Origin of the sequence: Segatella copri, from assembly GCF_009494835.1 — a bacterium.
Taxonomy (GTDB): Bacteria; Bacteroidota; Bacteroidia; order Bacteroidales; family Bacteroidaceae; genus Prevotella; species Prevotella copri_F.
Genome location: NZ_VZBE01000087.1, coordinates 230,687 through 273,571, shown reverse-complemented (window position 1 = coordinate 273,571; position 42,885 = coordinate 230,687). Strand labels below are relative to the sequence as shown.

Below are 42,885 nucleotides of genomic sequence, written 5' to 3'. Positions count from 1 at the left end.
GTCGGCATGGTTACCGTTCCGCTCTCACTGATAGTTATAACTCCTCTGTTCATTTTCCCATAGTTTTTTCGTTCGACAATCTGTTCCTTTCTCGCTTGGCAATAAGCTTATCCATGTCATTTGAAATCTTCTGCTCCGTCACCTGCGCATAGACCTGTGTGCTTGTAATGTCTGCGTGTCCCATCATCTTGGCTATGCTGCCGATGGGAATGTCCTCGTTGAGCATCAAGACTCCGAATGTATGGCGGCTGGCGTGGAATCCCAACTTATTGCTTATGCCAAGCACCATTCCAAGGGTATGCACATCAAGATAGATGTCTTTCTTCTCACCCAGTGGAAAAACAGGCTTGCTGTCGTCCGTGGTATTGTAGAGCGAAAGAATCTTCTCGGCTATCGGATGGAGTGGCACGAAGAACTCCACGCCTGTCTTCTCTCTTTCCTTGCGGATGAACTTTCTACCATCGGAGTTGTCACTGATATGGTGAGGGTACAGTTTCTTTACATCTATATAGGGTAAGGAGGTGAGCGAGGCAAAAATGAAACATCTGCGTGCAAGCTCCGTTCGCTCGTCAGCCATCGGGGTAGAGAGCATCTTGATGAAGTCTGCCTTGCTGATATGGGTCATCTTCGGGGCTGCCTTCTTCTCATACCCTATCTTGGCTATGGGATTGAAGCGGATAATGCTCCTGTCCACTGCCTTGTACATCAACATGTTCAGCCAGAGAAGGCAATGGTTCACGTAGCTGTCGATGCGTCCCTGGTCTCGTTTCAGGAATAGCTTGTATTCCTCCCCGAAATTCTCGCCTATGTCCTCAAAGGCGATGTCGTCCTTATCCAACGAATGGACAAAGGCTCTCAGGTTCTTCTGCCATGTTCGCTTGTGCAGAAAGGTTTGTCTGGCTTTTGAGGTTCGATACCATTCCACGATGGTATCACCAAAGTTCAGCAAGAACCTTCCTGTCGTGTCCTTGTCCTTCAACACTGCCTTCAGCATATCCACGGTGATGATGCCGTTGGTGGAAAGAAGTGAGTTGTATTTATCCTTGACCTCAGCAAGGAAACTTGCCAATCGTCCGTTGTCCCTTGCGTTCCGTACCTCTCCCTTCTTGGCGTTCCACTCCTGTGGGGTACAGGATATGCCTGTGGAAATGGCTGCACTTTTGCCGTCAACGGTGATGCGGCAAAGTATGTTGACTGTTCCGTCTGCCTTCACCTTCTGTCTGTTGATGTAAGGCAAAATTGAAAATGTACTTCTGCTCATAGTTGTTGTCCTTATAATATAATAATGTAGTTGAAACTGTAAAAAGAAAAGTTGAAAGCCTTGTTCATAATGCGAGAATAAAGTCCTTCTCGGTTGCAGCGATGAACTTGTCCATGTCCTCAAACAGCTTCTTTTGGGTCACTCTCGCATACCGCTGCGTCATCTTCACATCCTTGTGACCGAGCATCTTGCAGATGGTCTCCATCGGCACACCAGCCTCCAGCGTAATGAGGCTGGCGAACGAGTGTCGTCCCGAATGGTAGGAATAGGTCTTGCTCGTTTCCGCCAACTTGCAGATGGTGATGAGGTCGATACGAACACGATTCGTGCTCAGCAATGGGAAAAGGGTATCTCTTGCCCCGTCCTCGTATTTCGCCATCAGCTCCAACGCCTCGGGCAGGAGTTTCACCCTGGCAAGTGTTCCGGTCTTCTTGCGGTTATAGACGAGCCATTTGTCACCATCCTCCAACACCCTGACATTGGCTTTCGTGATGGAAACGGTGTCTATGAAGGCTGTTCCTGCATAGCAGGCGAAAAGAAACAGGTCACGGCTAACGGATAGTCTCGGCTTGTCTTCGGGCAGTTCCACATCACGGATTTTTATGAAATCAGACATGCTGAGAGCCTTGGGGGTCGTAACCTTTGGAGTGCCAACCCGATAATGGGCGAACAGCAGGTTCTTGCACAAGCCTCGCTCAAAGGCGATGCGGCACATCTTCTTGAAGAGCGACACATAGATGGTGATGGTTCCTGATGAAAAGCCTTTCTCGTCAAGCAAGTAATGGTGAAAGTCACTGATGAAAGGCTCGGTCAGCTGTCCGAAAGCCAAATCAGTCAACCTATACTTCTCCCCGATGAACTCAGCGAGATTCTTGCGAATCTTTCTGTAAGTACAGACACTGCTCTTCGACATATCGATGCCCTCATGGGTGCTGAGTTCACTGATATGCTCGTCCACGAAGGAGAGAAGGGTGGTCTGTGTCTTGACGCTGCCCTGCAAAGCCTCCTTGACATCCTTAGCCTCGAAGTCCGTTCTCTTTTCCACAAGCACATCGAAAGCCTTTTGGATGGAAAGCAACAACTGCTCGATGTCCTTGTTGGTCTCCACGGCTTCCTTGCTCTTGCCCTCCAATCGGCTGGCACGGGGATTCCAAAGCGATGGAGTGCAAGACAACTTGCAGGAGAACTGCGCCATAGTCCTGTTCACTGTGATGCGTCCCATGATGGGAGCTTTTCCATTCTTGTCCATTCCGCTCTTTTTTAGGTAGAGCAACACCTTGAATTTTTCGATTTTCATAACGCTTACATTTTGAGTGTGCAAATATAATCATTTTGTAAGCGTTCCTTGATACGCAAAACATTGAGAATCAGCGCAATAAAATCCGTTGATGCACAAAGTTGCCTTTCCGCATTGTTACCTGCTTTGCATAGGTAACTGTGGCTCACGATTTAGTAACTGAACTACTTCAATATTCCTCACTCGCTTGCTTTATGCCGATTTGGCAACTTTGTGCAAATCTGCTCATTCCCAACTGTTTACGTTCCAACCTCTCTTATTCTCCTTTGGCTGCTTTAGAGCTTTATGTTAAAAATACTAACTCATAGTTTTATGGCTCCAAAGTCTATAAGTTACGAGGTGGAAAACATAGAGATAAAAAGAAAAAAATAACACGGACAAATTGAATTTGTCCGGACAAATTGTCCGGTAGCTTATAAGTTACTAATATTTAACCCTTTACAAGCGACCGGACAAAAGAGCCGGACAAATTCAATTTGTCCGTGTTTCTATTTTAACTTAATTACTTTAACTTTTCTTCGTTCATACACTACGCTGATGCAACTTAGTACCGTTACCAGGCAAGAAGTAAAATGAACCTTATTTTAATCTTTCAAGCACCCGATAGGAACAACATAAACACCATCTTTTCTTCGATAAGCGAAATCGCCTGTTCCCGTAAGTACCATCATGAAAGATGGATCATTCATTTTTTCTGTATTTATTTTACCTGCAAGAGTTAGCAGGTTTTCTGCACCCTCGTTAATGAGCTTGTCGCCACCTAACTTTACTTCAACAAGTCCATATTTACCATTACGCAGATGCACAACAGCATCACATTCCAATCCATTTTTATCGCGATAATGATACACCTCTCCATCTAATGCATCTGCAAAGACTCGCAAATCACGAATACAAAGGGTTTCAAAAAAGAGCCCCATCGTATTGAGGTCGTTGATAAGATCTTTAGGCCCCAGTCCCAATACTGCCGTTCCGATAGACGGGTCTATAAAGTAACGGGTATTTGCAGTACGGATAGCCGTCTTGGAGCGTAGGTTAGGATTCCAGGCTTCGGAATCCTCTATGACAAAAATCTTGCGCAAGGCTTCCAGATAGCTACCTGCTGTCTTCACGCTAATTTCATTTTCATCATTTGTCATCATATCAGCCACTATCGTTCCGATGGTTGCTTGCGAACCTTGATTCCGGGCGTATGAACGCAATAGCAATCTTGTAGTCGTTGCGTTGCGATTTACTCCATCCACCCGCGAAACATCTTTCTTAATAACAGCATCCACATAGTCGAATGCTTGTTCCAAAGCTGCTTCGCCTTGTAATCCACAAGCAAAAGGCCAACCACCACGGCAAATCAGATATGCCAGGTCATCTATCTTCAGTTTGTTAATGGCAACTATCTTTTCTGGTGTTTCAAATAAATGTGCCAAACTCACCTTTCCGTTTGATTCGCCTGATTCATAGAGACTCATTGGTCTCATCGTTAGCCAACTGAACCGTCCCGTTCCAGAATGGTGCATATCTTTTTCATCTGCAGGAACAGCAGAGCCTGTCAAGACAAACTGTCCCACATCATGCCGATGGTCAACCTCAAATCTGATGGCATCCCAAAGTTTGGGTGCCAACTGCCATTCATCAATAAGTCTTGGCGTATCACCCTCCAGCAAGACAAAAGCATCAATCTCTGCCATCTGTAGATTTGTTTCCAATGAGGCAGGATTATCCATATACAGGATACTATTAGCCTGCTGTTCGGCGGTGGTAGTTTTCCCACACCATTTTGGACCTTCTATCAAGATAGCCCCCTTGCTTGCCAGTTTCTTTGCCAGCATTTGGTCTGCGATTCTATATTTGTATTCCATATTTTCAAATATTTGATTACGTGTGCAAAGATACTATTTTTTTTTGATATTTCCTCAGTTGGCTGGATTTTATTTCCTCAGTTGGCCGTATTTCATTTCCTCAGTTGGCCGTATTTTATTGCCTTAATTGGCTGGACTCATTTTAATCAACAGGTTTTGGTTGCCTGAAAGCAGAAGGCGTTACCCCTCTCATCTTCTTGAAGAATTTGGTGAGATGAGCCTGCGAGGAAAAACCGAAGGTATTGGCTATCTCCTGAACCGTATGCGTGGTGGTAGAAAGTTCGCGCTCTATCTCCTTCTCATCTGCATCAATCACGGCTATGTCGACAATCTCCAGTCCATACTTGGCAGATTTGGCACAGCCAGACCAGAAGTATCCTACTCCTGGTGTGTGCTCGCCTTTCTATCTATAGCGTGAACTTATATCCTGCCGTGATATATATGGCATGGTTGCGTGCCGTTGGTGAGTTGTTAAAGCCCCAGCCACCGGGGTTGTCTGTCTTCAGACTGATAGCCTGTCGCAGTTCGAAACAATAGGAGGCGTCGAGGGTGATATGTCGCCATTCGTAGCTCACTCCAAGGGGAATGCCAATAACAACATTGCGGAATTTGCTGCTTACATCCTCCGATTTCTTCTCTTTGTACGATTCCCATAGGTACATTGATGATACATCGTTGCCGAGGTTCATCGTGCGTATGCTGTGTATAGTCATCTTATCCTTTGCCGAGAGGAGTATGCCAGCCTGCACACCAATATGTGCAGCCAATCCTTTCACACCAGAGAAGTATGTCTTGATTTGCAGAGGCACGGAGAGATACGTCACGTCAAGTTTTTCATCGGCAGACGCATATTTCTCTTTCTGTTTCTCAAATCCAGTACCTATCAGGCTGAAGTCTGCTCCCGTAAGCAGAGAAAAATTCTGCGACAAAGGAAACTCAACGCTTGCTCCAACAGTATATCCGGCTTTCCATTTCTCTGCTACCGTTAGTGCAGCGCCATTCATCTTGGCTATTGTTACGCCTGCATGTGGAATGACAGACACGTGGCGACTTTCGTTTTGAGCTGTTGTCCACATAGGCAACAACATCATGATAACGACTGTTATGATATGTTTCATTGAAATTATTTTCGTTTATAGGTATAACATTCTGTTGTATTATCTTGCTCGCGCGTAAGCTTCATACTGTTTTCAGTCTTGTCGCTTATGGTCCATGTTTCTGTATAACTGTATTTTGGGAAAAGGAGATTGGTCAAGTCTTCTGCAATAGTGATGTCGTCACCCTTCAACATGAAGCATTGGTCGTAGAGCTGACTTCCAAACCTATCCCATTTGCATATTTTGTGATTTTCTGAAAAAGCTAATGTGTGGTAAAACTGCTTGTTCCAATCATCACCATTGAGAATGTCAATATCGGTAACATTCTCACCATTGATCATGTGCGTATAGTGGATGGTTTCCCACTTGCCAAGCAGTCCTGCAGGCACAGGGGTCTTCATGATCTCGTCGGCTCGCATCATCTCATCAGGAACATCTTTCTTCACGAAGTGTTCCACTTGCAGACTGTTGTTATTGCGGTCAATGGCAAGCAATGAGTTGCTGCCAACGGCATACACCATCCATTGTGAACCCAAAGAAGAGATGACACAGCTATTTCCATTAAGTATCACCTCTGCAGAATGATATTTCACGGAATAATATTTTTCCACACCATACAAACATGTCAAATCAGAGATGTTTCCTTCATTATCGATATAGAAGCCTGTGCCGTTCTCGTTATCCTGTTCCCAATAACCCGTGATATCAGCCATCGTGTAACCCGACATTTTCATGCCCTCAAGTTCGCTGATCATCTCGTTTCCATTTCCAGGGAGGGATGTCAGCTTATAGAAAGGCACTACGGATGTTTTTCCTTTATACGCAAGATACATTGTTCTGTCATTGTTTCCCGCCACTGTCACATTATAATAGGCGCCATTGCTGATAGGAAGTTGCATCTCGTAGTGGTTGCCGTTAACGCTCCATTTACCTGTTTTAAAACCCAGGTGATAAGGATTAGCGGTTTCACCGGTATATAACCATTCGCTGACAGTCTCGTCACTGTGTACCACGATGCCCTGAATGGCACCATCGCCATTGATGTCACCATCGGCTATTTGCCAATAACCGGTAATCGGGGTATTAATATCAGGGGAGAGATCGGTTTGGTCGTCACTGCATGATGTCAGTATAATGATGACAAGCAGGCATTGGGAAAGAAATGCGAAAAAAGTACGTTTCATGTTTTGTTATTATTTTACATTAATTCCGCAACACTATTATAAATTAAACTTTTTAAGTGTCTGAGCAACAAAAAGTTGCCCAGGATTTTGTCATATCGAAGAATTCACTTATCTTAGTGTTGCAAAACAAACAAGAGAATTCAACGATAGCCATGGCAAAGATGGCTAAACATGGACTCATTTTAATCAACAGGCTTTGGTTGCCTGAAAGCAGAAGGCGTAACCCCTCTCATCTTCTTGAAGAACTTGGTGAGATGAGCCTGCGAGGAGAAACCGAAGGTATTGGCTATCTCCTGAACCGTATGCGTGGTGGTAGAAAGCTCGCGCTCTATCTCCTTCACGATGTATTCATCGATGATTGCCTTCGGCGTCTTGCCGGAGATGCGGCGGGTAACCTGAGCCAGATAACGGCCACTCACATTCAACTGGTCGGCATAGAAATGAACATCGCTGTAAGTGCGGCAGAAGTTATTGACCTGCGAGATAAACTGGTTGTAGAGCTCGGAACTCCTGCCTTGCAGATTGCTCTGGCGCACGAGTTCTACATTGATGAAATCCTGCGCCATCGCCAACGCCTCCTCCATCTTCTTGCCCTGATTCAGATAGACGGCAAGAGCTGAAGAGAAACGGTTGATGAGACCATGCGAATTGGCATTGTCGAGGCGATAGATCCGGAGTCCCTGCTTCTCGGCAAGGCTCAGCAGTTTGGAATTTTGAAGAATGATGTCGCTCTCCTTCTTGCGTGACACGACGACAGAACAGAGCGGCAACAGACGGTATTTGATCTGGCTCACCACATCTTCCGTCATCAGCGCATCGCCCTGGCTCGACCAGATGGCAGGGGCATAGATGATATGGGCAGGACGGTACTTGGTCAACGCATCGATGACCACATTCAGCGTCTCCACCCTGCGTATCATACCAATCTTCACTATATCAGGCTGCATATCGTTCATGATAGCCTCTATCTGCCCAGAAACAATCTCAGCAGGAATATCGAAGAACTCCTGAATACCGAGCGTATTCTGCACAGTGATGCTGGTTATTGCCGAAACAGCATAACCGCCCAACTCGGAAATCGTTCTGATGTCCGCCTGTACACCAGAGCCTCCGGTGCTGTCTGAACCTGTAATCGTTAATATCATATTCTTAAACTTTGAACCCGATGATAAGTTTGAGGGCAAAGATACAAAAAAAGAGCGAATAATCCGCAGAATTTGCAGATAATTCGCTCTTTTTTTTATTCTTCTGTAAGATCTTTACAATCCTTGAGTATCTCGGCAGGTACCTCATCGCAACGCTTGTAGCGGCTGATGTCGGTAGCATCGTCCTTGACGGTCCATATCATCGAACCTGATGCCAGGAGACGGGTTACGAGATAACTCTGGTTCCAGTCGCCCTTACCGTTATCATAGCTTCCGCTGATGATGTAGCCCTGGTATGGATCGTTCTTGATAGCGAACGAACCGGTGATATGGCGACCATACATACTGTCTAAATTCTGATACATCTCGAAAGTCTGGTCCTTGCGGTTGAAAACGATGTAGCAGTATGTGCCCTCAGCAAGAGGTTTACCGTTCCACTCAGCCAACTCCCATGTGCCATGAAGATTGGCAGGTGTAACTTCCAGAGAAGGCTCCTCCGGTTCTTCATCATCGCTGCTGCAGGCAGCAAAGCCGCAGGCAAACAAAGCAATCACCAGGAGGGTGAAGAGTTTTTTCAAATATTTCATTGTCTTGGTATTTTTTTCTTTTTTACTTTTTTACCCTTTTACCTTTCTAACTTTACAACGACCTGTATCGTTCTGTCAGACGGACGGGCATCCAAGCCCTCCAGAATAACAGGGAAGGTGAAGGATTCGGGCATCGTAGCCGGAATCTTATCGGCTATGATGGTGATGACGAGGTCAGCCTCATCACCCGGTTCTATCACCTCAGGCTCTGTCGTAAGACGGGCATAAGGAGGAAGAAGGAGGCTGGATATACGGAGCGGCTTGTCGCCGCTGTTTCCGCAGAGGATACGTGCCTCAGGCTCTGTGCCCGGCTTTACCTCTGTGATACTTGCCTTCGCCTGTTTCAGTCTGAGTACGCCCATCTTGTGCGGATAGCGCGCCCACTGGTCAGCACCCGGCAGCACCTTGCCCGTTAAGGCAAGCTTAACGGCAGGCTGTCCCTCTACCTCTTTCAGATAGAGATAAGCACCCGTATTGATGGTGCCCGGATAGCGGTTAGGCGTGAAGGTGAGCTGCACCTGACAAGTATCGCCAGGCTTCATCACATCGCCCTTGACATAAGAACTGGTACATCCACAGGTGGTTCTCACCTGTGTGATGTGCAGTATCTTCTTGCTCACATTCTTACCTACGAAGGTGAAGGTGCGAGGCGCATCGTCCTCGGTCATCGTACCTGCATCGATAAGCGGATGCTCAAACTTCAGCAGTTCCTCCTGCGCATTCACCGTAACAGGCAAAGCCAGGAAGAAAAGCGATAGGAAAGCAAATATCTTCATATTACATCCAACCATTGTTACCGGCACTCTTTCTAACGGTCACAACTACGGTCTGGCTGGTACCATCGGCAGCTGTTACGGTGAGCGATGTACTTCCGGCAGCGAGTCCCTTCACGATGAGCGTCTTGCCATCTACCGAAGCAGAAGCTACGCCGTTCTTCGCTACAGAGCAAGAAAATCCCCCTGTCTGACCTGCGAAATATGCAGCGAGGTTGAGAGAAACTGTCTTCTCGATGCCTACATAGACGTTAGGCAACTTCATATCAGAACTGAATTCCTTGTTCTTGATGTTATTCAAGAGCTGAGCTGCATCAATCAGACCAGCACCCATCTTGCCGATGTACTTAGAGAGCTGTACAATCTCTGGCGAAGCACCTACGGTAGTATGGTTCATATAGTAGGTCTTAGTTGCACCATTCTGATAATGACTATCCAAATCCTTCACTGATTTCTTCATCAGGGCTACGAAGTCGGCAGCACGATAATGACGGTTCGTCTTGGCAGCATAAGCGAGACCCAAGGCAGCCACACCCGAAACATGAGGACAAGCCATAGAGGTTCCCTCCATGTAGCCGTAAGCAGGCTGACCGTTCTTGATCATCGTAGAGAGCACAGCACCTTTCTGCTCGGTGGTCTCTGCCCAGTATTCATCTTCCTGCTCGCCAATCTTGCTGTAATATTCCAAGTCGCCACCAGGAGCGCTCAGGGTTACGAGCGAACCGAAATCGGTGTAGCAGGCTGGAGTAAAGTCGGCAGCTAATGAAGATACGCAGACGCACTTAGAGTAAGCACCTGGGAAAGCAGGATTGCCAGCATACTCGTTACCGGCTGCGAAGACTGGAATACCACCGTCGATGACACCATTAGGCGAACCGGCATTGTTGATGAAGTAATCCAGAGCTTCCTTCTCCAGCGGATAGGTCTCAGCCCATTCCTTCTCGGTAGCAGGGCCCGGAGTATAACCGTTGATGATACTAGACTCTGAAGAGTTGTAACCCCAACTGCACTGCAGGATGACTGCACCATTATCGGCAGCATACTTGATGGCTCTCGCCTCGCCTGCCAAGGTTACACTGTTCTGACCGGAGAATACCTGACAAGACATAATCTTGACACCAGAGTTAGGAGTTCCGTCACCACCGGCAACACCAGATACACCAATACCATTATTATTTACGGCTGCAATGGTACCAGCTACGTGAGTACCATGACCGGTGTCATTGGCATCAGTCCAGGTAATATCGCCGCTCTCAGTAACGAAGTTGTAGCCATGAAGGTCGCCCTCATAACCGTTTCCGTCGCCGTCAGTCTGGGCACCCTGAACACTTTCGCCCGGGTTGCACCACATGTTGGCTGCCAGATCAGGGTGCGTATACATCACGCCCTCATCAAGAATAGCCACGATGATAGAAGGATCGCCTTTACAGGTCTTCCATGCCTCAAGTGCATTCACATCACATCCTGCCTTAGCGCCTACCTTGTTGTTGTTGAGGTTCTCAAAATCATAGTTGCCCTCGCCCAGGTTACGGTAATGCCACTGGCTGGTAAAGCCCGGATCGTTTGGCTCGCCATTGGCTGCTGAGCGGGTAGACTTCTGCTGAAGTGCCTTATCGCTGAGATAGATGCGCTTGCTGTCGGTATTGTAAGCACGCTTGATGCGGCCGTTGGTCTGAACCTTTGAGATTTCGCCCAACTGCTTCAGGCGCTCGGCAGCCGTCTTCAGGTCGGTTCCCTTATTAAACTTCACCGTATACCAGAGGTGGAGTCCCGCCTCGCGGGTTCTTGCCTCAGTATTTGCATCTACCGGGAACACACGCTCGAAGCTGTAGCTTCCCAGGATGTCGAGCACCTCATCGGTAGAAGGAATACCCGAACGGGTAGCCTTTCCGGCGCGGGTCTTGCTCAGTTGTGCCTGGTCGAGGATATCGCTCATCTCCGGACTGAACTTAATCAGCAGCTCACCCGCCTCAGCATCTGCAGGAATGGTGATTTCTGAATTGCCGTCAGAAGAGCCGATGGTTGACAGGCTGTCAGAACAGCCCGTCAATGCCAATGCGACCACTGCTATATAGAAAAACTTTTTCTTCATTGTTTGCTTCTATATTGTTTTTATGTTTATCTTACTTTTTCTTAGTTCTCCTGTACTTAGCCATCAGCGCAGCTTCATTAATATCGCCTGCTGCCACGTATTTGCGGTAGTAGAGCGGATAAGCTACACCCGAAACCTTCCAGTTGCTACCTGGGTCGCTGGTTCCGTAATAGTAGTCGTAGCTGTAGCTGTCTTCTGTCATATTAGAGAAACCAACGGGAGCGCCATCACTATTCTTACCCTTAGGCTGCTGGTTGAAGATCATCGTAGGTGCATTCCATTCTACCAGGTGTGGATGGAAAAGAATCCAGTTTGGCACCTTTCCTGTAAAGAAGTTCAGGTTGAGTGACAACTGACGGCAGTTTGGCAATACACGTGGCACCTGGTAAGGATAAACCTTCTCACTAACTACAGAACCGTCCTTGTGTTTGCAGGTTACAGGATTACTCCTGTCTGAGAGCAACCACTTGCAGGTATCGCCTACCAGCTTGTCGAGATAATCTTTCTTGTTGGTAGAGAAGTCAGACTCGCTGTATCGGGTAGCCTTGTCGGCAGCCTCCAGTGCCTCAGTCATCTCTTCATCGGTAGGAAGTTCACCCTCCAGGAAGCAGTAAGACAACTCCAGTGTATTCAACTTATCCCATGTCAGGAGTTTGAGAAGCGCCTGGCGGTCTGCGGATTCGGCATTTACCTTACCATACAGTCCGATAGGATAGTTATTATAAACATAGACGCCTGATGCGTTCTTTTCGCCCAGCGAAGCGATGTTGGTGACAACATCCGTACGGCGCTGTGCGTAAAGAATGAGGTTACGCAACTTAGGGAAGTTCTTCTCGTTGACGATATTGGTGATATCCGACAACTTGTTGAAGTTGTTACTTACCAGATTGAGCGTTTCAAGACTCTTGCCCAGATTAACAAAGCTAGCAGGCAGATGAGTCAGACCATAAGCCTGAACGGTAAGATTCTTCAGATACTTCAGCGAGCAGATTTCTTCACCGAGCTTCACCTCACGAATCTGGTTGTTCTCGTTGGCAGCAACAGAGAAAGACTCCAGATACTTGAGATTGCCCACTTCCTTAGGAAGAGTTTCACCACTCTTGAGGTTGAACATGCTGAACTTGACAGAACGTACACGTCCTAAAGCCTCAGGATGCTCCTTCACAAAAGCATCAGTAGCTTCCCAGAGCGTTACGCCGCTCCAGTTGCGCATGTTATCGCTGGAATCGAAGGTAGCAATGCTACCCAGTTTCTGGTTGATCATGATGACAGAGAGAGAGTCACCGGCACGGTTGTCCTCAATCTTTGGTGCTGCCTTCTGACGAACGGTCAGAATGACATCATCTGTAGGTTTGCCATCTGCATCTACCAGCTGGTCTTCAGCCTTGACTGGCACGAGATGAACCTTAGCCACACGAACGGCAGGAACCACGTTCATCGCCCAGTGGAACTTGAACTTCACGCTGCGAGGACGCGCCTTTCTATCAAGTACGATTCCGAGATTGGTACCTGTCAGTTTATCCTCATCCTTGCTATTCAGAAGCCAACCTTCACGCTCTTTCTCATTCTCTACCTTCTCGGCATCAGTCATATCACCCTCGAAAGAATACTCTATCTTACCGATTTTGCATTCTACATTGGCAGAAATCAAACTCTCGAAAGCACGCTTATCGTATGATTCTGAATTTTCGATTTCTACAGTTGGTTCCTTGATGTCAATCTGCTTACCATAACCAAACTGTAACACGGAAACGGTGCGGCGCTGACCGTTATCGCCGATAAAGGCGATATCGGTAGTACGGCGTCCGTTCATCAGAGTAGAGTCAACTACCACAGTTGCAGTAGTAGAACCCACGCCATTGGCAGGAGTGAGCATCAGCCAAGGCTCATCCACGTTAGCCACCCAATTCTGTGAGGCAGCAATGGCAAGCTGTTCGCTACCGCCCTCAGCTGCTATTTCAATCTGCTCCTTGTCGATGGCGAGTCCTCCAGGGATATCTACATCATCGCTATCGCTGCAGGATGCGGTCATCAGACCTGCACCCAGAACGAGGAGCCATGTAAGTTTATTAATATATTTCATATTATCTTACTTTCTATTCGTTTAATTTTCGAGATCCAAAGCATCGCAACCGCGGATGTCCTGATTCTTGTCGTAGAACAGCTTATACATACCTGCCTTGATGTATGGGCAGACGCTGGTTACATCGATAGAGATGTTAGGGTTGTCTGCGATATTCAGGATATAAAGGTGAGAGGTCAGTGTCTCTTCTACCTTACGGATATCGTTGGAACCAATCTGGAACTGGATCAGGCTCGGACAGGTTGTGATTCCTGTAGGCCATGTACGCAGGCAACGCTGGTCCTTCCCATCACGCTGGTGGTTGATGGCAAAGGCACGGAGCACGGCACTGTTCAATGGCTGGGTTGGTACCTCGGTGAAGCAGTTGTAGCTCAAGTCCATATTGGTAATGTATGGCAATGTGGTTGAGCGGAAGTCATCAGAGAGGGATGTCAACTTGTTGAATCGGAGGTCGATAACCTGCAGCAGATAAGCCTTCTTGCCCTTGATGGAACCCTTAGGGATGGTACGCATCCGGTTGCCGCTCAAATCGATGGTTGTGATTGGCGAACCGGCTGTAAACAACTCAGAAGGGAACTTCTCTATCTTATTGTTTGACAGACTGACTGAAGCTGCATTGATACCCTTGTAGGTACCATGACTAGTATCTACACCTGTAATCTCGTTGTAAGAGAAGTCTACAGAACCCATCTCGCGAACCGAACTTGCATCGAAGATATTCGGAATCTTCTTCAGTTTGTTGTGAGCGAAGGTCAGACTCTCTACATCATCTGTAAAGGCACAGAGATTAGCAGGAATCTCTTCAATCTGGTTGTTGTTCAGATAGAGAGAAGAGAGAGCTACCTCAGAACCGAACGGATTTACCTTCTTGATATTATTGTAAGCCAGGTCGAGCAGACCGAGATTTACCATCTTTCTCAAGGCAGATGACTCAGGGAACTCCTCCAGGTTGTTGTAACTCATATAGAGAATCTGGAGTGTCTTACCGGTCTTCTCCTCAGCTAAGCGAGTCCAATCTTTTCTCAACTGGTTGGCTGAGATGCCCTTGCATCGTGCCAGGTTCATCGCCTGCAATTTAGGGAGTTTATAGTAGAAGTCTGGAATGCGACTGATCTTCGGACAGTTGTAAAGCTCGATATCGGTCAGGTTTTCCATCTTGTCCCAATCCTCTTCCTTAAACTCCTGTGCAAACTTACCATAAACAGGATCGTCAGCATTGTAGAAGTTCGCACAAACCTTATCGGATGTGATAGAAGAGTTACCGATGTAGAACTGCTGCAATTTGGTCAGACGGTAGATGGCCTTTGAAATACCGGTAATGTCGTTGGTCAATGTACCGATCTGTGCATCCTTCAGGTTGATGCGGCTGTCCTTCTTGATTCTGTTCTTCGGTGCCACCTTAGGATCAGAGTTGTAGCTTTTTACAATCATCTCCGACATGTTAGCACGTGGGTCATACTTCAGGAACTTATTCTCATAGTCGTGACGCATGCTGTTCTTCTTTGCTGCAGTCAGACTGTTTGCATCATAATCATTGAAGATGTTGGCACCAATCTTCTCATCGTGAGAACCGAGGTTGAGCACCTGGAGTTCTGTCAGCTGTCCGATGGCATCAGGTACGATTCCCTTTGCACCGAAACCGGCGATGATAAGACCGATGACACGGCCGTTGCTGTTGAGCGTTACGCCCGGCTGTTCGCCCCACATATCGAGTTCCTTGTTGAAGTTCCAGTTAGCTCCCTTGAAGGTAGCATCGCCATAGAAGCTCCACTCCTTACCATGGAGAGATTCCCAGATAGCCTTCAAAGCCTCATAGTCCTTGATATACTCCTTTGTCTTGGAAAGCAGGATAGGCACCTGAGCTTTATCATTGAGCTGATTGTCCTCTATAATGAAAGCCTCACCCTTTACAGGCTGGGTCTCATACTTGGTCTTCACCGCACCTGTTTTGCCGTAGGTGGTATATGAGGTAACCTGATAAGTACCGGCAGGCAACCATACGGTAGAATCGCAGTAAGCTGTACCTGTGTCCATATACTTATCGTTCTCATTGTCAGGATTCTGATTCTCCTTGCTTCCCTCCTTATATTTCACCTTCAGTTCAGGGAAGGTATAGGTCTCACGGGTAAAGAGGTTGGTTACGCTGACATCAACGAGACGGATGTTAGAGAAGAGATACTCAGTACCACCGGCACGGGTCTTCTCCCACTCCTTCACGAGATTGAACTTCACCTTACCACGCTCCACAGTCTCCACCATGAGGTTCTGTACTTCCAGACCGCCACCTACTACAGTGAATGTTTCGCCGGCAGAAGAAGCCAGCAACTCCTCGTCTACAGCATCATAGAGATAGAAACCGATGACGGTGTAAGTACCCGAAGCGAGTTGCAGTTTTTCACTTCTCAGACCATACTCTGCATTCTCTGAATTATAAGAATTGAGCACCAGTGTCTGAGAGACAGTTGTACCGTTGTGCTCCATGACCACCTTGATTTTCTTGGCATCATCCAGTTTCTCAAGTTTGTCAAGGGCAGTAGCACGGGTAGCTCTAGAAGAAACCTTCTTGCTGAGCTTGAACTGCACATATCCGTATGTGCCGTCCCAGCCTCCGGTCTCCTCATCCGAGCAACTTGTTGCTGCAAAGGTCAGGAGAGAGACCAAGAGCAACAAGAGTGCCTTTGAAAATATTTTCATTCTGTTCATTACTTTCTAATTTTTCTGATAGAAGTATGTTTCTTACTTTGATTATAGGTAGGCTCAATTACGAGCACCTTCACCACCTTGCCATGATCCTGGAAAGCCATGAACACCGGAGCTGTCTCTGGGAGTCGGAAAGAGAATACCCAGTTTTCATTCTCATCCATGCCTGGCTCTGGAACGATTTCCTTACCATCGCTACCTATCATATAGAGATAACCCGTCTCCATCATGGTAGTAGGATCCCAATCCTTGATGTTAGGGTTTACAGTAAGCGAAGAACCTACTCCTGCCGAAGCAACATAGATTTCATCACCATTATAATTGAGGAAACTTGATGCTACTTCTTTATACATACCGTTTACATCCTTTGTACACGCTACATCCTGGTAGTTCATAATCTTGATGGTAGGTGCAGCCGACTCATCGCCTGCCTCTGACTTGTTATCCTTCTGCTCAAGCTCAAGGAGGAAGTAGCGGTCGTAGTCGGTCTTCACTTCTTTGAAGTTGTTTTCCAACATTCCGTCAAGACCATTCTCCAGGCTCTCGTATTTAGCCTTAGGCAAAGCATAAACAACAAACTTGCGGCTACCACTTGTCAATGGAGCAACAGTAAGCTTCATGTTGCCCTTCTCGCCCTTAAGCTGAACAGCACCTGTCTGATCTTCCTTCAAGACCTCATTATCTTTCTCGCCAGCTTTCTCGAACACCACAAGCTGGATGTCGTCGTTAAGCACCTTGATTGGGAAAGGAAGATAGTTGTGATAGGTAAAGTCGTTTGACGACTCGCCTGTAAGATTTGAGCTGTTCTGTGTGAACAACTTGCCGTCCAACGACACGGTCCATACAGCCCATGGCGTTTTTGTAGGATGTTTGATATTGATATCATCAGAAGCCATACCATTATAATATACAGGGATTGTAACCTCTGCCTTGCCATCCTGCGAAGCAAATGTGATAGACTCGCCCTCGCTCTTGTCAATGGCATACTTGGCGTTCTTTACACCTTCCTTGAACATTACGCCACCAGCAACCTCCTTGTTAGGAACACCTACCATGAAGCCGCCCTCAAGCTCTACCCACTCTGGGGTGTTGGTTACGGCGAAACGAAAGTTTGACTCAACATAGAACTTGCTGTACTTGTTGTAGCCTGCCTCAATACCAGTCTCGGTAATGTTGATAGGATCGGCATCAGGGCTTGTGCGCACAAACACCTTCAGTTTATAGCCGTCAGCAGAACGATGAATCTCTGCGATGGTCACTTCCTGACCACCCATCTTCAAGTTCAACTGAGCAACACTCAAATTCTTGCTGGCATCATCATCTGTAAGAGTAACCTTAACTGTCTGCTTACCTGCAGTACCATTGATTACAAAACCATTCTCTGCATCATTCTGGGCAATCTTACACCAGATTTTGTTAGAAGAGAGACTCCAGCTCTCATTCGCATCAAATGTAAATTCTTTCACATCACCGGCAGCTCCAGCAATGGTCTGCACCTGTGGAAACACAGGAGTAACGGCATCGTCGTCGCTCGAACAAGCCGAGAACATGCACACAGACACGAGTGCCACAAGTGCGAGCCAATATTTTGAAATTAACTTATTCATATTGTTCTTTTGTTATTTTTAATTGAATATATCTGCATTTGAAAACCGAAGGCTTAATATCCTTGTTCTTTCAATTTCTCTGCTTCTGCATCGCTGATCCATTCATACATGGTGATAAAGGTTCCTACGTTGCCGTAGGTTGAACCATCCTTGTTGTCAACACTCATGTTGACATACTGCAATACATAGTTCTGGCAGGTGTTATAATAAGAGGTATAGAGAGAAGGCTGGCTGATGCGCAACTTGCCGTCTCCATAGATGGTACCGAACGCCTCGCCGGTTTCACCAGCTATCTGGTCGTCCATCTCAACCTTTGGCTCAAGCATGTTCTTGGTATTGAACTTCAACTTCAGGTTGTAGCCCTTATAGTAAACATCCTTCAGCAGAACGGTATTCTCCTCGCCTTCCACTACCTCAGTCTTGATCAGACGGTTGTTTACGTTGTTCAGATACTTGCTGTAGAAGGTAGATGTTACCATGCACCAGCCAGAGAAGTTGTGGATATCGAAAGGACAAGACTTCTGCATTACCACGTGGGCATAGTCCTTATAGAGATCTGTCCAGTTATACTTCTCCGGAATCACCAGTTTCAGGGTGAAGCCGAGAGAGTCGGTCTTGCCGATGTTATCATAGATACCCTGAACCTTCACATTTCCTACCATCTCGCCCGCCTTGATTGTAACGGTGTTGTTGAGGATGCGGTAATGCTTACCCTCGATGGCATTGCTCTGCTTGTCTACTACCTCCACGCCGAAGGTGCGGTCGTAGTCAGCTTTTTCGGTTGCAGACACAGGCACATTGAAAACCTCATTGCTTTCCTGTACAGCATACTGATAGAGCGTATCAGAGAACATGATATGACTTGGACCAGCATAAGTGGTATAATCCTGTGAACAACTCACAAGAGCGATGAGTGCAGCTACGGCTGCCAAACATCCCATCATTATTTTCTTCATGATCGTCTCCTTATTTTATTTGTTACTTTCATTAGGCTGAATCTCAGAACCTGGTGCCTCAAGCTCATGCTGAGGAATTGGCCAGACAAAGAGAGGGTCATCCTTTTCAACCTTCAGACTGCTCTGCACGAAGTTGGCAGCAGGCTGGTCGGCAGCCTTACGCTCAAATCCCTTGTGCCAGCGCTTGAGGTCGTTCAGACGGAAGCCTTCCATATAGAGTTCCTTCACGCGCTCTGCCTCGATTATCTTCATGGCGTTGCTCTCGCTCATCGAGGTGTTACCACCATAAGATGAGTAGCGGGCTGTACGCAAGGTAGAGATGTCCTTACCTGCCTTACTATAGTCCCCCTTCATGGCGTAAGCCTCTGCACGAATCAGATACTGCTCTGAGAGACGGAACACCATTGGCTGGTGAACATGCAGGATATTGTTGTTCAGGAATTCTGCATCGCCGAAATACTTGCTCAGCAAAGGCCACTGCAAACCGTGCTCATAACCTGTTACACGGGTTGTGAAGATGGCTGCAGCACGGAGGTCATTGGCGTCGAATGAGTTGATAACCCATGTCTCAGGCACATAGTCCGGACGATAAGTTACATAGTTGTAGTTATCGAAGATGGTACCCAGTGCACCGCCATAGCTGTTCACGGTAAAACCTACCTTCCAGATAGCCTCACGCGAATCACCATAGGTCCAGATATACTTGTAATCGTTCACCTTGTTTAAATAGGTGTTGGAAGAAGCCTTCTCCAATGTATAATACTTACTGCCGATTACCTTAGATGCATACTTGATGGCATCATCATACTTGTGCATATATAAGGATACGCGCGCACGCAAGGCATGACAGGTATACTCATTGAAGAAAATCTCGTTGTAGAGACTTCCAGTGAAGTCTTCATCTACCTTCAGATATTCGGCAGCCTTGTCAAGGTCTCTCAATACGAATTCGTATGATTCCTTCAGACTGGCTCTCTTCTGTGGCTCATTGCCGTAATAGTGCTCTGTGAGTACAACGCCGAGTTCCTTCGCAGCCTGCTCATCGCTATCGTAAGCCTTGCAGAAACACTTGATCAGTTCTGAGTAAGCCAGGGCACGGGCAAAATAAGCCTCGCCCTCACACTGCTCCAGCTTGTCGAGCTCCTTATCACTGTTGGTGTTTGCCTTTACCTTATCTACGTTGTCGAGCAGGAAGTTGGCATTGTTGATAACACCATAAAGGTCGGCATATACCGCCTCGATGTCGGTGTTGGTAGCCTTGATATCTTTCCAACGGTAGATATCGCCATAGGCATTAGAGTAGCCCTTCACGCAGTACACGAAGTCTGCCTGCAGATCTGGCAGGATTGTCAGATTGCCCGAATAGAGGGCGCTGCTCTTGAAACTGTCGTAGATACCGTACACCAGCTTGTCTATGTCGCCCACCGTATTGATAGCCTGGTCCATGCGGATAGAATCCTCTGGATACTTATCAAGACAGGAAGACATCGAGAGGGCTAGGATTCCCGACAGGATGTATGTCTTTATATTTTTGATATTCATTTTTTTCTCCTTTCTTGGTTAGAATTGCAATTCAACACCCAGAGTAAACTGGCGTGATGCCGGATACTGTGCCTGGTAAATATTGGATGAAACCTCAGGATCCAGACCGTTGAAACCGGTTACGGTGAAGAGGTTCTGTGCCTGACCGTAGATTCTGACCATAGAGAAGAAGTTGGTCTTGCGCAACAGACTCTGTGGCAATGAATAGGACAGACTGAGATTCTTCAGACGGAGGAACGATGCATTCTCCAAGAAGCGGTCGTCGAGCTGGGTTACCTCGCCCCAACGTGGGATGTCGGTAATATCGCCAGGCTGCTTCCAACGGTCGTACAACAGACGGTTTGACTGGTTGTAAGCAGTACCGAAGGTTACACCGCTCTCCTCGAAGTAACGGTCGTTGTTAATCACGTAGCGTGTACCGATCCAGCTGAACTGGGCAGAAAGCTGCAAGCCCTTCCAACGGAAGCTTGTACCGAAACCACCCATCCAAGGTGCATCATAGGTCTTGCCTGTCATCACCTTGTCGCTCTCGCGGAACTCGTTGGTCACGTTGCCATCCTTATCATACCAGAGCTGCTCACCATTCGCTGGGTTCACACCGGCATAACGGTTCAGGAAGAACTCGCTTACTGAGTGACCTACTACATACTTCAAACCGGTGGTTGAGTTTACATACTCGGTTACACCGTTATAGAGTTCCTTCAATCGGTTCTGATTGTAAGATACGTTGGCACTTACATTCCAGGTGAAGTCGCGTGTGCGGATTACATCACCGTCAGCACTCAACTCGATACCCTTGTTAGCCATCACACCTACGTTCTTCCAGCGATAGCCCTCGCCGGTAACGGTGTAAGACTCAGGAACGCGCATCAGCATATTGGAGGTACGCTTGTAGTAAGCCTCGAAACTGAAGTTGATTCTGTCGAGGAAGCCCAAACGGAGGGCGAAGTTGTTTGCCCATGTTGACTCCCAACCCAATTCCTCGTTACCACTCTGTGATGGAGAGAAACCGGCAGTATTATCGTAGTTGGCACCACCCGATACCAGAGCCAGGTGATAATAGTTAGGAATTTCAGAGTTACCCGATGTACCGGTACTTACGGCAATCTGGGCTGTGCTGAGCCACTTCATATCCTTCAGCCAGTCGGTAGACTTCACGTTGTACATGAAACCGAGCGACCAGAATGTACCCCAGCGATGATCCTTACCGAAACGTGAAGAAGCATCGGTACGCAGAGAGAAGTCGGCATAGTAGAGCTCCTTATAGTTATACTCGCCACGCATGAAGAATGACAGGTAAGAGTAGTCAGAAGATGAATCTGCCCAGCGGCTGGCACGTGTACCTGATGATACGTTGGTCAGGAGATCGCTGGTCTGACCCTTGGAATATACCTGGAAACCCTCTGAGTGGAAATTGACAGCCTCCTGACCCAGCATCACGTTGAACGAATGGATATCGTTCAGGGTGAAACGGTAGTTAGCCGTAGTGGTCTCTGTCAGGTTGATGGCATCGCTGCTCTGGCGTGCCGCAGTACCCTGTCCGTTATTTGAAGAGAGACTTGGGAACGACTGGAGGAACGCTGTAGAATGGGTGAAATCGGCACCAAACTGAGTACGGATAGTCAGATTTTCTATCGGATAGATTTCAGCATACATGGTAGAGAGCACCTTATATTTCTTGTTCTTGATAGGATTCAAGCCCATGTAAACGATAGGGTTCTCGCTGGTTCCAGCCCAGTTGCCTGCAGCAAGTGAAGCCAGACTGCCATCCTTTGCGTATGGATTCCAGTAAGGCAACATGAATCGGCATGCTGAGATAGGAGTAACGGTATTATAGCTACCGTCGTCAGCCTGCTGAGCCTCCTCATAGGCAGCCATAGTGTTGGTACCTACCTTCAACCACTTGCCTGCCTTTACATCAGCATTGGTGCGGATGTTGTAACGGCGGAAGGTTGAATTCTGTGCGATACCGTCCTGATCGTAGAAACCACCAGAAACATAGTAGTTCAAGCGGTCGGTAGCACGGTTGATAGAGAGTTCGTAGCTCTGCAGCGGAGCGCGGTCGTTGAACACCTCGTCCAGCCAGTTTACGTTTACTCTTGAAAGGAGATTGTAATCCTTACCTGTATCCAGACCTACTTCTTTCTCAAACTGGATACGCTCATCGGTATTCATCATTTTCCAGTTGGTCTGTGCCAACTCAGAGAAACCATACTGTGCACGGAGCGTAATCTTCGCCTTGTCCATCGCCAAGCCTCGCTTGGAAGTGATGACAACCACACCATTGGCAGCACGCGCACCATAGATAGAGGTAGAAGAGGCATCTTTCAATACAGAGATACTTTCGATGTCGTTAGGACTCAAGGTATTGAAATCAGAACTTGAGATTGGCACGCCGTCGAGGATAAAGAGTGGCGACTTGCCGGAGTTGATAGAGTTGGTACCACGAATCTGGAAGGTAGCCGCCTTGCTAGGTTCACCCGAAGAAGAGATGACCTGCAAACCAGTACTCTGTCCCTGCAAAGCTTGGTCGAAGCTTGCCGCCGGCACATTTTCTATCTTTTCAGACTTTACGGCAGACACGGAACCCGCAATGGTTCCCTTCTTTCTCACGCCATACGCCACCACAACCACTTCATCCATCATCTTGGAATCCGAAGCAAGGGTGATGTTGAGCGTATTTGTCTGCGCTTTCACAACGTGCTTCTGCGTAACGCAACCCACATAAGAGTAGGCAAGCGTAGCCTTCGAAGCACCCTTAATTTCGATGGTATAGTTACCGTCAATATCGGTCACTACGCCATTTGATGTTCCCTCTTGCATAATGGTCACACCAATCATCGGTTCGTTGTCTTCAGCAGACACGACTGTACCCTTGACGCTGAAACTCTGCGCCAAGACCGATTGGATAGACAACAATACAAGTGAGACAAGTAAAAGAGTTAATCTTCTCATCCTTGTTTGTTTCAAGTTTACTAATTAATAATTATTATTTTTTTCTCATTTTTTTCTCGTTTGGTAAAAGCCGAAAGCACTCAGGGCGACACTTCGCCCCTCCATTTATACATTCTTTCACTAATATGCACGCATGGAAATACCTATTTAACTTAAATCGGTGCAAAATTACGAATATTTTCTTATTTGCCCAAGATAATCGCTTAAAATTTAAATGTTTGATATGAAATATCTATGTTTTTTAGCATATATGTTCATAAATTTAGTTAATTGTCGATTTTTTGTCACACCCGATTACAGTTTGCAAAAACAAGTTCAATACACACTTTTTTTGTTTCTATGCAGCCGTTTTCATAAAGCTGAAATTACGTCCCGACGTAGCTTGTACTACGTCGGGACGTATCTTTTGCTGCGTCGGGACGTAGCAAATGCTACATCGGGACGCATTTTTTACTGCATCGGAACGTATTTTATCAGCTAACGCAGATATCTCGACAAGCCGAAGGATACATTTACCTCTTCACCTTCATGTATTCCGTAGGAGTCATGCCATACTCCTTGGAGAAGCATTTGGAGAAATAACTGCTGTTAGAAAAACCAACGGTATACATCACCTCGGAAACACTGAACTTACCCTGGCTCAGGAGCTCGGCAGCACGGCTCATACGCATCTCACGGATATACTCTACAGGCGTACGGCCCGTTATCGCCTTCGTCTTGCGATACAGCTGCTTGCCACCTATGCCTATCACATCCTGCAACATCGAAACATTGAAGTCGGAATCGATCATGTGCTTCTCTATCGCCTCATTGATCTCTTCGAGCAGACGCTTGTCTGGCACATCCAACTCGCTGACATCTACTTCCTTCTTTTCCTCTTCAGAAGACTCAGAGCGTGCAGGAACCGGTTCTGAGGATGATGACTCAGGCTCAGATACAGGCGAAGCGGATAACCCAGTGGCAACAGAAGATGACACCTCAGGTTTCTTCACATTCAGGTAGCGGACCATCAGAGCTGTCACCTCATCAAATGAATGATGAGCTACGGCAGCCTTCAAATCTTCCGTCAGACGGTTGAAGAAGTCAATACGCATCTGTACCTGCTCCAACACCTCAGCCTTCTGCTTCTGGGCATCAGCCAGTTCCTTGCGCAGGAAATACCAGCTTACCAGCCATGCCACAAACACGATGAGTGCCGTGATATAGAAGAGCTTGCACCAGAAGGAGAGATACCAAGGCGGCAGGACGGAGATGTCGAGCGAATAAACCTCGGCGGCTATCTTGCCTTCACCATCCACGGCATGAACCGTAAGATGATAATCGCCATACGACAAACCATTATAGGTGATATCGATATTGCCGGAGTTCAGATAATGCCAGTCGTGGTCGCTGCCTTCGAGTTTGTAAGCATAAACGGCTGAAGGATGATCAGCAAAAGGAAGGTCGGTGAGCTGCAGGGTGAAGTTGTTCTCATCACTCTTCAGTTTCAGGATTTCTCCACGCTCCTCACAAGCCTGTCCGTTTACGATGATTCCAGCCAGCATCAGGCGGGTAAACTGCTTAGGCTTCTGTGCTACATCGGAACTGATTGCCACATAGCCGTCATTGCCGCCCATCATTACCTCATGAGTCTGTCTGCTGTAACAGATGTTGAGCGGCACAACAGAAGGAATCATGAAGCGCTGGCTCTCGCCCTGTGGATTGATTACGCAGCATTCATTGCCCGATACCACCCATATCTTGCCTTCCACATCGCACATGGTACTTACCTTACCACCAATCTGCCATGTCTTGGAAGAAAAGCTGTTACCCAGCACAGAACCGGCTGCATAATAACAGGTTACCGAATTGTTATCACCCATCCAGATATTACCCTTGCTGTCTGCCATCAGATAGTTGACAACATCTGAGTTAGCTACCTGCACCACCTTCATATCGTTCGGATTGATGCAGTCGAGACGGGTATAGGTAGAAACCCAAATCCTACCCTTTCCATCCATTACCATCTGACCTACATGCAGACCAGAGAGCGCATTCTTTCCCTTGTCCGAGTAATGCCAGTCGGCTATGGTCTTGCCGCTCAGAAGAGCCGCCTTATCCATCACGAAGACACCGCCCTGATAAGAACCCATCCATATCCTGCCCTTCTTGTCCTGGAGAATATCGTAAGCCCAGGCAGTAGAATACTTGCCACTCTTATCGTAGACGATGAAGTTGCGCATCTGACGGGAACTGCGGTCATAGAAGTTGATGCCATGGTCGGTACAGATCCATACATCGCCGTCATGGTCTTCATAAATCTTGCGTACACGGTTATGACTCAGCGGGAAGGCAGAGCTGTTCTGCTTGTACCATGCCACATTCTGATAGCCTTCAGCATTCCGGGTGAAATGAATCAGACCGTTGGTACCGCCCATCCACCATTCGCCGTTACGGGTCTGGAGCATGGCATGGAGACAGTTGCCCTCACCCGACATCGTAATCTTATCGAGCGATACATAGCGGTAATAGGTATGGGTAGTGAGACGGGAGAGTCCATTGTCAGTACCCACCCATACATTCTGCCATTTATCTACAAAGCAAGCCCAGACGATGTTGTTAGGAATAGAAGCATCATCGCGGGAATCGTGGATATAATGGGTGATGGCATTGGAGAGTGCCATCTGATAGAGTCCGTTATCTGTTCCGATATAGAGATTGCCGGCAGCATCTGTAGAAAGACATTTGATGGAATTGCCGTTCAGAGCTGGAATCTGTGAGAAGTTCCTGAGTTGCAGATCGGCACAATAGAGAGCACCCTCGGTACCAATCCAGTAGCATCGGCGCTTGGCATCATAGGCGAGCGCATTGACCAGCGGCTGTTCTCCGGCACGGAGCGGAATCAGTCTGCTGCCGAGACGCAGACCAGCAAGCGAACCTACGAGCAAGCCTCGCGGAGTAGAGAGCAAGGCATAGACATCGCCACCGAAGTCAGTCTTACCACCCTTGATATCGAGCACACGGAGTTCCTTCAGCTGCTTGCGCTTCGCCTCATCGGCAAAAGCCTTCATGGCTGGTGTTTCGGCATATTGATAAGATTGCGTATCGAATTTCAGGATGCCGTTGCCAGTAGCCAGATAGAGCATTCTGCCCTCGAAACCGAGCGCATTGACACGCGTATTGCTGAATGTATGTTCCTGAAAATGGCGGTAGCCATGATAACCATCATAGCAGTAAAGACCGTTATCGGTTCCGAGCCATATCATTCCATCACTGTCCTGGGTAATGGCACAAACGGACTGAGCACCTTCAAGGGAGGTGTTGACGAAACGCTGCGCATGGATGGCGAGCGAAATAAAGAGCATAGCAATTGCCATGCTGATGCGAGATATAGGTTCTTTTGACTTTTTCATGCGTGCAAATTTACACAATATTCATGATAACGCCAAAAAATATCGGAGAAAATTCATAAAAAAAAGAATCCCCTGGGAAAATAGCCGCTGCTATTCCCAGAGGATCCGATATAAACTATATACTTTATAACCAACTGAAATCTGTCTCAGTCTTCTTATATTGCCTGGAGCGTAATCGACTTTTCGATATTTCGCTTGCTGTCTTTTACCTTCAGGATGATGTCGCCCTTCTGCTTGCTGCTCTGTACGATGACAACGAGTTTGCCGGAGAAGAGTTTCATCTGTGGCTGGGTGAACGGTTCGAGCGATGTGGCATCGCCGTTGCAGGCTGCCTTGAAAGAGCCGGCACCACTCACCTCGAAGGTCAGTTCGTCATCGGCAAGCGGACATTCATTGCCGTCCTTATCCTGCAGACTCACGGTGATGAAGGCAAGGTCGTTACCATCGGCATTGAGAAGAACATTGTGCTCATCGGTACAGCCTTCTACCATGCAGGCAATAGGCTCATGATCTGGTGTTTCTACACTGAACTTTATCTGTGCAGGCTCACCAGCAGTACGCTTCACGTCCTCGCCAACCTTATCGCCATACTGGTTGTAGGTAACCACGCGAATCTCACCCGGTTCATACTTCACATTGTTCCAGCGCAGACGGTAGCGGTCCAGACGGCTTGACTTGTCCTTGCGAACCCTGCCCTGACTCTTGCCGTTGACGAAGAGCTCGCCTTCCACACCATCGGTATAGCAATATACAGGGGTAACCTGTCCTTCCCTGCCCTTCCAGTTCCAGTGAGGAAGAAGATGGGTAGTATGCTGCTGCTCGTTCCAGCGGGCACGATACATATAGTAACGGTCCTTTGGAAGTCCGGCAAGGTCGCAGATACCGAAGTAGCTGCTACGGCTTGGCCAGTAGGTATCGTACGGAGTAGGCTCGCCGAGATAGTCGTAACCGGTCCATACAAACTCACCGATTACCCAACTGTAGTCATCCTGCATCTTCCAGTCATCATCCGGAAGATTACTCCAGGAACAGTATTCGGTATCATAGCTTGAGCACTGACCATCAGGATAGGTAGCCTTATCACTTACCACTACCGGGAACTTGTATACGCCACGGGAGCTGACCGTAGAGGCGGTTTCAGAACCGAGGAGGAAGCCCTGAGGCAACTGCTCAATATTCTTATAATATTTATGTACGCGATAATTGAAGCCCGGAACGTCCATTACCTGGGCAAAGCCGCTCTTCAGGGCATCTTCTGCCTTATCCATGCCCTGGGTAACAGGACGGGATGGGTCGTACTGATGACAGAGATCCTGCAGATGCTTGGCTATCTCCATACCCTCCTTGCTCCACTGTTCAGGAATCTCGTTACCGATGCTCCACATCACGATGCTAGGATGGTTGCGGTGGTGCTTTACCAGATTGGTGATATCCTTATCGCTCCACTCCTTGAAGAACTTGGCATAGCCGTTCTTGCATTTAGGATAAATCCACATATCGAAACTCTCTGCCATCACCATCATACCGAGGGAATCGCAGATTTCCATCTGCATGGTAGAAGGCATGTTGTGGGCAGTACGGATGGCGTCGCAACCCATCTGCTTCATCATCTTGATCTGACGGATAAGGGCTGCCTTGTTTTCTGCTGCACCCAATGGACCGAGGTCGTGGTGCAGACAGACACCCTTCAGTTTGCGGGTAACGCCATTGAGCTGGAAACCATTATTCTTGGATACGGCAATGGTGCGGATACCGGTCTTCAGGGTCTGCACATCAGCCACCTTCTTTCCTTCATATCGGGTAAGCTTTACCTGATAGAGGTAAGGAGATTCCGGAGACCAGAGCTGAGGATTCGCCACCTTCAGAGTAGTCTTGATTTCAGGATTGGCACCTGTGACGGTCTGCTCGGCAACCTTCTTGCCAGCCTCATCCAACAGGGCTATGACGGTCTTGCCCGACTTACCAGTCTTTCCTTCCAGCAGCGCATTTACTTCTACTTCAGCTTCCTGCTTATCAGCCTTCAGGGTACGCACGAAGGTATCCCAGGTAGAGAAGTTTTCGTTGCCATAGAGTTCTACGGAAACCGGACGGTAAAGACCGCCTCCCGGATACCATCGGCTGCTCTCCTCTACATTATTAAGATGTACCTCGATGAGATTACTCTTACCAAACTGGATGAAAGGTGTGATGTCGATGCGGAAGGCATTGTAGCCGTAAGCCCATTTGCCTGCCTCCTTGCCATTGACGCTGACAACAGGCTGGCTCATGGCACCGTCGAAGACGAGTACGGCACGCTTATAGCCCTTAGGAGCCGTCCAGTTCATCTTATACATACCCTCACCTATCCAAGGCAGTGCACCAGAACGTCCCGACTTCTCGGTCTTCTCGGTTTCGCCATTTTGCTCGATGGCCACCATCTGCAGGTCCCATTTCTTATCAAAAGGTCCCGAGATAGCCCAATCGTGCGGAACAGCTACCTGCTGCCACGCCTTGCCATCACGGGAGAAGTCCCATGAAGGCAGGTTGATAACCTTTCTGCTCTGCGCCTGGCACAGCGTAGTGAGTGCCAGGGCAAGAGTCATGAAAGTAATGCTTCTCTTGATCATATTGCTATTTAATATTTTTATATGCATCGAATACGGCAGTTGGTTTGCCGCTGTTGTCGAAGGCTCCCTTGGTATATGCCTCCCAACCCAGAGTGATATAGTTGGCTGGTTTCCAGTTGTTGTAAACTTCCGGTTCCCAATAGAAGATACCCTCGCAGGTAGAAATCTTCTTACAGCCATCCACCATCTTCTTCATCAATGGCGCAGCCTGCTCAGAACCCCACCACATACCGATTTCAGAGATGATGACGTCCTTGCCATACATGGAAGAAAGAGTCTGGATGTTAGAGAGACAGTTCTCTGCATAACTCTGCCAGTTATCATCTTCTGGATAAAGAGACAGTCCGATGACATCCCACTTTCCGCCATTGTCCTTCAGCTTATCGTAGAGCCAGGTAAGTCCACCGAGGTCCTGTCCTTGATCCACGTGCACGATGACCTTTGCATTAGGATAAACTTCCTTTACAGCATCATATCCGGCGTTGATATAAGCAGCAAAGTTGTCTGCATTCTTAGATACCTGAGCGGTTACAGCCTCATCGCTATTCCAGAGCATACCGTCGCGGGTTTCATTACCCACCTGTACCCACTCTACGTTGGTTACACCTCTATCCTTCAAGGCTTTCAACACATCCTTGGTATGATCAGCCACAGCCTGTTTCATCTGTTCGGCTGTATAGCCCTGCCATGCAGCAGGAACAGTCTGGTGAGCCGGGTCAGCCCAGGAATCAGAATAGTGGAAGTCAATCATCAGACGGAAGCCGAGCTGCTGAGCACGCCAAGCCTTGGCGATGACATCATCCTTGCCACACCAGCCACCTTCCGGATTTACCCAGACACGCAGACGGATGGAATTGGTTCCCTCTTCGCGGAGGAGCTTCATGCATTCTGTAGCCTTGCCATTCTGATTATAGAATTTCACACCGTCCTTCTCCATCTCTGTGAGCCAACTTACATCGGCGCCCTTGGCAAAACCGCTCATATCGTATGTTTTCTCCTGCTCATGAACCGGAGAATCGTCGCTGCTGCAACTTGTTCCTGTAATAGAGAACAAGAGCGCTGTAGCCAGCAACATGGCTTTTCCTAATATATTCTTCATTGTTTTACTTTTAGGTTGCGTTTTACGTTTAAATGCGTTTACGTTTAAAATTGTTTCGGTTGCAAAAGTAGAGAAAAGAGAAAAAAACAGCAGACAGATTTCAGACAAAAATAAAGAAAAAACGGACAAAAGCAAATCTTTATCTAGCTTTTGTCCGTTTTTTCATTAAAGAGGCAAGAATCTTTATCGGATTCTCACCTGACAATTACCTTCTTCACGCTTACATGTCCATCAAGGCTCACCTTCCTGACGATATTGATTCCCTTCTGAGGTACAGAAAGCCGGGAACCAGCCAAATCATAATACTCGATGCGAGAGGAGCCGGTTTCTGCTAACATGTCGGTATGGGAAATACCGGTTGTAGCACCTGCCATTTCCTTTCCTTCTGCATCGTAGGTCTTAGCTGTGCTGTAATTCTTGATGGCATGATCGAATTCAGACACATCCACCACAGGAATTGCAGAGGTATAAGCCTTCCAGATTTCTACCTTACCTGCGCCAGAATACTTTTCACAGATGGTAGGAACATCCACTGTCTTGTCGAGATAATGCTGGGTGTAAGAGGATGTGGTTTGAGTAGGAACCCAATCTGTCTTGGTTACAGGAAGAGACTTGCTAATCTTAGCGCCATCAATATTGGTATAACCTTCCATCAAGTTGTTACAGCCCTTGTAGATACAATCATAGCCTTCAGCCTTAGAGATATTCAAGCTACCACCTCTATCTGAGCGGATAGGCGACTTCGTATCTTCGAAATAGCAACCTTCTTCGTATGCCACAGCTCCTGTACGGATATCCCAGCCATCCTCGCAACCACGCATATAGTTATTATAATAATGTACATGACCACCACGCTGGAGAGGAAGACGGGAGCCTTTTATCTGATCAAAGAAATTATGATGGAAAGAGATGGTGCGGCAGTTCTCATAAACATCAGAATCACCCTTACCCCACAAGCAGCTCTTGTCATGGTCGTGGAAATAGTTATAGCTGAATGTCATCCACTGCACATTGTTCTTGCAGTCGAGCAAACCATCATAGCGGTCTTTATTGGCTGCACCACCATTGAAGAATTCACAATGGTCTATCCAGATATGTCCACCCCAGTCGGTCTTGGCACTCACCTTATCTGCCTGGATTCCGATGCAGTCAGGGTCACCCACTTCTACCTGTGCTCCATTACGCCAAGCCACAATCTTATTCTCACCTGTTCTGAGCACAGGAACGCCCTTCATGGTGAAACGGCAGTTACGGATAATAATGTTATCAACCGACTGCATCACGAAGGTGATATGAGAAAAGAGAGGAGCCTCACCTGTTGTTGGGTTCACCACGCCAATCAAAGTCTTATTAGGAGCAACCATAATGCGCTCGCCATAGACAGACTCTACGCCAGACTTACCACTCTGGTCGTCAAGCAAACGACCGGTACTCAGATCATCCACATAACACTTGATACCTGTAGTAATATCATGGTCAACGATAACGATATATGGATCTGTTGCCTGGAGATAAGCCTGCAACTGAGAGAAGTTATCAGCCTTCACCACCTTGCCACCGGCACCGCCGGTAGTTCCTCCGGCACGAAACCAGTTAGTACCAGGAACGCCTTCATAGGCAGCAAAGCCATCTATAGAGAAGTCACGACCATCCTGGGTCTGTGCATTTGCCATCATAGAGAAGCTACAAAGCAAAGCAGAAGCCAAGAGAGTTTTACGGCAAACAGCCTTAAGCTGTGCAGAAAAAGTAGAGTTTGTTTGTTTCATTTTAGATAAGATTAGTTTTTGTTTCTAAAAAAGGGCTGTCCTCTTCAAGAAAAGACAGCCCTTGAAATTATTGTATACATCCTTCCCTCATCGGGCAAAACACATTCATTATTCTGTTACAGGTACAAGTTTGATGAGATATAAAGACTTAGAACCAGAACCAGCCTTGGCTATAGAATGATCACCTACCTCAAGAGTTACAGTAACAACGCCCTTGGTTGTATCACCAGTAACATCAGCACCATCAATCTTTAATTTTGCCTTTGTATCACCAGTATAACAAGTCATCTGCATTTTTGCTGTTGTCTTAAAAGATACTGTACCTGCAGAAGATTCTAATTTGAGGTAATCATTATAAGTATTTCCATCTACAGTTACCCCAGTTGTACTATTTTTAAAGTTTCCCGCTACAGTAAAGCTACTATTAGAAGCCTTACCTCCAGCAAATGAGCAAGTTACTGTACCCTCGATAGGAGTTACTGTGCTGCCACCTTCTGAACCACCAGTAGAGCCGCCAGTGCTACCACCTTCGCCAGAACCACCTGTCTCACCACCAGTGCTTCCACCTTCAGTAGAACCACCTTCGCCTGTTGCATTGCTCTCACCGAACACTTTAACAACACCAGAAGTATAAGCGTCAAGAATACTTGCCAAAGCAGGCCATGGCTGCTGATGACCATTTGTTACGACTGTCTCATCAGGAATAACGAAATCAATGTCACCATGATTCAAACGACCTGCACCATAGAAGCCTTCTACGATAGAAGGAACATCTTCTGCCTTATCAGCAGCGTATGCATACATGAGGCTTGAGTTGGTATCGAAGTTATCATAAGAAGTACCACCTACCAAAGTCTTTACGCTTGAAGGAACCTGCTCACTTGGATCAGAAACCTCGTAGGCATCGAAGCTTGTATTGTTTTCTGCGTATGGGATATAGCTGAAGTTGTCTGGCTTGTTGGCAAATACATTGCCGTATGCCTTAATCAAACCACCTTTCTCACCAGAGAAAGTACCATCACCCTTGGCATCAGTACCCTGCAGAGAACTCATGATAGGACGCTTGGTAGCATCAAAGTAGTTAGACTCCATGAACACACTTGAGCCCGATGTTGCACCAACACCATAAACATCATTGTGCAGATAGTAGTTGTTGTACATGTGAACACTCATGGTACGAATACGGGCCATACGAGAGTCAGAATGGTCGAACCAGTTGTGGTGATAAGTGATATAGTTAGGGCCACTTTCACTCGTCATACCACACATAGAAGCCTTACCATTATCCCAGAAACGGTTGTATGCTACAGTTATATACTGGGAGTCACCCTTGATATCTACAGTACCATCACCCTTAGCCTGGTCAGCAGCGCCACCCTTCTTACCATAGAAGAGATCCATGTTGTGAATCCATACATGAGAGTTATCAGTATCAAGAGACATGGCATCATCCAGGCAACGCATGATAGCAAAGTTACGGAACTCTACACTCTTGGTATTACGAAGCAAGAAACCAAATCCATATACAGTAGCATCATCACCGACTCCTTCGAAAGTCATGTTCATTACAGAGTGAGCACCCTTACCTTTAATCTGCAAACCTTCTGCAGAACTTGAAATTTTGTCCAAGTCAGAAAGGCTTACCTTACCGATGATTCGGAAGACGATAGGAGTTGTATCCTCACCCTTTTGATAAGCATCAATAATAGACTGAAGACCGGTAATGGTCTCAAGTTTACCCGTATTAACTGTTGTAGAAACGGTCTTAGCTGTCTTGGCTGTAATATAGAGAACCTTAGCACCAGCCTTCAAAGTACCATCATTATTATAAGCACCTACACCAGCATACTTGAAATGAGCAAAGCCCTCACGGTTATAGCTTTTTACTACCAAGTTAGAAGCTGTATTGGCACCAGCAATCTCTTTACCTTCAGCATTTACAGGAACAACCTTTACAGAATAAGTGCCTTTCTTCAAACCGAGAACATCAGCACGATAGTAAGAAGCATACTGACGAACCAGCTGAGCATCAATCTTCTTGTCATCTACATATACATTATAAGAAGAAGCACCCTCGAATGGAGCCCACTTCAGGTAGGCAGACTCCTGCCAGCCCTTTGCCTCAGTAATCTGAATCACACCTGCAGGATTGTCAATATCACCACTTTCGCCCTGATCGGCCTTCTTAGCAAATCTGATGGCTTGAACTGAAGCATTGTACTCATCATTCTCTGAACCTGATTTAGGTGCGATGATTGCCTTATCACCTTCGAACTTCACACTTGTCAAGTCTGCAGTATTATAATACTTCACATCACCCGACTTGGTGGTAACATACATCTGATTGACCTTGCTGTTACGAGCCACGGCATGGGTAATCTTGTCGGTAGAACCAGGAGTATCGCTAGATCCGCCACCTACAGTCTCAACCTTGATGCTATAGATATTCATACCACCACCATTGGTTTTCAACACGACATCACCATCAGCTGTTACTGTACCTACGTTGGTAACCTGATCTGCAGAAGTAGCATTGAAAGAGCCAGAAACAGGAGTGATATTTGTAGCATCCAAGCCACGTGCCGTTCCTGTTTTACCAGTAGAGCAACTTACAGTAACTTTCTGACCAGCCTTCAAACTCGGAATAGTCAAAGAAACACCATTTCCGTTCAATTCCAAGCGAGAAGAGCCATAGTTCAAGCGGACTTTTGCTTTTCCTTCGGTTTTATCAGCAGGAGCACCAGCAGTAAACTTCAAGCCCTTAGCATAAGCCAATTCTGAGCCATTTGCTACAAGAGCTTCATTTTCCAAAGCTAAGGTATAGCCGTAGCGATCAGTTCCCAATACCCAGTTGGCATCAGCTGCACATAAAGCCTTGTCAGCCTCGCTCATTGCACCAAATGTCCATGTCTGTGCCAAAGCTGCACTCAAACTCATCAGGAGGAGTGCCAAAGTAAATACCATTTTCTTCATTTTGCGTTCCTCCTTTTTTACTTGATGATTACTTTCTTACCATTAATAATATAAACACCCTTAGACAAACCCTGGAGGGAAGAACCTACATACTGGCCCTGAAGGTTATAAACCTTACCTCGCAATGCTTTCTTTATATCTTCTACCTGGCTGATGCCGGTAGTTTGATAAGTGAAAGAAAGGGTTACGAGCGACATGTCTGCCTGATCAGATGTATTATCTGCATACTGAAGAACAACATTGTCGCCATCGAAGGTAATCTCTGAGACAGTCTTTTCTATGAGCTGACCATCAATCTTAACCGTCTGTTTGCTGCCGGCAAATACTGCCGTAGACAACATTCCAGCCAACAATAATAAATAAGCTTTTTTCATTTTAATGAATGTTTGTTAGATTTATTTTTTGTTTGTTTTTGAATCTTACAGTGCAAAAGTAGTGAAAAAATAGCTATTATAAAACATCCTGGCGCATTTTTCTTACGCAAACGTTTTCATAAGTGTAAAATAGAATATTATAAAAAAGGGCATAAAAAAAGACTGAATCCTGTTACGAAGATTCAGTCTCTTAAAGAAGTGGTACCACCAGGAATCGAACCGGGGACACAAGGATTTTCAGTCCTTTGCTCTACCAACTGAGCTATGGCACCAACTTTCACAAATCGCGATTTATCATTTGCGGGTGCAAAGGTAATACTTTTTTCTGGTTCCTGCAAATTTTTCGGGAAATTTCTTTCAAAAAAAGATAAAAAAGTCTATTTTTGTTGGTGTTGTCCATTATTTAATGTACCTTTGCAGCAGATATCGGGATTTAGCGCAGTTGGTAGCGCACGTCGTTCGGGACGATGAGGTCGCTGGTTCGAGTCCAGTAATCCCGACCAAACAATCATATAGACTTAAAATCCGTAAGCCTATGAAGTTTTTAAAGGATTTTTTTTATATCAATTACCATGAACGGCGAGCATTACTCGTAATCCTGACCCTGCTCGTTGTCAGTACCACAATGATTTTCATTGTAGGTTCTAAAGAAACTATGCCCTCAGAAAAGCAACAAGCCCATAACGATAGTATCATCAGATATGCTACGCGGCAACAGCCAGGCTATTATGAAGACGGACTTCAGTCGAGCGAAGTATTCGCCTTTGACCCCAATACGGCAAGCCAATCTGATTTCCAACGGCTGGGACTGGCATCATGGCAAGCCAGAAACATCATCAAATATCGAAATAAAGGAGGTATCTTCAGGACACCTAGAGACTTTGCACGGGTTTACGGACTAACCAAGAAGCAATTCGAAAAACTGCTGCCCTTTATCAGAATTGGTAAAGACTACCAGCCGGCTGCCAACTTTTATCCAAGAGAAAGATACAACTACGGCTATCAAGAAACGGCTATAAGAACCAGAGAAGAAAGGAAGAAAGACACTACCCAATACAGTTATCCACGAAAACTGAAAGAAGGTCAGTATATCAACATCAATTCTGCTGATACGACCGAACTGCAGAAAATTCCCGGCATAGGCTCTTACTATGCCAGAAGCATCATCCGTTACAGAGAGCGGTTAGGCGGTTTCGTTTCCATGAGCCAGATACAAGAAGTGGAAGGCGTGCCCGAGACAGCCCTCCACTATATGAATATTGATGCAAAACATATCCGGAAAATGAATGTCAACCAGCTCAGTTTAGCCGAACTGCGCAAACATCCTTACCTGGACTTTTACCAGGCAAAGGAAATCGTAAACTACCGCAGAACCCATGGTCCGCTGAAAAGTGCTGAAGAGCTGCGTCTCCTCAAAGACTTTCCACCTGCCGAAATAGAAAGAATCAAGCCTTATCTTGCCTACTAGGGGCAAGATAGCCTGTCTGCAAGTTTGCCGGTTTTGCTAAATGACACCAAACTGGTGCAGGAAGATAAGGAAAATACAGACTGGACAGATAAAACGGATGGTGAACAGGAAGACTGGGAAGAGAGTTCCCTTCAGGGTTCCCCAGTTAGTAAACTCATCACGCACAATCTTCTTTGGCACATACCATCCCAGGAACAGACAGGTGATGAATGAACTCAACGGCATGAGCAGCTGGGCAGTAAAGTTGTCACAATTGCTCAGGAAATCCTTGCCGAAGAAGCCCAAATCAGGTACGGCACCCTGAGAGAGCGAACAGAATACAGCTATGATGCTGCAAACGATGGTCTCGAACCAGGCTCCCTTGGCACGGCTTATCTTACCCTCCTCATAAATAAAGGCGGTACCTATCTCGTGCATCGAGATGGTAGAAGTCAGGGCTGCCAATACCAGCAAAGCATAGAACAACACCGAAATCACATAACCGACAACCGGCATGTTACCGAAAGCCTGCTGGAATACGTTTGGCAAGGTAATGAAGATGAGCGAAGGACCGCTGTCTGGCTGCACACCTACCGAGAAGGCTGCAGGGAAGATCATCAAACCTGCCAATACGGCGATTACCGTATCAATGGTCACAATCTGAGTAGCCGACTTCAAGAGATTGGTCTGTCTGTTGAAGTAAGAGGCATAAGTACACAGACATGCCGTACCCATGCTCAAAGAGAAGAACGCCTGTCCCAGCGCTTCGAGCAACACGTTTTCATCTACCTTAGAGAAATCCGGCTTCAGCAGGAACTCCACTCCCTTCATCGCTCCCGGCAGAGAGCAGGAAGCTATCACAATCACAATCAACAGGAAGAAGAGCATAGGCATCAGTATCTTGGATGCTTTCTCTATACCATTTCGCACACCGCGTACTACCACCATGTGGGTAAGCAGGATAAAACCTACAGCCCATAAGGTAGGACGGATAGGATCGGCTGCAAAGGTCTGGAAATAGGTCTTCACATACTCTGCGTCGCCATGAACACCGCCCATGATACTGGCATAGAGATACTGCAGGCACCAGCCAGCCACTACGGCATAGAAACCCAGGATAATCATAGAGGTGATGATACCCATCAAGCCCAAGGCACCCCAAGCCTTATGCTTACCCAGATTGGTATAAGCTCGGGCTGCATTGGATGCGGAATGACGGCCGATGATGAATTCACTCATCATGCCAGGCAATCCGAGTAGGATGATACATACCAAATAGATGAGAATGAAGGCGGCACCACCATTCTGACCAGCCATATAAGGGAAACGCCACACATTACCCAAACCGACTGCCGAGCCGGCTGTGGCAAGAATAACGCCCAACTTACTACCAAAATTTCCTCTTGTTTCCATTATCTTAGTATTTAATGTGTAGTATTTATTTTTTCCGACGAAACGGCAGATGCTACACCTTATTATATATATTATATACCTTAATTATATATATGATTATTATCTATCCGATTACAAATGCTTTATCCGAAGACACCAAACTGGTTCAGGAATACCAGGAAGATGAGGACAGGACAAACGAACTTAATCAGGAAAAGATAGATACCGAAGAGACGGCCCTTCAAGGTTCCCCAGTTGGTAAACTCATCCTGTACGATCTGCTTAGGTACATACCAACCCAGGAACAGGCAGGTAAGGAATCCTGCCAAAGGAAGGAATATCTGACCCGTAACGAAGTCGAACCAATCGAACAGCGCCTTTCCGAAGAATGAAAGCTTGTCTGTTGCACCCAATGAGAGCGAACAGAAGGCTCCGATGACGGCACAGGAAACCGTAACGATGGTAGCACCCTTCTTGCGGTCTATCTTCAACTCCTCGTAGAAGAAAGAAGTATTCACCTCATGAAGTGACATCAGCGAGGTCAAGGCAGCTACCGACAGCAACACGTAGAAGAGCAGCGAGATGATCCATCCCAATAAAGGTAACGATGCAAATGCCTGATTAAAGACATTCGGCAAAGTGATAAAGATGAGCGAAGGACCACTATCCGGTGATACTCCTACAGAGAAGGCTGCAGGGAAAATCATCAGACCAGCCAGTACTGCTACCAGCAAATCGATGATGGAAATCTGCAAAGCACTCTTGAAGAGATTGGTCTGACGGCTGAAGTAAGAGGCATAGGTACAGATACAGCCCATACCGATACTCATAGAATAGAACGACTGTCCCAAAGCATTCAGGAACACGTTTCTGTCTACCTTTCCGAAATCAGGCTTCAACAGAAACTCCACGCCCTTACCTGCATCCGGCAACAGACAAGCTGCTACCACAATGATCAAAAGCAGGATGAACAGGAGAGGCATCATCACCTTAGAAGCCTTCTCTATACCGCCGCGCACACCATGAATAATCACGAAATGACAAATCAGGAATATCGCTACCGTCCACATAACCGGGCGCACAGGATCAGAAGAAAACTCCTTGAAGTAATTCGCCACAAAGGTAGGGTCACCATGCAGTTCGCCCATGATACTGGCATAGACATACTGCAGACACCAGCCCGAAACCACCGCATAATAGCCCGTAATCAGGAAACCGGTAAGCACCTCCAGGTAGCCTACCCACTTCCATGCCGTACCATTAGAGAGTTTGGTATAGGCACGTGCGGTATTAGAGGCACCATGACGGCCGATGATAAACTCAGAAATCATACATGGAATGCCCAACAGGAGCACACTTCCGATGTATACCAGAATAAAGGCTGCGCCACCTTCCTGACCAGCCATATAAGGGAAGCGCCATACGTTACCCAAACCTACGGCGCCACCTGCTGTAGCAAGAATCAATCCAATCTTGCTACCAAAACTTCCTCTATTTGAATCAGTCATTTCTATCTTTCTATTACTAATTTCTTATTTTTTAATTTTTCTTCGTGCAAAATTATAAAATAATTCTGAAATAAATGAATTATTTGAAAGCAAAAACGCAAATTTAGTAATATTTATGCTATTTAGTCTGTTTTAGAGCGCAGAAATGACCTTTTCGATACATTTTCTAACGATATTCAGCCGGCAAGGTATCACGCCACTTCGAGAAAGGATTGCCCAAGAGATGCGAATTGTAGAATCGCTTGTCACCTGTTACCTCCATACCGATGAAATCAGGTTTCTCATAGGCTTCGGTCTCGCTAGCCAACTCCACCTCTGCCATGACCAGACCTTCATTATCGCCATAGAACTCATCTACCTCGAAGGTATGACTGCCACTTTTCACCAGATAGCGACGCTTATCGATGACGCCACCCTGACAAAGTTGCAGAAGATGCTGCGCCTCGTCCATCGTTATCTCCTTTTCAAACTCATAGCGGGTCATGCCGCCATTTACCGACTTGCCCTTAATGGTAAGGTAAGCCTTCTCGTCCCGTGTGCGAACCCGCACCGTAGCCCCCTCGGCAGGAATATATCCCTGCTGGATATGACTAGAAGAAAAGGCGGCGCTTTTATAAGCGTCGCCCTTCTTAACGAGGAATTTTCTTTCTATTTCTAATCCACTCATTGTTTTATACTAATGTTGTTGCATAGATGGCAAAAAGAATACCGAGGACAATCAATCCACCGAATATCCACTTGATTACTTTCTCGCCTTTTGCAGCCTGTTTCTTCTGATAAGCCTCATGTTTGGCTCTTCTTAAGTCTTTATTTCCACTCATAGTCGTATATTTTTTAGATTATTATTGTTGTTCGTCATCATTCGTAGGGAACTCCATCAGGTATGCCTTGATGAAATCATCTATCTTGCCGTCCATCACGCCATCTACATCCGATGTCTGATAGTTGGTACGGTGGTCTTTCACACGACGGTCATCGAAGACATAACTTCTAATCTGGCTTCCCCACTCTATCTTCTTCTTACCAGCCTCAATCTTAGCCTTAGCCTCCAGACGCTTCTTCATGGCGCGGTCGTAGAGTTGGCTCTTCAAGAGCAACAATGCTTTAGCACGGTTCTTTGGCTGGTCACGGGTCTCGGTGTTCTCAATGAGGATTTCTTCTTCCTCACCTGTATCAGGGTCGGTATACCAATAACGCAGACGGACACCGGATTCAACCTTGTTCACATTCTGACCACCGGCACCACTCGAACGGAAGGTATCCCAGGAGAGTTTGGCTGGGTCAACATATACCTCGATGGTATCATCTACCAGCGGAGTTACGAAGACACTGGCGAAACTGGTCATTCGCTTGCCCTGGGCATTGAAAGGAGAAACACGCACCAGTCGGTGCACACCGTTCTCGCTCTTCAGATAGCCATAAGCGTACTCACCGCCCTCAATGGTCATGGTGACGCTCTTGATACCAGCCTCATCGCCTTCCTGCATATCGGTGATGGTTACCTTGTAGCCATGAGCCTCAGCCCAGCGCATATACATACGCATCAGCATCTGTGCCCAGTCCTGGCTTTCTGTACCACCGGCACCGGAATTAATCTTGAGCACGCAGTCCATCGGGTCTTCTTTCTGGCGAAGCATGTTCTTCAACTCCAGGTCTTCGATGGCTTTGATCGCCTTGGCATAATCGGCATCCACCTCTTCCTCGGTTACCATTTCGTCTTTATAGAAATCGAAGGCAAGCTGCAGTTCATCAGCATAAAGACGTACAGTCTTATAACCGTCGAGCCATTTCTGGATGCCTTTCACCTTCTTCATCTGCTCCTGTGCATACTTCGGGTCTTCCCAGAAGTCAGGAGCCTGGGTACGGAGCTGCTCCTCTTCAAATTCTACTTTCTTCTGGTCTATATTGAGATAGCGATGCAGAGCTTCTGCTCTGTCCATCACATCCTTCAATTGGTCAGCTGTAATCATTAACTCTTAACTATAAACTTTAAACTTTAAACTTGATGATCACTCCTCATACATCTTGTCAATCTCCGCCTTGTAGTTCTTGTTGATGATAGGGCGGCGAATCTTCAAGGTATTGGTCAACTCACCCGACTCCATAGAGAAGTGGTGAGCCAAGAGGGTAATGCGCTTAATCTGCTCATAATAAGCCAGATGCTGCTGGAGAATCTGGATACGGTCCATCAGCATCTTCTGCACCTTCTCGTTAGCACACAAATCTTCACGGCAGGTGAAGGCGATGTGATGCTCACGTGCCCAGTCCTCCACGAGACGGAACTCTGGAACGACGAGGGCTGATACGAACTTGCGCTGGTCGGCGATGACAGCCACCTGATCGATGAACTTATCTACCAGGAGCAACGATTCTACCTGCTGCGGAGCGATATATTTACCGTTGGATGTCTTGAACAGGTCCTTGATACGCTCGGTGAGATAAAGCTCGCCGTCCTTCAAGTAGCCGGCATCACCGGTATGGAAGAATCCATCCTTGTCGAATGCCTTCGCATTGGTGGTATCACGATGATAATAGCCCGGAGTGATGGTAGGACCTTTGAGGAGCACCTCATTATCCTCACCTATCTTTACCTGAATGCAGGAGATAGGGCGACCCACCGAACCCAGACTGCGTTTCTTGTCAGCATGATCGCAAGATACGGTGGCAAGACTCTCGGTCAGACCGTAACCCACCACCATATTGATACCGATGGCATGTACAAACTCCTCTACTTCCGGACTTACATAAGCACCCGCTGTAGGGAAGATATTCGGTTTTTCCAAGCCCAACTGCTTGCGAACCATGCTCAGAACGGTCTTGTTGATAATCTGATATTCCAACTCCAATGTCAGAGGAGGGCGCTTGCAGTTTGCCAGATATTCTATATTCCGCTTCTTTCCTACTGCCAAAGCATGGTAGAAGAGTTTCTTCTGGATAGGACCGGCATCATCCATCTTAGCCTTTACGGCAATATACACCTTTTCCCAGAAACGAGGCACACTACACATACAGGTAGGATGCGTCTCACGCATACTCTCCTGAATTTCATGAGGATAAGTATTGATGATGAGTTCGGCGCCTTCGCTCAAGCAGAGATAAGACCAGGCACGTTCAAAGATATGGGTGAATGGAAGGAAATCGATGACGCGGTCCTTGTCTGTAACAGGCACACACTCGTCGTTTGCCTTCAAAG

29 protein-coding genes and 2 tRNA genes (1 of these 31 running past the window's edge) are annotated in these 42,885 nt (G+C 46.9%); 2 read left to right on the top strand and 29 right to left on the bottom strand.

Annotation, left to right across the window (positions count from 1 at the left end; translation table 11 throughout):
- Nucleotides 1-49: 49 nt before the first annotated feature.
- The 23 genes from F7D47_RS13740 to F7D47_RS13630 form a co-directional block, all read right to left on the bottom strand.
- Nucleotides 50-1,261, bottom strand: a complete 1,212-nt coding sequence (locus tag F7D47_RS13740; RefSeq protein WP_153095700.1) for a site-specific integrase — start codon at nt 1,259-1,261, stop codon at nt 50-52.
- Between the two features lie 64 nt (nt 1,262-1,325).
- Entirely contained in the window at nt 1,326-2,558 is a 1,233-nt protein-coding gene (locus F7D47_RS13735) for a site-specific integrase (protein ID WP_153085198.1), read from the bottom strand.
- Nucleotides 2,559-3,142: 584 nt separating this feature from the next.
- Complete coding sequence (locus tag F7D47_RS13730) at nt 3,143-4,414, bottom strand: ATP-binding protein (RefSeq protein ID WP_153085199.1); 1,272 nt, start codon at nt 4,412-4,414, stop codon at nt 3,143-3,145.
- A gap of 142 nt (nt 4,415-4,556) precedes the next feature.
- Complete coding sequence (locus F7D47_RS13725; RefSeq protein WP_367379475.1) at nt 4,557-4,730, bottom strand: helix-turn-helix domain-containing protein; 174 nt, start codon at nt 4,728-4,730, stop codon at nt 4,557-4,559.
- A gap of 91 nt (nt 4,731-4,821) precedes the next feature.
- On the bottom strand, nt 4,822-5,532 hold the full coding sequence (locus F7D47_RS13720; RefSeq protein ID WP_153085200.1) for a porin family protein: 711 nt from the start codon (nt 5,530-5,532) through the stop codon (nt 4,822-4,824).
- Nucleotides 5,533-5,537: 5 nt separating this feature from the next.
- The gene (locus tag F7D47_RS13715) at nt 5,538-6,695 is read right to left on the bottom strand and encodes a hypothetical protein (RefSeq protein ID WP_153085201.1); all 1,158 of its coding nucleotides are present in this window, start codon (nt 6,693-6,695) and stop codon (nt 5,538-5,540) included.
- Nucleotides 6,696-6,877: 182 nt separating this feature from the next.
- The gene (locus F7D47_RS13710; protein WP_153080496.1) at nt 6,878-7,840 is read right to left on the bottom strand and encodes a hydroxymethylpyrimidine/phosphomethylpyrimidine kinase; all 963 of its coding nucleotides are present in this window, start codon (nt 7,838-7,840) and stop codon (nt 6,878-6,880) included.
- A 95-nt stretch (nt 7,841-7,935) separates the two neighbouring features.
- Nucleotides 7,936-8,418 (bottom strand): lipocalin family protein, encoded by a 483-nt coding sequence (locus tag F7D47_RS13705; RefSeq protein ID WP_194252662.1) that lies wholly within the window; start codon nt 8,416-8,418, stop codon nt 7,936-7,938.
- A gap of 47 nt (nt 8,419-8,465) precedes the next feature.
- Nucleotides 8,466-9,203, bottom strand: a complete 738-nt coding sequence (locus tag F7D47_RS13700; RefSeq protein ID WP_153085203.1) for a DUF1573 domain-containing protein — start codon at nt 9,201-9,203, stop codon at nt 8,466-8,468.
- A gap of 1 nt (nt 9,204) precedes the next feature.
- On the bottom strand, nt 9,205-11,292 hold the full coding sequence (locus F7D47_RS13695; RefSeq protein WP_153085204.1) for a subtilase family N-terminal domain-containing protein: 2,088 nt from the start codon (nt 11,290-11,292) through the stop codon (nt 9,205-9,207).
- A gap of 31 nt (nt 11,293-11,323) precedes the next feature.
- Entirely contained in the window at nt 11,324-13,375 is a 2,052-nt protein-coding gene (locus F7D47_RS13690; protein ID WP_153085205.1) for a BACON domain-containing protein, read from the bottom strand.
- A gap of 21 nt (nt 13,376-13,396) precedes the next feature.
- Nucleotides 13,397-16,078 (bottom strand): DUF4458 domain-containing protein, encoded by a 2,682-nt coding sequence (locus F7D47_RS13685; RefSeq protein WP_153085206.1) that lies wholly within the window; start codon nt 16,076-16,078, stop codon nt 13,397-13,399.
- Nucleotides 16,078-17,682 carry a DUF5003 domain-containing protein gene (locus F7D47_RS13680; RefSeq protein WP_153085207.1) on the bottom strand — a complete coding sequence of 535 codons (1,605 nt, stop codon included), beginning with the start codon at nt 17,680-17,682 and terminating at the stop codon, nt 16,078-16,080. The genes F7D47_RS13685 and F7D47_RS13680 overlap by 1 nt, the downstream gene beginning before the upstream one ends.
- Nucleotides 17,683-17,735: 53 nt before the next feature.
- Nucleotides 17,736-18,638 (bottom strand): DUF4984 domain-containing protein, encoded by a 903-nt coding sequence (locus F7D47_RS13675; RefSeq protein ID WP_153085208.1) that lies wholly within the window; start codon nt 18,636-18,638, stop codon nt 17,736-17,738.
- 15 nt (nt 18,639-18,653) lie between these two features.
- Nucleotides 18,654-20,180: a RagB/SusD family nutrient uptake outer membrane protein gene (locus tag F7D47_RS13670; protein ID WP_153085209.1), complete on the bottom strand. Its 1,527-nt coding sequence runs from the start codon at nt 20,178-20,180 to the stop codon at nt 18,654-18,656.
- 18 nt (nt 20,181-20,198) lie between these two features.
- Nucleotides 20,199-23,135: a SusC/RagA family TonB-linked outer membrane protein gene (locus F7D47_RS13665; RefSeq protein ID WP_153085210.1), complete on the bottom strand. Its 2,937-nt coding sequence runs from the start codon at nt 23,133-23,135 to the stop codon at nt 20,199-20,201.
- Between the two features lie 512 nt (nt 23,136-23,647).
- Complete coding sequence (locus tag F7D47_RS13660; RefSeq protein WP_153085211.1) at nt 23,648-26,527, bottom strand: two-component regulator propeller domain-containing protein; 2,880 nt, start codon at nt 26,525-26,527, stop codon at nt 23,648-23,650.
- Nucleotides 26,528-26,682: 155 nt separating this feature from the next.
- Nucleotides 26,683-29,133, bottom strand: coding sequence for a glycoside hydrolase family 2 TIM barrel-domain containing protein (locus F7D47_RS13655; protein WP_228113463.1), 2,451 nt, complete (start codon nt 29,131-29,133; stop codon nt 26,683-26,685).
- Between the two features lie 4 nt (nt 29,134-29,137).
- Nucleotides 29,138-30,232 carry a glycoside hydrolase family 53 protein gene (locus tag F7D47_RS13650; protein WP_153085212.1) on the bottom strand — a complete coding sequence of 365 codons (1,095 nt, stop codon included), beginning with the start codon at nt 30,230-30,232 and terminating at the stop codon, nt 29,138-29,140.
- 194 nt (nt 30,233-30,426) lie between these two features.
- Complete coding sequence (locus tag F7D47_RS13645; protein ID WP_153085213.1) at nt 30,427-31,998, bottom strand: pectate lyase family protein; 1,572 nt, start codon at nt 31,996-31,998, stop codon at nt 30,427-30,429.
- A 108-nt stretch (nt 31,999-32,106) separates the two neighbouring features.
- Nucleotides 32,107-34,449 (bottom strand): pectate lyase, encoded by a 2,343-nt coding sequence (locus F7D47_RS13640; RefSeq protein WP_153085313.1) that lies wholly within the window; start codon nt 34,447-34,449, stop codon nt 32,107-32,109.
- 539 nt (nt 34,450-34,988) lie between these two features.
- Complete coding sequence (locus F7D47_RS13635) at nt 34,989-35,345, bottom strand: subtilase (protein ID WP_153085214.1); 357 nt, start codon at nt 35,343-35,345, stop codon at nt 34,989-34,991.
- A gap of 199 nt (nt 35,346-35,544) precedes the next feature.
- A tRNA-Phe gene (locus F7D47_RS13630) sits at nt 35,545-35,617 on the bottom strand.
- 155 nt (nt 35,618-35,772) lie between these two features.
- On the opposite strand from F7D47_RS13630, the gene F7D47_RS13625 reads away from it, so the two are divergent.
- A tRNA-Pro gene (locus tag F7D47_RS13625) sits at nt 35,773-35,848 on the top strand.
- Nucleotides 35,849-35,880: 32 nt separating this feature from the next.
- The gene (locus F7D47_RS13620; RefSeq protein ID WP_153085215.1) at nt 35,881-36,813 is read left to right on the top strand and encodes a helix-hairpin-helix domain-containing protein; all 933 of its coding nucleotides are present in this window, start codon (nt 35,881-35,883) and stop codon (nt 36,811-36,813) included.
- 36 nt (nt 36,814-36,849) lie between these two features.
- On the opposite strand, the gene F7D47_RS13615 is transcribed toward F7D47_RS13620, so the two are convergent.
- The 6 genes from F7D47_RS13615 to F7D47_RS13595 all read right to left on the bottom strand — a co-directional run.
- Complete coding sequence (locus F7D47_RS13615; RefSeq protein WP_153085216.1) at nt 36,850-38,205, bottom strand: sodium-dependent transporter; 1,356 nt, start codon at nt 38,203-38,205, stop codon at nt 36,850-36,852.
- Nucleotides 38,206-38,327: 122 nt separating this feature from the next.
- Entirely contained in the window at nt 38,328-39,692 is a 1,365-nt protein-coding gene (locus F7D47_RS13610) for a sodium-dependent transporter (RefSeq protein WP_153085217.1), read from the bottom strand.
- Between the two features lie 166 nt (nt 39,693-39,858).
- The gene (locus F7D47_RS13605) at nt 39,859-40,359 is read right to left on the bottom strand and encodes a CYTH domain-containing protein (protein WP_006847608.1); all 501 of its coding nucleotides are present in this window, start codon (nt 40,357-40,359) and stop codon (nt 39,859-39,861) included.
- A 4-nt stretch (nt 40,360-40,363) separates the two neighbouring features.
- Nucleotides 40,364-40,513, bottom strand: a complete 150-nt coding sequence (locus F7D47_RS14825; RefSeq protein ID WP_194252346.1) for a hypothetical protein — start codon at nt 40,511-40,513, stop codon at nt 40,364-40,366.
- Between the two features lie 21 nt (nt 40,514-40,534).
- Nucleotides 40,535-41,662, bottom strand: a complete 1,128-nt coding sequence (gene prfB / locus F7D47_RS13600; RefSeq protein WP_153085218.1) for a peptide chain release factor 2 — start codon at nt 41,660-41,662, stop codon at nt 40,535-40,537.
- Nucleotides 41,663-41,701: 39 nt separating this feature from the next.
- Nucleotides 41,702-42,885, bottom strand: the 3' portion of a protein-coding gene (locus F7D47_RS13595; protein WP_153083263.1) for an AMP-dependent synthetase/ligase. The gene runs 625 nt beyond the window's last position; only the last 1,184 of its 1,809 coding nucleotides appear in the window; the start codon falls outside the window, past its right edge; its stop codon occupies nt 41,702-41,704.

Excerpts from the sequence above, each read along its gene's own strand:
- F7D47_RS13675 (WP_153085208.1), bottom strand. The coding sequence starts at position 18,638 with ATGAAGAAAATAATGATGGGATGTTTGGCAGCCGTAGCTGCACTCATC.
- F7D47_RS13735 (WP_153085198.1), bottom strand. The coding sequence starts at position 2,558 with ATGAAAATCGAAAAATTCAAGGTGTTGCTCTACCTAAAAAAGAGCGGA.
- F7D47_RS13610 (WP_153085217.1), bottom strand. The coding sequence starts at position 39,692 with ATGACTGATTCAAATAGAGGAAGTTTTGGTAGCAAGATTGGATTGATT.
- F7D47_RS13665 (WP_153085210.1), bottom strand. The coding sequence starts at position 23,135 with ATGAGAAGATTAACTCTTTTACTTGTCTCACTTGTATTGTTGTCTATC.
- F7D47_RS13715 (WP_153085201.1), bottom strand. The coding sequence starts at position 6,695 with ATGAAACGTACTTTTTTCGCATTTCTTTCCCAATGCCTGCTTGTCATC.
- F7D47_RS13710 (WP_153080496.1), bottom strand. The coding sequence starts at position 7,840 with ATGATATTAACGATTACAGGTTCAGACAGCACCGGAGGCTCTGGTGTA.
- F7D47_RS13605 (WP_006847608.1), bottom strand. The coding sequence starts at position 40,359 with ATGAGTGGATTAGAAATAGAAAGAAAATTCCTCGTTAAGAAGGGCGAC.
- F7D47_RS13690 (WP_153085205.1), bottom strand. The coding sequence starts at position 13,375 with ATGAAATATATTAATAAACTTACATGGCTCCTCGTTCTGGGTGCAGGT.
- F7D47_RS13620 (WP_153085215.1), top strand. The coding sequence starts at position 35,881 with ATGAAGTTTTTAAAGGATTTTTTTTATATCAATTACCATGAACGGCGA.
- F7D47_RS13680 (WP_153085207.1), bottom strand. The coding sequence starts at position 17,682 with ATGAATAAGTTAATTTCAAAATATTGGCTCGCACTTGTGGCACTCGTG.
- prfB (WP_153085218.1), bottom strand. The coding sequence starts at position 41,662 with ATGATTACAGCTGACCAATTGAAGGATGTGATGGACAGAGCAGAAGCT.
- F7D47_RS13700 (WP_153085203.1), bottom strand. The coding sequence starts at position 9,203 with ATGAAGATATTTGCTTTCCTATCGCTTTTCTTCCTGGCTTTGCCTGTT.
- F7D47_RS13695 (WP_153085204.1), bottom strand. The coding sequence starts at position 11,292 with ATGAAGAAAAAGTTTTTCTATATAGCAGTGGTCGCATTGGCATTGACG.
- F7D47_RS13650 (WP_153085212.1), bottom strand. The coding sequence starts at position 30,232 with ATGAAGAATATATTAGGAAAAGCCATGTTGCTGGCTACAGCGCTCTTG.
- F7D47_RS14825 (WP_194252346.1), bottom strand. The coding sequence starts at position 40,513 with ATGAGTGGAAATAAAGACTTAAGAAGAGCCAAACATGAGGCTTATCAG.
- F7D47_RS13720 (WP_153085200.1), bottom strand. The coding sequence starts at position 5,532 with ATGAAACATATCATAACAGTCGTTATCATGATGTTGTTGCCTATGTGG.
- F7D47_RS13740 (WP_153095700.1), bottom strand. The coding sequence starts at position 1,261 with ATGAGCAGAAGTACATTTTCAATTTTGCCTTACATCAACAGACAGAAG.
- F7D47_RS13685 (WP_153085206.1), bottom strand. The coding sequence starts at position 16,078 with ATGAACAGAATGAAAATATTTTCAAAGGCACTCTTGTTGCTCTTGGTC.
- F7D47_RS13670 (WP_153085209.1), bottom strand. The coding sequence starts at position 20,180 with ATGAATATCAAAAATATAAAGACATACATCCTGTCGGGAATCCTAGCC.
- F7D47_RS13645 (WP_153085213.1), bottom strand. The coding sequence starts at position 31,998 with ATGAAACAAACAAACTCTACTTTTTCTGCACAGCTTAAGGCTGTTTGC.
- F7D47_RS13730 (WP_153085199.1), bottom strand. The coding sequence starts at position 4,414 with ATGGAATACAAATATAGAATCGCAGACCAAATGCTGGCAAAGAAACTG.
- F7D47_RS13640 (WP_153085313.1), bottom strand. The coding sequence starts at position 34,449 with ATGAATATCTATAGCATCAAGGTTGAGACTGTAGGTGGCGGATCTAGC.
- F7D47_RS13655 (WP_228113463.1), bottom strand. The coding sequence starts at position 29,133 with ATGATCAAGAGAAGCATTACTTTCATGACTCTTGCCCTGGCACTCACT.
- F7D47_RS13660 (WP_153085211.1), bottom strand. The coding sequence starts at position 26,527 with ATGAAAAAGTCAAAAGAACCTATATCTCGCATCAGCATGGCAATTGCT.
- F7D47_RS13615 (WP_153085216.1), bottom strand. The coding sequence starts at position 38,205 with ATGGAAACAAGAGGAAATTTTGGTAGTAAGTTGGGCGTTATTCTTGCC.
- F7D47_RS13635 (WP_153085214.1), bottom strand. The coding sequence starts at position 35,345 with ATGAAAAAAGCTTATTTATTATTGTTGGCTGGAATGTTGTCTACGGCA.